Raw genomic sequence first — 57,671 nt, forward strand, 5'->3', positions numbered from 1 at the left:
GCATACGGATTCGATCTTTCTGCTGCTTTCAACTGGAGTATTGGAAACGATGTTTACAATGCAAACAAAATTGAATTTGCTTCTTCAATCCCGAATGGTCAATATAGAAATTTAAGCACTGACATGGCAGATGGAAAAAGATGGACAAATCTTGATCCTTCTACAGGACAATTAGTGACAGACCCTACACAATTAGCGGCGTTAAATGCAAACACTACAATGTGGTCTCCTTATATGCCTCGTTATGTTTTCAGTGATTGGGCAGTTGAAGACGGATCTTTCTTAAGACTTAATACTTTGAGTTTGGGTTATACAACTCCAAATTCTTTAACTTCTGCTTTAGGAGTTTCTAAGTTGAGATTTTATTTTACGGCTAGTAATGTTTTTGTTTGGACTAACTATTCAGGTCCAGATCCAGAATCTTCAACTAGAAGAAGCACGCCTTATACACCGGGAGTTGATTATTCAGCTTATCCGAGAAGCAGACAGTTGATCTTTGGTCTAAACCTTAATTTTTAATTCAGTAAAACTTTCACAAGATGAAACATAAAATATTAATAGCAGGAATATTTGTTGCAAGCCTTTTTGCTTCTTGCTCAGACAATTATTTAGATGCTCCGGCAAAATCAACCTTAGACGAATCAGTTATTTTTTCTAGCCCAGGTTTGGCCGAAGCAGCAATTGACGGAATTAAAATTCCATTTGCTGAAACCAATTCTTACAGAGGACGTTTTCTTCCTTTTTATGGATTAAATACAGATACAGAATGGTATAACTCTTCGCAAACTGTAAGTGATGCTTCAGATTTATGTACGTATGATGCAAAACCGAATAACTCACAAATGAATACAGCGAATAATTCATGGGCAATGAGTTATTCAGGTATTGAGCGTGCTAACATTTGTATTCGTGGTTTGCGTGCTTATGGTAATCCAACTCCTGGATCTCAACTAGGATATTTATTGGGTGAGGCTTTGACTTTGAGAGCAATTTATTATGCTGATTTGGTAAAAGCTTGGGGAGATGTCCCAGGAAGATTTGAACCATTAAACAATGCAACTATCTATGTTGGAAAAACAAGCAGAGACGAAATCTATAAACAGCTTATTGCTGATTTAGGTGAAGCAGAAGAATTGGTTCCTTGGCCAGGTGAAATTAAAGAGACCACTAGTGTAGAAAGAATTAATAAAGCTTTTGTAAAAGGTTTCCGTGCTCGTTTAGCGATGGCTGCGAGCGGTTATCAACAATATCCTGACGGTATCAGAAGAAGTACAGATCCTGCATTATCAGTTAGTGCAATGTATTCTTTAGCTTTGGCTGAATGTCGTTCAGTTATTGCAAGCGGATCTGCACATTTAGAGTCTTCTTTCGAAACATTCTGGAGAAAATACAATCAAGAATATATCGTGGCGGGTGGAGAATCATTATGGGAACTTCCTTTCTCAGATGGTAGAGGACGTATGTTGTTTACTTTTGCTGTAAAACATACTACAAACGACCAGTTTCATGCAAATGGTGCAAACCGTGGTGGAACTGCAGGACCGCTTCCAACTATATTTTATGATTATGATTTAAAAGATACAAGAAGAGATGTAACTTGTGTTCCTTACAAATACGGTACTGCTGTAAACAATATTGCAAAACAAGAATTAGGAACATTGAATACTTGGTATTTTGGTAAATACCGTTATGAGTGGATGACTCGTTTTGTAACTTCTACAAATGACGATGGTGTAAACAAAATTTATATGCGTTACGCAGAAGTTCTTTTGATTGCTGCTGAAGCTGCAAATGAAATAGAAGGACCGGCGGCGGCAGCACCATATTTGAAAGCAGTAAGAGCAAGAGCATTTGCTGCAGCTGACCAAGCTGTTAAAGTTGATGGTTATGTAAATGCTTTAACAACAAAAGACGCAATGTTTAAAGCGCTTGTTGACGAGAATAAATTTGAGTTTACTGGTGAAATGGAGCGTAAACAAAATCTTATTCGTTGGAATTTGCTTAAAGCAAAATTGGACGAGGCTAAAGCAAATATGAAAAGCTTAGCAGACCGTACAGGTAATTATGCAGATGTTCCAACTACTTTATACTATAAATTTAAAGCAGATAATGTGAGTTTGGATATCTATGGTCTTAACCGTGGAGAAACTACAAATCCGGGTACAGGGTATAGTTCTATTGCTTGGACGTGGACAGGAAGTGCTACCGATACTAAGATCAATACTTTGTACAAACCAGGAGTTAATCCTGATAATAGACAATTCTGGCCAATATGGCAAGTATTCCTAGATGGAAGCAATGGGAAATTGACTAATGATTATGGGTATTAACCTTTTGTAAATTAATAAAGTAAGATTATGAAAACAAAATATATTATAAAAGGAGCCATTGCAGCATTATTGTTCATGACTGCCTTTTCAAGTTGTGACACTTTTAATGAACCAGTTATCGACACGTTGAATGTAAATAGAGCATTTTCTCCAATAGACCTTAAAGCGACAGTTAAAAACCAAACTACCGTTGAATTGAATTGGACTGTAAAGCCAGATGCAGATCATTATGTAGTAGAATTCAGTGCAGATGATACTGAATTTAAAACCATTTATAAAACAGTAAATGTTGCTCCAGATCAATTGCCTGTAAAAGTACAGCTTGAAGGAGAAACAGTTTATTCAATCAGAGTAAAAGCAATAAGTTCAACAGGTCTTGCAGATTCTATATGGTCAGTGACTACAGCAACAACATTGTCTGAGCAACTTTTTGTTTCTCCAGTACCAGCTGCAGATATCGAAGCGACTCAAGTAACTTTGAGATGGCCGGCAAATACAAATGCGACAAACATTACTGTAGAGCCAGGTGCTATCAACCATGTACTTACAACAGCTGAAAAAGCATCAGGTGTTGCAATTATAACTGGTCTTAAAGGTGAAACGGCTTACACGGCTAATTTATGGAACGGTACTAAGAAAAGAGGTACTGCAACATTCACAACAGGAATTGATATTGGAACTGGAATTTTAGTTAAACCAGAAGATAATAATTTGCTTCAAAAAATTACTGATGCGCCAAGTGGTTCTGTTTTAGTATTGATGCCGGGAGATTATACAGCTCAAACAGCATTAGTAACAGTGAATAAAACATTAACAATTAGAGGTTTGAGAACAGAAAACAAACCAAAATTAAAACTTAATTTTACGCTTGCTACTAATCCTGCTAATGCTAGTGAAATAGTAAACTTCTCTTTGATTGACGTAGATTTAAGTGGAAGTGGCTTAACTGGTGGTGCAATAACTGTGGGCGTAACAGGTTCACCACAATTTGGAGATGTTTTAATTAGCAGCTCTAATGTGCATGATTTTCCTTCTCAATTAATTTATGGAAGTGGCGTTGCTAAATTAAAATCGTTTACTGTTGACAAAAGCACAATTAAAAATGTAAATACTGCTGGAGGTGCTGATTTTATTGATTTCAGAACGACTTTTGTTGGAAGTGTTTCATTAACAAAAAGTACATTCGATACTTGTTCATCACGTGACTTTATTCGTATGGATGTTTCTAGTTTTTCTGGAACTGGTTTAACAAGTAATGTGTTGATCGATCAATGTACTATATACGCTCCTACATTGCCGTTAGCAAGTAGAATCTTGTACTTGCGTTCTCTTGCAAATGCGTCAATTGTTCGTAATACATTGTTTGCGGTTGGATCTGCAGTTTATACAAACTCTACTGCAACTGCTGCACCGTCATTCTTAAATAATAACAATTTCAATTCGCCTAATTTAGCGCTTGTAGGAAGCAACAATAAACCTGATGCTTCTGCAACGACTTTAGATCCTCAATTTGCTAATGCTGCTGGTGGAAACTTTACAGTTGGAAATTCTGCAGTAAAAGACAAAGGAATTGGAGATCCACAATGGATTAAGTAAATATTTTTATAGTTAGTTTTAAAAGGGATACAGTTTTCTGTATCCCTTTTTTATTGTATTTAAGAAATTGAAAATAGTAGTTTCTAAACTTATTCGATTTCTAAATCAAATTTTTCCAAGAGTCCGGTAAGTGATGTATAGCTAACTTTTGTTTTCTTGATTTTGTTTTCAGAAGGATCAAAAGCATAATTCCGCGAAGTTCGAAAGTCTGTTTTTTCTAAATTACATTCCACGAAAGTGGCGCTTGATAAATCGCAGTTTTTAAAAATGGCTCCAGCCAAATCAGTATTCGAGAAATCGACATCTTTTAAAGAACAATCTGTAAAGTAGGTTTTCTTCAATTTTTTGTAAATGAAAGTCGAGTAATCCAAAATGCAATCCTCAAAACTCATCGAAAACAAAAAGCTGTTGCACGCACTAAAATCAACTCCCATTAATTTACAGCCAATAAATTTGATGTTTTTTAGCCCTGTATTTTTTAGTACAGCCAGCGAAAGATTGCAGTTTTTAAATGTAGAATCTAAAAAGTCATTGTAGCTCAAATCGCTTTTAGAAAAGTTGCATCCAATAAAATCACAGTTTACAAATTCGGTATTCGATAAATATTTGTCGGAGTAATCGATCGTGTCGAATGTTCGGTTTTGATATAATTTAGTTTCCATTTGATTTTTTATTCTAGTTCTACACAATCAAAAATACCATTGTCAGCAAGCAGTTCCACAACGTTAAGTTCACTGTCAATGCGCAAAATATTATCGCAGTCTTCAAGATCAAAATTCCATAAAGTTTGTGGCAATAATTTGTGGAGCAATGCCGAAGCCGCTTCTAATTTCGTCGAACTGTCAACGGAAGTTTTAAATACATAAATCATAATTTGCATTTTTGAAGAGGCAAATGTCTGAAAAATGTGTTTTTACTTAATAGGATTCTATAATCAATAATTAGGACTTATCAATCATTTTTCGGTACTGAATAGGAGAAATTCCTTCATGTTTTTTAAAAAAGCGACTGAAATACGATTGATCTTCATGACCAACATGAGCTGCTATTTCGTTGATCGAAAGTGTAGTTTGAAAGAGTAAATACTTGGCTTCCAATAAAATGTTCTCATCAATCCATTTTACTGCAGATTTGCCTGTAATTGTTTTCACACATTTGTTTAAATGATTGGGCGTTACATTGAGCAATGAAGCATAATGATTGACTTGATGATGCGTTTTGATATGAAGATGAATAAGCTCTTTGAATTTGTTCGTAATAATTTCTGCAGCCGAAATACCTTTAGACGCCGTTATTGAGTTTTTATTCATTTCGTAGAATAAAGCAATCAAATAGGTTTGAACAATATTAAGATTGGCTACGTTCGTATCGGTATATTCTTTTTGCAGCCGATTTAAAATGGAAGTAATCAAAGGAACGTCTTCAGCAGCTAAATTCACTTTTGGATTTCCTGAAATTTTCAAGAAATCAAAATCGTTTAGAAGTTCCCGGCTGCCAAATTTCCCAATTAAAATATCAGGATGAAATTGACAAATGTAACCGTTGTATGTATTGTAGATATTTTTAATCGAAAAAACTTGTTCGGCAGGAACTACTATAATTTGATTTGAAACGGTTTCATATTCTTCAAATCCAACATTCATTTTGTGGAAACCAGATTCTACAAAAATCAAGGTATGACAACGATGTTTAGATGGCGGAACTGGATATTGCAAATGCATCATTTCTTCGGTTTTCAAACAAAAAAAATGATCTGAATCGGATTTGAACAACAAATGCATCGGATTGTCTTCTCCAAGAAATTTCTCCCGAAACCCTTTTGCTTCGTACGTTTTTATTTTTTCCTCCGGTCTTGATTTCATTTTTAATAGTATAATCTGAAATCAAGCAATTTGCAGAGTGCATAATGTTTTTGGTACAATTCTTCAACTACTTCTGTCAAATCGTCGTTTTCCTGATATAAAGTAAAAAATGCTTTGTCAATTGTTTTATAACTGGCAATTTTATTATAAGAAGATCCGTAGCCAGAAATAGCGCGTGCGCCAGTAATGTCCAGAAAATATTGCGCTTCGTCTTCGTTGAGGTCTAGTCGTTTTTTATTGGCGAAATGAATAATTTTTCCTTTCATTTTTCCCTCAAAAAGTTCGGCTATTTCTTCAATGCTGTAATAATAATCATGTAAGCAGATATTGTTCTCCTGTCCAGGCATTACAAGATAGATGATTTCATAATCTTTAAAATTATGATCATCATATAAAAGTGTATTCAGGCTTTCTTCTAAACCTTCAATAGTATCACAGGTTTTGTGAATACTTGCAATTCCTTGATCGACAGCAATCTCTTCAAGATTTTTAACCACATCAGTAATAGTGACTTCATCTACGTCCTGAACACCTTCGAGGCAGAATATAAATTTTTCATTATCCATACTAATGTCTTTTGCGTTTCTCTGTTTATAGAAATGTGGTTTTAGACAAAAGTATTTTTTTATGCGGAAAAACCGCTATCTGATTGGGATTTTAACGTGTTTTTTAGATTTGATTAAAGTTTAGAAGCGTAATATTCATGTATTTAACTGCAATTTTTTAATACGCCCAGCAATTCAACCAAACTGACAACCGCATAAGTTGACGAATAATCAGAGACGGCATACGGCAAAATAAGGCTGTTGTTATGAATAATTGCACCACAGGAATAAACAACATTTGGGACATAACCCTCGCGTTCATCTTCAAGTGGGGCGAGCAGCGGTTCTTGAAGTCTTCCAATTTCTTTTGAAGGATCGTCAAGATCAAATAGTGATGCCCCAATGCAATAACGACGCATTGCTCCAACGCCATGTGTAATGACAAGCCAGCCATCTTCTGTCCAAAGAGGTGAACCGCAATTTCCTATTTGCGTAAATTCCCAAGTATAGCGCGGTTGTTGCAAAAGTATAGGAGTGTTCCATTGTGTTGCTCTTTCAGAAAACATGATGTAATTGTTCACGCCGTCAATTCTGGCAAGCATCGCATATTTGCCTTTTATCTTTTTTGGAAATAAAGCTAGATTTTTATTTTGAGCGCCTTCTCCATGAAGCGGAAGTACTCTAAAAGAATAAAAATCTTCAGTTGAAATTAATTTTGGCAATATCGCATGACCATTATAAGCCGTGTATGTTGCCATAACTCGAACCGACCCGTCATCATCTTGAAAACGAACAAATCGGGCATCTTCAATTCCGCGGCTTTCAGATTCTGAAATGGGAAAAATAACGCGTTCTGTAATATCAGAATCGTGGCTGAACTGCACATCATAAAACGAATTGGCAAGCCAGATTATTTCTTCAAGAGCCGTTCTTCTTTCTTGACGAATCGAAGGATCAGTCAAAGCGGCATTTACCATGTTTTTTAAAACAACAAATTCAAAAGCATCCGGAAGATCTTGCATAATTTGGTCAATATATTTGTCCTGCGTATGCATTTCAGATAATTTTCTTTGAAAGCGCTCTTTGTTCAATAAAGTCTTGTGCTCGATTTCGGCTTTATCAATTTGATTTCCAATTTTCATTATCTGCAAGTTGTTATCCTTGTCTAAAATCCCTCTTCTAAAAACAATCGAAGAAATATGACCTTCTCCAGTTGCTCGAAACGAAATAATGACGCGTTTTTCACCCGCTTCAAGTCCCGACTGATCAAAATCTTCTATAATTGAAGGATTAAAAATCGCGGCCGATTCAATCGCGTATTCCATTGTGCAATACGAACCAATAAGCATTTTTCGATTAAGCGACATGGCTTCATAATCAATTTTCAAGGCTTCAATCAAGGGTCGAACGATTTCGCAATGCTTGAAAAATATGGCCGAAATATTTCTATGTCTTCGAGCAAATTCACGAAGCGTTTGCTCTAGAGTATTGTAAACTTGTTTTTCATCAAGCATCATTATCCTCAAAATCATCTGCTGGGTCCGTTCGTCGCCATTCATGAAATATCTCGCAACAACTCTTCTGGAATCTGGGGTGAATTTTATGTTTTTTCGGACAACTGATACTCGCATAGTTTTACTTTTTTTAAAATTAAAATAATTGTTTTAGTAAAATTATTTCGGGGATTGATAGTATATAATTTGCTTTAGAAATATAGAATACAACTGATTGAATAGGGAAATTATTGTGCCACATTATTAAGCTTAAACAAGTTAGTGATTTTGTAAACGAAAAAAAACTTTATTGTTAAAAATTTAGCATCTTAGGCTAGAGATTGGCAGTAAATAAGTTCAAGATATATTTCAGAAAAAAGTAAAAAAGCATACCCACACTTCGATAAAAAAATAAAAGATTTATGAATTGAATCTTTTTAAGAATTAAATTGTATACCAAAAATGTACTATCTGATACGTTGTAGAGACAATTGATAAGTATTTGATGGGGTATTTTATGAATAAGGAGCTTTAATCATTCGTAGAAAAAATTAACTTTAGCAGTAAAAAAAAATAGAGAAAATCTGTTGGGTGAAATTGATTTAAACACATAGAAACATAGGTTTATAATGCTTAAAAAGGCGTTTCACTTGTTTTAAACAAACATAGTTAGCTATGTGTTAGAAACTAGTTTCTTTTTACGCTCTTTATTTGGAAATAAAAGCGATGTTTCTATGTGTTGAATAAAAAAGACATCTATTTCACCCAACAGGTTAGAGAAAAATTTAAAAAAAAATGTTTTAGAAATGAGAAAAATTGTAATGCTGTGTTTTGTTTTTATGTTTATTGGAAAAACAATTGCACAGGAAGTACCGCTTTTGGCCAATATTTCATCAAGAAATAATATCAACCTTAACGGAAAATGGCACTATATTGTAGATCCTCTTGAAAATGGTTACTACGATTATCGTTTAATGCCTTTAAAAGACAATGGTTTTTTTGAAAATAAAAAGTTTAATACAACTGAACTTTCAGAATATAATTTTGCGACTTCAGCCACGATGGATATTCCGTCAGATTGGAATTCGAAAGACCAAAGATTGTTTTTTTATGAAGGTACAGTTTGGTTTCAAAAAGACTTTGATTATAAAAAAGATGCTCAAAGCAAAGGTATTCTTCATTTTGGCGCTGTAAACTATGACGCAAAAGTGTACGTGAACGGAAAGTTAGCTGGAACTCACATTGGCGGTTACACGCCTTTTAATTTTGATGTGACCAATTTATTGGTTGATGGAAATAATTTTGTGGTGGTGAAAGTAGACAACAAACGCCATAAAGATAATGTTCCGACAGTAAATATGGATTGGTGGAATTACGGTGGAATTACCAGAGATGTTACGCTTGCTACGGTTCCAAACACATATGTAGAAGATTATTTGGTTCAACTGGACAAAAAAGAAAAAGGAAAAATTTCGGGTTGGGTAAAGTTGAATAGTGAAACTGCAAATCAATCGGTTTCTATTTCTATTCCCGAATTGAAAATCAAAAAAGATATTACGACCGACGCGAATGGAATGGCTCATTTTGAAATAAAAGCAAATCCAGTTTTATGGACGCCCGAAAAACCAAAATTATATGAAGTAAGAGTTGGCAAAGCTGATGAAAATATTGTAGACCAAATTGGTTTTAGAACGATTGAAACAAAAGGGAAAGAGATTCTGCTAAACGGAAAAAAGGTCTTTTTAAGAGGAATCAGCATTCACGAAGAAGCGCCATTTAGATCAGGAAGAGCTTGGTCGACAGAAGATGCGCATACTTTATTGACATGGGCAAAAGAATTAGGTTGTAATTATATTCGCTTGGCGCATTATCCGCATAATGAAAATATGGTAAAAGAAGCCGAAAAAATGGGATTGATGATTTGGTCTGAAGTTCCGGTTTATTGGACAATTTCATGGACAAATCCGGATACCTACGCCAATGCCGAACGCCAATTGCATGACATGATTTACAGAGATAAAAATCGTTGTGGTATTGTAATTTGGTCAATTGCAAATGAAACGCCACATGGGGAGGACAGAGATATTTTCTTAAGCAAATTGGCAAAATACGCACGTACGCAAGATAATTCTCGTTTGATAAGCATGGCGATGGAAGTGACTAAAAGCCCAAACAATGTCAATACACTTCAAGACAATATGAATGAATATGTTGATATTGTAAGCTTTAATCAATATTTGGGCTGGTACCGAGGAACTAACGAATCTTGCAAGGATATGAAATGGGTAATTCCTTATAACAAACCGGTTATTATCAGCGAATTTGGAGGTGAGGCTTTACAAGGTTTGCATGGCGATAAAAAAGAACGCTGGAACGAAGAATATCAGGAAGAATTGTACGTTCAAAATACACAAATGTTTAACAGAATTGAAGGTTTAGCAGGAGTTTCGCCTTGGATTCTAGTTGACTTTAGATCGCCGAGAAGACAATTGCCAAACATTCAGGATTACTTTAATCGTAAAGGCTTGATTTCAAACAACGGAATTAAAAAGAAAGCTTTTTATGTAATGAAAGATTGGTACGCACAAAAAGAGAAAGAGTATAAGAATAATTAAAATATCTGGAATTTATTCTAACACATAGAAACATAGATTTAAATGCTGATAAAAGGCGTTTCACTTATTTTAAACAAACATAGTTAACTATGTGTTAGAAACTAGTTTCTTTTTAATCTCTTTTCAATAAATAAAAATCTATGTTTCTATGTGTTGAATAAAACTAAGAATTACATTCAACGATTTAAAGAAAATTTAAAATAAAGTTCAAAACCTTCAAAATCATTTCGATTTTGAAGGTTTTGTGTTTTTACGTATTTTTAACTGAAAAATAGACAACTTGTATGGAAATAGAAATTGTAATCAGACTTCTTTTAGCGGCATTTTGGGGAGCTTTAATTGGTGCAGAAAGAGAATATAGAGGAAAAGCGGCAGGTCTTCGAACTACAATTATGATTTCTGTAGGAGCTTGTTTTTTTACTTTTATGTCGCAATGGATTGGCGGACCAGGAAATCCGGATAGGATCGCTTCTAATATCGTAACCGGTCTTGGTTTTCTTTGCGCCGGAGTAATTTTTAGATCTGATAATCATGTAAGTGGCATTACAACCGCGGCAACGATTTGGTCAGTTGCAGCGGTGAGCATGGGAGTAGGAGCGGGCTATTATTTTGCAGCGGCTTGTGCTGCGATGATGATTCTTTCAATTTTAACACTTCTTACGTTTCTTCAAGACAAGATTGATCTCAGTAATGAACATAAAATCCTTAGAATAACATTTAATCACAGTACTGACGGCTATAAAAAATGCAAAGAACTCTTTTCTGACTACGGCGTTAAATCAAAACTGGTAGTGCAGCGCCGCAATTTAGATCATGTCACTTTAGAATGGCAGGTTCACGGGTCTAAACATTCAATGGAAGAACTGTCAAGAGCACTTTTGCAAGATCCAATTTTTGAGGAATTGGTATTGTAAAACAGAAATTTTGAAATTCTATAAAAAGAGCTTTTAATGAAAGACGATTAGGCAATTTTAAATGTATTTTTGCAGACTGAAAATCAAAATCACTCATGATAAAAATTAATCAAACAGCGTCATTTGCTTTTGAGGATATATTATTCTGTTTTGCCTTAGAATCTGAAGCAGCGGAAGTTTTTAAAGAGAATAACGTAGTATTTACCGGAATTGGAAAAGTAAATGCAGCTTATGAATTGACCAAAGCAATTCAAAAGAAAAAGCCTTCTATAATTATAAATCTTGGTTCGGCGGGAAGCAGTTGTTTTCAAAAAGGGGAAGTAATTTGCTGTACGCAATTTATGCAAAGAGATATGGATGTTCGTGGTTTGGGTTTTGCACAATACGAAACACCTTTATCTGGATTGCCTACCGTTCTTAAATATGGTTTGTTGATGGATAATTTGCAGGAAGGAATTTGCGGAACTGGAGATAATTTTGAAATGGAACATTGTTCAGATGCGTACAATGTTGTCGATATGGAAGCATACGCTTTAGCCATGATTGCAATGAAAGAAAATATTCCGTTTTTATGTCTTAAATACATTTCTGATGGCGCCGATGACAATGCAGCCGAAGATTGGACTGTTCAGGTTCACAAAGCGGCAATCGCTTATGGAAAACTTTTAGGATTGATCTAAAAAACAGAAAACCCTTAACGATCACGTTAAGGGTTTTGTTTTTTATTTTACTAAATAATCAACTTCAGAGGCTTCGCAAAGTCTGAAATAACCTAAAGCATAATCATCAGCATTGTTTGTGTTTACAATATTTCCTCTAATATTTCCCGGTGGAATCGTAAATGGATTTGAGTTGGAAGCATCCAAAATCAATTTCATATAATTAAAGAAGTTTTTAGAAACACCTCTATGCAGAATTTTTACTGTATTTCCGGGCTTCATGTCTTTATGAGAATATCGGGTGCTAATTTCGTTTCCGTTGTACAATTCGTCATTAGTGATTTCGTATTCCGGATAAATTAAAAATTCGCTGTGATAATCGGTCACATAATAATTTTCCTGATCGATTGGATCTTTGTAATAAAAAGTCAGTTCAATAACATCTTTTCCTCCAAAATCAGGGACAATATTTTGCTCTACTTTGTCGATTGGCGTTACAGAAGTCAGTTTTTCAACAGCGGTCAACGTTTTTCCTTCTGCTTGAATAAACAGTTTATAATCCATGTTGATGACAGGAACGAAATTAGTGCACGTATAAACGCCGGCTTCTGTTTGATTGAAAGTGAAAACGTCTCCATTGCTGTTTTCAACTCGAACAATTGCGCCCGAAACTTTTGGTGTTGTTCCATCATAATATGGAGCTGTTTTACTGATTTTTATCACTTGCTGACTTCCATCTGTTCCTTTTTTCCAGACAATTTCGGCATCGATTACGAGTTTTGAATCGGCTGTATCTAAATCAAGATTTACGACATCTTCACACGAAGTAGAAAATAAAACAAAAAGCAAACTCATTAATGCCAATACTTTATTCATCACCTTATTTTTTCTTAATTTTTTCATAGCATTAAAATTTAAAATTATAAGAGACTCCCGGTACGATTCCGAAGATTGAAAGTCTTCTTGTTTCATTTTCGCCCGAATCTTCATTGGTTGTAAAACTCATGGATGCAGCATTTTTTCGGTTGTAAATATTGTAAATGCTGAATACCCAATAGCTTTGCCAGCCTTTCTTTTTATCTGGTTTTGGCGTGTAAGTCGCCGCAACATCCAGATGATGAAAAAGTGGCAATCTGTTTTCATTTCGCAGCGAATAATTCGGAACATGAATACCGCCAAATTCATAATAACCATTCGGATACGTCACCGGCTGACCTGACTGCAACGTGAAATTTCCATTAAAAGACCATTTCGGACTAAATTCATAACTTCCCACAATGCTTAAATTATGCAATTTGTCATATCCTGATAAATACCAATTGCCATTTGCAATTCCGGGTTCTTCGGGCGTTCTTCCTGGCGTTTTTTGTTCTGCTCGTGATAAAGTATAGGAAACCCATCCGGTGAATCTTCCAGTATTTTTTCTGAACAATAATTCCATTCCATACGATCTTGCTTTTCCGGTAAGAATAACTTGTTCAATATTATTGTTGGCCAAAATATCGGCACCATCAATATAATCAATACGATTTTGCACATTTTTATAAAACAATTCGCCTTCAAAAGAATAATCATTGTCTTTAAAATTCTTGAAATATCCCATTGCATATTGATCCAAAAGCTGTGGTTTTGTAAATGGTCCGCTTGGCGTCCAAATATTCATTGGCATTGGCGATTGTGTATTCGATAAAATATGAATATACTGCGCCATTCTGTTGTAACTTGCTTTTATAGATGTATTGTCGTTAAAAGCATAAGACAATGCAGCGCGCGGTTCAAAATTTCCGAAATGGCTGATCGTTTTTCCACTTCCATAATAGACAGAACCCGTTGGAGTTCCTTTCTGATAAATTTTATATAGCGGATTATAAACAACAGCTTCATTATTGTCGTAAGTACTGATTTCTTCTGAGCCTAAACGATAAAACATGCTGTAGCGAAGTCCGTAACGGAAATTCAGTTTCTCTGTAATTTGGTTTTCAAAATCAATAAACGCCGAACTTTCAAAAGCATATTTTTTATCCAATTGTTTGTAATTGAACTGAGAATCTAAACTTGTTGGCTGTACAACTCCCGGATTGAAATTGTAGTATTGGCCATCAATTCCGTAATTGATTTTGAATTTTTCTGATTGCTGATAATTCCAAACATACTTAAGTCCGTAACTGCTGATTTTGCTGTCCCATTCAAAATTTTCAGTAGTAATTCCCAAATTGAATTTATAATCGCTGTAAAATGCCGATAAATTACTGTTTAAACGATCAGAAAAAGAATGTTTCCAACTTAAAATTCCCATTGTATTTCCGTATTTGCTTGAGAAACGATCGTTGATATCGAAAACATCATTTCCTAAATACCCAGAAAAAGCAATAGTATTATTAGCATTAAAGCGATAATTTAATTTGGCATTAAGATCATAAAACATGGCTGAATTTTTGTTGTCAGCCAATTTCATGAACACGTGTGCATACGAAGTTCGTCCAGAAAGTATAAACGAACCTTTATCTTTTTGAATTGGTCCTTGAACTAAAAGTCGGCTGGCAATAAGCCCGATTCCTCCGTTGACTTTATACTTTTCGAAATCTCCGGTTTGCTGCGTAACATCTAAAACAGAGGAAACACGGCCACCAAATCGTGATGGAATTCCGCCTTTATACAAATCAAGACCATTGATGATATCAGCATTAAAAATCGAGAAAAACCCAAACATATGCGAATCGGCATAAACAGGAGCACCGTCTAAAAGAATCAAATTTTGATCGGCAGCGCCTCCGCGGACATTAAAACCAGAAGAAGCTTCTCCGGCATTGGTAACTCCAGGCAAAGTCAAAATCGATTTCAAAGGATCTGGTTCGCCCATTGCAACAGGAATTTTTTTGATTTCCTGCATCGAAAGACGATTGACACTCATTTGCGTATTTTTAATATCAACCGCTTTGTTGCCCGTAACAATTACTTCGCCTAGTTCCTCGCTATCAGATTCTATGTTGAAATTGATCGTCGCATCATCAGAAATATTGATTTGCTTTTCTTTATTCTTAAAACCAACATAGCTGATAGAAACCGTATAATTTCCATTCGGAATTTCAATACTATATCTTCCGTTAACATCTGTTACAGTGCCAATCTCGAGTTCTTTGATGTAAAGATTGGCACCAATAACAGGCTGTCTTTCATCATCAAAAATCTGTCCTTTTAGCTTGCTTTTTTTTTTAGCCGATTTTTGAATTTGAGACTTCTGTTTTACAAAAATATTATTGCCAACAATGGAGAATTGTACCGTTGCGGTTTTGTTTAATTCCGAAATAAGTTTTTCGATTTCGACTTGTTTAAAAGTGTTTTTCTTGGTGAAATACTTTTGATTGGTGTCGATCTGATCTGTGAAAGCAAATTTAAAATCGGTTTGAGATTCAATTTGCTTGAAGAATTCTTTTAAGGTTACATTTTGATCTACAGTTACCGTGATCTTTTGGGCAGAGACACATAAGCTGAATAAAAAAAAGCATGCTGAAATTATATGCTTCATGAAATTTTGTATTTTTGAATATTATTAAATGGAATAACTTCGTGTTATCCTGATTATAAGGAGGATGTGTAGTTTCGCGGCTTGCATCCTTTTTTCTTTTCTATTGAAAAGTAATTTGTTTTAGATTTTCATTTATCTCAAAGTTTAGGTTATACATTTCTGATATTAATTGTACAATTGTTTTTAAATCCTCTTTTTTATTGATTCGGATTGTGATTTTCTGGTCTAGATTTTCTTTCGGGATTACGACTTTATAGCCATAATTTTCTTCGATATAATTACTTAAAACGCTTAGTTTTTCATTATCAAAATCTACAAAACGGTTAAATTCGGCAACAGTTGCGGTTTCGCTTCCATAAGTAAATTTTTCGCCAGGTTTTAAAACCCATTGTTGATCTTTGCCTTTTACATTCATTTGAACACTTCCTTCATAAAGTTCAACGGTAACTTCTTTTTTGTCTGATTCTTTTACAATAAATGAAGTTCCTAAAACAGTAGTTGTAGTTTCATTACAAAAAACCTGAAATGGATGTTTTTTGTCTTTGGTAACTTTAAAATAAGCTTGACCGCTGATTTCTATTTTTCTGTTTAAAGCGAAATTATTGCCATAAGTAATTTTAGAATTCGGATTCAGTTCAACTTTTGAAGCATCAGGCAAGACAACAAGTTTTATTTTTGACGTTGTATTTTCAATTACGTTTTCTGCCAAAACAACATTTTCCGTCTGAGATTTAGTATTGAAAAAAATTCCAGTTCCAATAAGAACAAAAAGCAAAACAGCCGCTGCAGCATAATAACGCCAAGGAGAAGATTTCTTTTTCTTTGCAGCAAAAGCTTTCGAATGGAATTTTTCCCAAGAAGCTTCTTTTTCACTTTCCGAATGTGAATGCGAAGTTTCCTCCCATAATTTTTTTAACTCTTTGTCGAAATTTTCGTTATCCATTTTTTTTGGAATTAAATTATCTGGCACTGAAATCCTTGTTTGTTAAAAACACCATAGACCATTTCTTTAATCTCGCGGTTGGTTTCGATTTTCAGGATTTTTTCAGGATTTTTATAATCAAATTGTATGATACAATCAGAAATAATGAATTGCAGAAGAGCCACAATTAAGTGAGCATCTTTTTTAGTTCTTACATTCGTTTTATACGCTTCAGTGTGCATTTTATGTTCTCGTTTTTATAGATAACAAACGAGAAAGCAAAAGTTCCTAATGCTCTGCGATTTTTTTTCGAATAAATTTACTGGCAAGATAAATATGATTGGCAATTGTCTTTTCGGAAAGATCTGTAATTTCTGCAATCTCTTTATAACTAAGGTTTTCCAGTTTATGTAAAGTGAATATTTTTTGTTGCTGCTCAGGAAGCTGACTAATGAAAGCATACAGTTTTTCTTGTCTTTCCTCAAAAATCCCAGAATCAGGTTCTTCGTCTAAAATAGCAACTGCAAAAGTGTCAAGCTGAACAATTTTGTTTTCTCTATTGATATGATTAAGAATAATGTTTTTGCAGATTGTAAACAATTGCTTGTCAAACAGAACATCTTCGTTTAGAAGTTCTTTCTTGTTGTAAAGTCTTAAAAAAGTTTCTTGGACGAAATCATCGGGCGTAAGAACCGTCAAGTCAAATCGTTTGGCAATGTTTATTAGTTTGTTGTAGTAATTGAAATACACCTCTTTGAAGGCGTCTTCATTCCCTTTTTTTAAACTTAAAATAAACTTTTTATTGTCCATAACGAAAATATCGCGACTAGTTTTAACTAATCTAAACTCAATGAGTTCAATATTATTGCAATTTAGAAAATGACGAATCTAAAATTGTGATTGTAATAAGTTGCAAAGAACTGTAATTTAATTTTAAAGTTTGACGCTGTTATTGAAAAATGTTACAGCAATAAGGATGTTTTCTGTTTTGATAATTATGAAAGTCTCTGAAAATGTTTTATTTCAAAAGTAATTTTCATTTTCAGTACTTAATTTAATAAATCTATCTTACTTTAGACCAAAAAATAAACATTAATATTCTTACATTCATAAGTCCTAAATTTAAACTATGGAGAGCTTTATTCTATTTGTCTTGTTTGTATGCGTGGTTGTCTTGTTTACTAGTATTTCTAAATTAAAAGAAGAAAACGAAAATCTTGAATCTCTTTTTAGAAAAAGCAGAGATGACTATAATTCTTTGAAAAATGAAATTGTAGCGATTAAAAAACAAATAGCGCAACCGAATTTTGCCGCAGAAGACTTACCCGAAAAAATTAAGGAAGTCGAAATAATTTCTAAACCAATAGTTGAAGCTTCTCCTTCAATAATTTCTGTTCCTGATAAAGTCGAGGAAGTTATTCAAAAAGAAGAGAATATTATTCCTGAAGAAGCGCTTGAGAAACTTGCTTTGGAATCGTCAATAATTCATGTTAATGACACAAATAAAATTGTTGAAGCAAATAAAATTCCAGAACCAATAGTGAATATTGAAACAGAGCTAATTTTTGAATTAGAAAAACAAACAGAACCTCAACATTATGAGGAAGAAGTTTATGTAGAAAGTGCTTTTTCAATTTTCGTAAAAAAACTAGAACAGCAATTTGCTGAAAATTGGACTGGAATTTTAGGAACAGCCATAATGGTTTTAGGAATTGGTTATTTAAGCATTTACACCGCTTTGAAGGTTTCGCCAATGTTCCGAGTTTTGATTCTTTGGCTTTATGCCGGAGTTTTAGTTGGTTCTTATTACTTTTTGAAGACAAAGGAGAAATGGTTTAAAACAGGACTTTGGCTTCGCAGTGCCGGTGCAAGTTTGTTTTTGTTTGGATGTTTTGGCGCTTCGCAAATTCCCGCGCTTACTTTTATAGATACTATTCCGCTCGCTTATTCACTCATCGGAATTGGAATTGCAATCAATTTATATGTTGGTTATATCATAAGGCAACAAACTTTTTTATCACTCCACGTGATTTTGAGTATTTTGATTTTATGCGTAATTCCAGAAAAGTTATTAATTACATTTTTACTGGCGTCTTTGACAGCAACGGCAGGAATTATTTTATCTTATAAAGAAAAATGGGAATATCATTTATTGATTGTTATTTCGGCCTTTATCATATTTGATATTTGGTTTACACAAGGCACGCATAGTTTAAGCGCGTCTCAAAATATTTTTGCGATATTGGGTATTATTTTGGTTTCTGTAAGTTGTATGTACATGCAATACCGAAGCATTTATGCCAATACTCGTTTTGATCGAATTGCTTTTATCACGCATCTTACCAACTGGATTTTATTTGCTTTAGGATTGATTTTACATTCAACAGGAAGCAAAATCAAAATATTCGTTTTGTTCGCAGCAGGAATTCTTTGTCTTTTTGCGGCTCTTTTTGCCAGAAAGAAAAAGATTTTTTGGCTGTATCATTTAGACGGAATGGTTTCGTTTATACTTTTTGCTTTAAGTATTATCATGCTTAATGATTGGAAAATAGGTTTTGATGTTATCGCCTGCGGTTTGTACTTTTTAGTGGTTACTTGTTTGTTCATTGTTTATAAAAGTGGGGAAAGTTTATTGCATAAAATATTTCTATGCATTAATCATGTTTTAGGTCTGTTTGTTTTGGGTTTCTTTGCTATGAACACTAATCCATCTTTTCAAGAAATTACGATTACAAATACTTTTGCGACGTTAATTGTTATGACTTTGATAACATTAATCGTTCCTGTTTTCTGCGTTGTAAAAAAGGAGTTTTTAGAAATTGATTTTTTTGTTATCAAGAAAGATTTAAGTTTAAACGGAATTCTTTCCATTCTGTTTTCAATATTATTTTTTATAAGCTGGTATCATACAATTGAAGTTTCGTTTTATTATCCGCTTTTATTTTTGGCTTTGCTTTGGTGTTTTTTACGATTCAAATTCAAAACAAATACTTTTGATTTAGGCCGATTTACTTTTTTGAACATAAGCATTGTTGCAGGATTAATATTGATGCTCACAGAATCTAAATCTAATGTAGATATTCTTTACGCTTTAGGAATTGTTTCTGTAATAACATCGAACTGGTTTGTCAAACTATTTTATACTGATGAACGTACTATAAAAACTATTGGAATTATTGGAGCAAATGCTTTATTGCTTTCGGTTTTATATAAATATGGAGCCGATCATAATATTATCCAGATTTTTGGATTGTTTGGAATTGCTTTACTAAATCACGAATTTTTGTGGATTCAGTTTAAACGCAAAACGCTTTCTGTAGACAATCAGGTCTTGCTGTATCTTTTTTGTCTTGTTTTTTCGATATTCGGAAGTTTCTTCTTTTTATACAATACCCAATTTTTAAATAATACCGAAATTGGTTTAATTGCCATTGGACTTTCCATCATCGAAGCCTATATTTTATTTGCCGATAAAATCAGAAATAAATCAGAAGAAGTTATTTCTGGCTGGGGAAATTTCCATACGCTGAATTCCGAATTTATTCTGTTTAATGCTGTAGTTTTTGGATTTACTTGTATCCAAATAGATTATATTCCGGTTTATTTGGGAGGTTTAGCGGTGATCACTTTTTGGATCTTTCAAAAAGTAGAAAAAATGAAACGCTATAATATTTATTCTTTTGTGCTATTGATAGGTTCTGTGCTTTTAAGTATTTATTTAGCTATTTTTAAAACAGGCAACGTTAGTGAAAACATACTTTATGGAACACAAATCGTTACCATTTTGTTTTCTGTCGCTTATAGTTATCTGCAAATAAAAAGTCCGAAAGAAGAAGGAAAAATGTTCAGTACAATTTTACCTGTTCTTCAAAATTTATGGATAATAGCTTTGTTATTTATTCAAGTAGAGACAGTGTATTTATCGCCAATATTTATGTTGCTGGCAATTCTTAATTTTGGTTTGATCTTGTACAGAAAAATAGATTTGGTTTCAGGATCTGTTTTGATTATCGGACTTTTATCTATTCTGACTTCTGTTTTTTACAGTATCAAAACGCTGAATAGTTTTACTTTGCTGGATTGGATTTTACAACTTTCAGCAATTGTTTTATTGATTGTGTTGGTTCTTTTAATTCATAAAAAAGAGTTTATTAAATCGCTGAAAATCGATTATCAAATTGCTGTAAATATTTGGCTTTCTATTATTATGTTCTCACAATTAGAACACAAATGGCTTCCTGTATTTTGGGCGTCAACGGCAATTGTAAACGTGTTGCTGTATTATAAAAAGATTGGAAACAAAAAAGAAATCAGTATTCTTTATTATTTGCTCGCTAATTTTCATTTAGCTTTTATTAGTTTCAATTTTTATGAATCTAAGTTTGAATTCGTTTATTTAATCATATTTGCCTTATTGGCATTGTATATTTTTATCATTTACAAATACATCGAAGACTTTGAGTTTAAAAACAGTATTATTATTTATCCCGCCACATTCAGTATTGGATTGTTTCTGTTTCTTTCATTTGACAAAGGAATCTTGACCTTCTTCTGGATTTTAGAATCATTAGGATTGTTAATACTTGGCATTATTTTAAAAGAAAAATACTTCCGTTACGTTTCGCTTTCCTTAGTTGGAGTTTGTGTCGTCCGATTAATGTTTTTCGATTTATCAAATGCCGATTTCCTAATTACAGCATTAGTTTTATTAGGTGTTGGCGTTGTACTTTTAGTAATGAATACTTTATTTAAAAAATACAAAGAGCGATTTGATTAAAAAACGAGTTTTGTTCAATAAAAAAAGCCACAGATTCAAATAAATGAATTTGTGGCTTTTTTTAATTTAAGTTTCAGACTATAGGAAACTTGTCTATTTTTCTTGTTCTAAATTATCAACGTCAGAAATCTGGTCTAATATATTTGTTTGGTTGGGAGAAATATAGTTTTTTGTTTCACTTGGTGTTTCTTTCTTAAAAAGAATATCCAAAGCATTGTATAGTTTTAATAAAACATCTCTGTCGGCTTTTTCGATTTCTAAAGCCGTATTAAAATTAAAAACGTAATTATTAGAATTACGTACTTCTACTTTTATCGTTTTTGATGTGATTTTAAACTTGACAATATCCATTGTTTATAAATTACTTTAGATTGTAAAATACTATATTAATGAGGGTCATGTAAATATAAACACAATTCGGCTATAATTACAAAGTACTATAAATAAAAAAACATCACTTATTGAAGTGATGTTTTTACCTAGTAGCGAGGACGGGAGTTGAACCCGTGACCTCAGGGTTATGAATCCTGCGCTCTAACCAACTGAGCTACCTCGCCTGGACTGCAAACCGGAATCATTTCCTTATTGCGGGTGCAAAGATAGAAATAATATTAAAGCGTACAAGCATAAAATGAAGAAAAAAAAATATTTTTAAAAACGCATTGTTTTTGGACATATATTCTTATATTTCGAAAAAATTAAACGCAGCACATGGATTCAAAAATACGTTACGAAATCGAGTTCCCGATCAATTCTTCGCCGCAATTATTGTATCAATATATATCAACGCCTTCAGGTTTGTCAGAATGGTTTGCAGACAATGTAAACTCTAGAGGCGAATTTTTTACTTTCATCTGGAATGACTCGCAGGAAAAAGCGCGTTTAGCATCTAAAAAAACGGGTGAAAAAGTAAAGTTTAAATGGGTTGACGAAAGCAGCAAGGATACTGAGTACTTTTTTGAACTACATATTTTAGTTGATGAATTGACGAAAGATGTGTCATTAATGGTAGTTGATTTTGCCGAAAAAGAAGAAGTAGGAGAAGCTAAACAATTGTGGGAGAATCAAATCTCAGACTTGAAACATCTTATAGGATCTGTTTAGTATAAAACTATTTTATCCCTTATATTTGCCCTGAACAAAATTCAGGGTTTTTTTATGATCAATTTTAACGGAAACATCGCGCAGGAAGAAAATATATTAACTCAAAATCGTGCCTTTTTATATGGAGACGGCGTTTTTGAAACAGTAAAAATTCTAAACAATAAAATTTTATTTCTTGAAGATCATTATTTCCGCTTAATGGCTTCAATGCGTGTTGTTAGAATGGAAATTCCGATGAATTTTACAATGGAATATTTTGAAGAGCAAGTTTTGAAATTGGTTCAGGAAAAAAATATTTCCGCATCAGCAAGAGCGAGAATTACAGTTTTTAGAAATGATGGCGGATTGTATTTGCCAAAAACAAATGAAGTTTCGTTTTTGATTCACGCAACACCTCTTGAAAATACTTTATACAGTATAAATTCAGCTGTTTATGAAGTTGATTTGTACAAAGACTTCTATGTGACCAAACAATTATTATCGTCGATTAAAACGACAAATAAGATGATAAATGTAACAGGAAGTATTTTTGCCCACGAAAATGGCTTGGCAAATTGTATTTTGGTCAATGATTCAAAAAATGTAGTCGAAGCGCTTCAGGGTAATTTATTTATGCTTACAGGCAAAAAATTAGTTACGCCTCCAATTTCTGAAGGCTGTCTAAACGGAATTATGCGCAAGCAGATTTTAGCCTTGGCAAAAAAAATAGAAGGCATAGAAATTTCAGAAGAAATAATTTCGCCGTTTGATCTTCAAAAAGCCGACGAATTATTCTTGACAAATGTAATCACAGGAATACAGCCGATAACTAAATATCGAAAAAAAGAGTTTACGAGCAATCTAGCTCATTTATTAGTGCAAAGACTAAATGATTCCATATCTGAAAATTAATTCAGATATGGGTTTTCAGGTGCGTTTGACCAAATAAGATAATCACCGCCAAGTTCTAGGATTTGTTCTTTCCAGAAATGCGTGGTCGATTTTCCGATAATTTTGTTTTTGTAATTATTATCAGCAATGATCCAGGAGTTTCCCTGCATTTCATTTTCAAGCTGATTTTCATCCCAACCGGTGTAACCTAAGAAAAAACGAATATTATTTTTACTAATAGATCCGTCGTTTATTAAGTCTTTTGTGGATTCAAAATCTCCGCCCCAATAAATTCCATTAGAAATCTCGACACTATTCGGGATCAATTCTGGAATATTGTGAATGAAATATAGATTGTCCTGCTCAACAGGACCTCCGTTGTATATTTTAAAGTTGGCATCAATCTCCGGTATTAAATCATTAATAGTATATTTTAAAGGCTTATTAATGATAAAACCAATTGATCCTTCTTTGTTATGGTCTGCTAATAAAATTACCGATCTGTTAAATGATAAATCTCCAATTATTGAAGGCTCGGCAATAAGCAGGTGTCCTTTTTTTAATTTTTCTGAAATCATACGGCTACAATTTTTATTAAATTTAGTCATAAAATTTTGAACTGCCCAAAAAAAATCGTTAAACCGCACAAAAAAACCCTCCTAATGGAGGGTTTTAATTATATTATAAGTTTAGAGAACTTTCTTACTTAGTTCACTGCACCTTCTAATTCAGCTCCTGCTTTGAATTTTACTACATTTTTAGCTGCAATTTTGATAGTTTTTCCAGTTTGTGGATTTCTACCGTCTCTAGCTGCTCTAGCAGATACTGACCAAGATCCGAAACCTACTAATGAAATTCTTCCTCCTTTTTTCAAAGTAGTTCCTACATTTCCTAAAAATGACTCTAAAGCTAATTTTGCCGCAGCTTTTGTAATTCCTGCATCAGCAGCGATAGCATCGATTAATTCTGATTTGTTCATAATAATTAGTTATTAATTGTTGGTTAAAAAAAATTGTTAATACACAAATTTAGTAGGAAATCCGTTGCGTGCAAGTGTTTTCTTTAATTTTAGCAATAATTGTTAATAACTTGCTTTTTTTGTTCATAAAGCATGTCTTTTATCGATGAAAATCAGGTAGAAACCCCCGTTTTACTGAGGTTAATACACCTTTGCCTCATCAGAAAAAGTGATGCCGTTTAGGATTTCTGCCGCCTGCATTCTCTTTTTTCCTGGAAATTGCAAGCTTAAAAGCTGTATAAAGCCGTCTTTAACAGCAATTTTGATTTCTTTTTTGCTGCTGATCAGCTTTCCAGATTCATGTAAATGCGCTTCTGGAATCAGCTTTGCATCATATATTTTGATGTTCAATTCTTCATTTTTATCTTTCAAAAAACACCAAGATGCAGGATACGGACTTAGTCCGCGAATTAAATTATTGATTTCACTGCCAGATTTTGTCCAATCGATTTTGCAGTTTTCTTTGTTTAATTTGTATGCGGTTTTGATTTCGTCATTATCTTCCTGGATAGTTGTAGTTACATTACCGCTTTCAATTACTTTCAAGGTGTCAATTACAGTTGTGCTTCCTAAATCCATTAGTCGGTCATGAAGTTGTCCTGCGTTTTCTGTTGGTTCTATTGCAATTTCTGAATTCAAGATCATTGCTCCGGTATCAATTTTATCATCAATAAAGAATGTTGTAACTCCGGTTTTGGTTTCTCCATTTATAATTGCCCAGTTAATTGGTGCTGCGCCACGGTAATTTGGCAATAAAGATGCATGAAGATTAAAGGTTCCTAAACTTGGCATTTCCCAAACCACTATTGGCAACATTCTAAAAGCTACCACGATTTGTAAATTGGCATTCAAAGCTTTTAATTCTGCCAAAAAACTTTCATCTTTTAAATTTGTCGGCTGCAATAAAGTTAAATTGTTTGCTAAAGCATATTCCTTAACAGCTGAATATTTTATTTTTTGTCCACGTCCTGCAGGTTTATCGGTAGCTGTAATAACGCCAACAACTTCGTAATTGTTTTTGATAATGGTATCCAAAATGCCAACTGCAAATTCTGGAGTTCCCATAAATATGATTCGTAATTTTTCCATTATGATTTTAAAGCGTATTTATTGTTTGCCAAAATAACAATGTGATTATTTTCTAATAATTCCTGAAGAACTGAAATCACATCTTTGGCGTCTAGTTTTATTTGATTCTGAATTTCACGCGAAGTTAGCGCAGTTGCTTTTAATAAATGCAGAATTTTATCAGCAATTGAATCGGCTTCGGTAATTTTTCCTTTTTGAGTGATGCAATAGGAGCAAACGCCACAATTCAATTTTGTTTCTTCGCCAAAATAATCCAAAACCAATCTATTCTTGCAGGTTTTGTCTTCTTTTATATAATAAAGTACAGACGAAAGCTGATCGCGTTTCAGTTTGTTTTGTTTTTCAAGATATTTTGAAACTCGGTTTATGGTTAATTCGTCCTCTCGAACTTCATTAAATAAAATAGTAGCGTCGTTGTTTTTGGATTTATATTCGATAATATCTTTTTCCTTCAATTTTTCTAAAACAGCCGTAACTTGTTCTTCCGAATGATTTGATTTTTTTGCAATCAGCGAAAGATTAAGTGGTGTTTTCATTTCATGAACTCCTGGATAAGTTCTTAGAATCGCCAAAATGATTTCTTCGTCATTTGGATTCAGACTCATATAGCGAATCACTTCTTTTGATTCAATTAAAAACTGCATCGTCACTTTTTCTGAAAATTCCTGAGACATCGTAATGATTCCTTGTTGATTCAAAAACTGCAGCGCATTGTAGGTTTTTAAAGTTGGAAAATCATATTTATTGCAAAAATGATTCATTTTAAACGAAAACGAATCGTCTAAACCTTCGCCATAAGCAATCTGAAAATAATTGCAGAGTTTGACGTACATTGTTTTCAAAAACTTTTTATCTGGCAGGACATTTATAAATTGTTGTTCCGTTTGATTTGCATCAGAATTATTAAATAATAAGACCGAAAACGCTTTTTCGCCATTTCGTCCTGCTCGCCCAGATTCCTGATAATAGTTTTCTAGGTTTTCGGGCAATTGCGTGTGGATAACGGTTTTAACATTGTCTTTGTCAATTCCCATCCCAAATGCGTTTGTAGCTACAATAACTTGTGCTTGCTCTGACATCCACAATTGCATGTTTTTGTCTTTTTCCTGAGAAGAGAGTCCGCCATGATAATACGTTGCTTTGAATCCTAATGATTGCAATTGCGTTGACATATTTAGGCACGATTTTCTGTTTCGTACATATATAATAGAAGGCTGTGGGTTTTTTTTCAAAATCTGTTCAACGCGGTACAATTTGTCTTCAACTTCAAAAACCATGTACGCAATATTCTTTCGTTCAAAAGATTGCTGAAAAAGCTTGGCGTCTTTTAATCCCAATTCAGTTTTAATATCTTCTACAACTCTTGGTGTTGCGGTTGCTGTTAAGGCCAAGAAAGGAATTTTAGGAAAGAATTTTTTAAGTTCCGAAATTTTTAAATAGGCCGGTCTAAAGTCATGACCCCATTGCGAAACACAGTGTGCTTCGTCAATAGCGATTAAATTTATAGGAAGATTTTTGATTCGTTCTAAAATCCAGTCCGATTGTAAACGTTCTGGTGAAAGATATAAGAATTTGTAATTTCCGTATTGGCAATTATCAAGAAGATCAATGATTTCTTCGGTGTGAATTCCGCCTGTAAGTGCAATCGCTTTAATGTCTCTTTTTTGAAGATTCGCGACTTGATCTTTCATTAAAGCGATCAAAGGCGAAACAACAAGACAAATTCCTTCGCGTATCATGGCTGGAACCTGAAAACAAATCGATTTTCCGCCTCCGGTTGGCAGCAGTGCAAAAGTATCTTGACCTTCTAAAACCGATTCAATAATTTCCTTTTGAAGCGGTCTGAAACTCTCATGTTTCCAGTATTTTAAAAGTATATCCTGTGCTTCCTGCATGACCAAAGTGTTAAAGTTAAAAATTTAGAAATCAGTTTCTAGTTTTGCAACTTTAAACCGGGCCGCTAAATTTTGTCTAAGATATAAAGAATTCTGTTTTCAACCGTATCTTTAGGAACCTCAATTAAATTGTAGCCGTATTTCTTGTACGTTTCAATTAAGTGTTTCTGAATTGTCAATGCTTGTTCGAAATTTTCATAACGTTCTGTGTCGCTCTGATAAATTTCTTCCCATGGCGGTAAAATAAAAGTTTTAGAATATTTGAAATCCTCGCATGCTTTTGTGAAATGTTCGGGATATTCATCGCCAATATAATCCATATATGCAACAACATCAGGAATTCCACGATCGATGAAAACTACGTCATCTGGTTCTTTTTGAGCGTTTTCAAATTGCTGAATACGTCCTTCTAAAAGCATTTCGCTAAACAATAAAGGCTGTTCCAAGAACAATTGCTCGATACCTCTTTTTTGAGCTTCGAGTGTAACTTCTCTAGAAATTTCAGGGTAACAACAATAGCCACGAGCTACTAATTCGTTGATAAGTGTAGATTTTCCCGTACCAGGACCGCCAATGAGAACTATGATTTCTTTTTGCACTATTCTAAAAATAAAGGGCAAATTTACCTAAACTTATTCATAATTAAAAAGAATATTTGTCAGAAGCGAAAAATTTGGCATTTTTGGATGAAATGGTCGTGTGTTCTTGGGTTTATTGGTTCGCTAAAATATTGGTGTAAACTGGACTTCAGTCCAGTTTAAGCGTAGATGGTTTTATGTGAGTTATTCGCAAAAAGAATATTTCCCAGAGCTCTTCCCATTTTTAGAAGGAACAATCAAATGCGATTCAAATTTCTTTCCTTTTAAGACATCATTCACAAAATCTAGAACATATTGCTGTCCGTCATGAAAAAGATAACCGGAGAATTCATGTCCGCCTCCGCAAAAAGTAATCAATTCGATGTCTTTATGTAAATCTTTCATTTGGTTGTAAACCGCATATGATCCAAAAAGAATCAGCCAGCCCGAAGCATTGGTTGGACAAGAACGATGTGAACCTGCACTATAAGGAACAGTTTCGTCGCTGCTTCCATGGGCTAATAACATCGGAATTGCTTTTTCTTTTGTAATCATATTAATATCCTGAATTGCGCCCGAGCCTCCTATGAAACCCTTGTATTTGAAGTTTTCCGGCAGATTGCTTTTGTATAAATTCATTAATTTGTAATCCCAAAACGAAGCGTGGAAACCAATTTCGGCACCTGCACTAATTCCGGAAATAAATATTTTTGACGTATCAAGATTATATTTGTCTTCATTTTCAATTAAAAATGAAGTCGCCTGCCACATATCGCTTACACCAATTTGAATCGCTTTTATTTTTTCGGTTAAAGTTCCTTTGCATCCAAAATCTTTTCCTTTCATATATAAACTGTATGAAATGCTGGCAACGGCATAACCGTTTTCGGCCATGAATTTACCGAATTCTTTTTCGCTCGTACGTTCTCCGCCAGAAAATCCGCCACCAAAAGCAAACATAATCAGCGGAATTTTTTCGTTAGATTTTTTCTTTGGCAGATATAAATCTAAATCCAATTTTATAGTGTCATTTTGGAAATAAGTTAAGGTTTTGACTTCTTGTGCTTGAATGTTGTTGGATAAAAGGACGATAAGAAATAAAAGAAGTTTTTTCATTGTAATGTGTTTTAATCTCGCAATCCCGATAATTATCGGGAGCAAATTGGCAAATTATTTCAAATATAAAGTTTTGCCACGAATTTCACGAATTTCCGCAAATTTAAATTTTAAAAGCCATCAAAAAATTGGTGAAATTTAAGAAAGAGATTTACAGTATTATAATTAGCGTAAATTCGTGAAATTCGTGGCAAAAAAACAGTGTTTTTTTGAGTAGAAAAAATCTAAAATCTAAAATCTGAAATCTGAAATCAAAACCGTATATTTGCGTTTATTTTTAATTACGAATGGAGAACGATAAAGAAAAAAATACAGCCGAATTTTACGAAAGACTAAAAGTAGAGCTTGATAATGCAAACACTTGGCCAGCAGAATATTTATATAAATTTATTGTGCCATCTGTTGCTGATAATGTAGAGCGTGTTGAAAAAGCTTTTGACCGAATGGGCGCAGTTATTAAAACAACAAAATCTAAAACAGGTAAATTTACCAGCGTTTCTGTTGATGTTACTATGCACAGCTCAGACGATGTGATTAGTAAATACAAAGAAGTATCTACAATAGAAGGTATAGTTTCATTATAACTTATGATCGAAAAATATAAAAAAGAAGCGGCAAGTGACGTTGTTTATAACTTGGAATATAATTCTGAAAGACAACGATTGATAATTCCGGAGTATGGTCGTCATTTGCAAAAACTGATTGATCAGGCTACCGCAATCGAAGATGATGAAACGCGCAACAAAGCGGCAAAATACATTATTCAGGTTATGGGAAGCTTGAATCCGCATTTACGCGATGTTCCTGATTTTCAGCATAAATTATGGGATCAGCTTTTTATTATGTCTGATTTCAAATTGAATGTTGAGTCTCCGTATCCAATTCCTTCAAGAGAAGTTTTAGAGTTGAAACCAGACGCATTGCAATATCCGCAGAACTTCCCAAAATACAGATTTTATGGCAATAACATCAAATACATGATTGATGTGGCTAATAAATGGGAAGAAGGGGAAATGAAAAATGCGCTTGTATTGGTCATTGCCAATCATATGAAAAAATCTTTCTTGAGCTGGAACAAAGACACAGTAAAAGACGATGTGATTTTTGAGCATTTATATGAATTGTCTGGAGGGAAAATCAATTTATTGCAAAGTACTGAGGAACTTTTGAATACAACTGACTTAATGCGTACTAATAAACGTGTGTCAAACAAAACAACTCAAGGCGGACAAGCAAAAATTCAGAGCAACAAAAACAATAATAAAGGCGGTAAAAAACCTTTTCAAAAAAACAATAATCAGAAATAAAAAAGAGGCTAAGATGCTAAGGAACTAAGATGCTAAGATTTTCACCTTAGAACCTCAGAATCTCAGTACCAAATAAAACAAAAACAAAGCAATAAAAAGGAGCTAAGAAGTTAAGGAATTAAAAAGCTAAGATTTTTAGCTTAGAACCTTAGAATCTCAGAACCTCAGAACCTTAAAAAAGATCTATGGGAATTTTTAAAATCGAAGGAGGAACTCCTTTAAAAGGAGAAATCACTCCGCAAGGAGCAAAAAACGAGGCATTACAAATTTTATGTGCCGTGCTTCTAACAGGAGAGAAAGTAAAAATTAATAACATTCCTGATATTATAGACATCAATAAATTAATCACTTTGTTGGGAAATTTAGGGGTGAAAATTCAACGCAATGAACCAGGTTCAATTACATTTCAAGCCGATGAGGTTAACGTTGGATATTTAGAAACTGAAGCTTTCAAAAAAGAAGGTGGAGCGCTTCGCGGTTCTATTATGATTGTTGGACCGCTTTTGGCTCGTTTCGGAAAAGGATATATTCCAAAACCGGGTGGAGATAAAATTGGTCGTCGTAGATTAGATACACACTTTGAAGGTTTTATCAACCTTGGAGCAAAATTTAGATATAACAGAGAAGATCATTTTTATGGAGTAGAAACTCCTAAAGAAGGTCTTAAAGGAACAGATATGCTTCTTGACGAAGCTTCTGTAACAGGAACTGCAAATATTGTAATGGCTGCAGTTTTAGCAAAAGGAACAACTACAGTTTACAACGCTGCTTGCGAACCTTATTTACAGCAGTTATGTAAAATGTTGAACTCTATGGGAGCTAAAATTACAGGAGTTGGATCAAACTTGTTGACTATCGAGGGTGTTGAAAGTCTTGGAGGTTGCGAGCACAGAATTCTTCCTGATATGATCGAAATTGGTTCTTGGATTGGTCTTGCGGCTATGACAAAAAGCGAAATCACGATCAAAAATGTAAGCTGGGAGAACTTAGGTTTGATTCCAAATACTTTTAGAAAACTTGGAATTACAGTTGAGAAACGTAATGACGATATTTATATTCCTGCTCATAAAGATGGATATGAAGTTAAAACGGATATCGACGGTTCTATTCTAACAATTGCCGATGCACCATGGCCAGGATTTACGCCTGACTTATTAAGTATTGTTTTAGTTGTAGCAACGCAAGCAAAAGGCGACGTTTTGATTCACCAAAAAATGTTCGAAAGCCGTTTGTTTTTCGTAGATAAACTAATCGATATGGGAGCAAAAATCATGTTATGTGACCCGCATAGAGCTGTGGTAATGGGACATAATTTTGAATCTCAATTGAAAGCAACTACAATGTCTTCTCCTGATATTCGTGCGGGAATTTCATTATTAATCGCGGCGCTTTCTGCAAAAGGAACAAGTACAATTCAAAACATTGAACAAATTGATCGTGGATACGAGCGTATTGACGAGCGTTTAAGAGCAATTGGCGCAAAAATCGTAAGAGCATAAAAATAGGTAGCCACAAATTCACGAATTATATTTGATAATCTGTGGGGATCTAAATTTGTGAATTATTGGCGAAAAAAAATAGTCTACATGACAGATGAACAAAAAGCTGTAAAAGCTACTATCTTTAGTATAGTTGGAAATACCTGCCTGGCCCTTGTAAAAGGTCTCGCAGGTTTTTTTGGCAATTCTTATGCCTTGATTGCCGATGCGATCGAATCGACAACGGATATATTTTCGTCTTGTCTGGTTTTATTCGGAATCAGGTATTCTAATAAACCGGCCGATGAAAATCATCCTTATGGACATGGCCGTGCAGAACCTTTAATTACATTTTTAGTTGTTGGGTTTTTAATTACTTCAGCAACTATTATTGGTTATGAAAGTATTGCCAATATTGGCACTTCGCATGATTTGCCAAAATCTTGGACTTTATATGTTTTAGGAGCGATAATTGTTTGGAAAGAATATTCGTTTCGTGTTGTTATGAAACGAAGCAAGCAAACAAACAGTTCCGCATTAGCGGCCGACGCATGGCATCATCGAAGCGATGCGATAACTTCTGTTGCGGCGTTTATCGGGATTTCGATAGCCTTATTTATGGGAAAAGGCTATGAATCTGCAGATGATTGGGCTGCGCTTTTTGCTGCTTTTTTTATTCTTTATAATAGCTACAAAATCTTCAGACCGGCACTTGGCGAAATTATGGACGAAAACTTAAATGATGATTTAGTCGAAGAAATTCGTGTTGTTGCCTTGACAGTTCCAGGTATCCTTGGGACAGAAAAATGCTTTATCCGAAAAGCTGGAATGCGTTATCACGTCGATCTTCATGCAATAGTTTCTGCAAATATTTCTGTTAAAGAAGGGCATGATTTATCACACAAATTGCAAGATACCCTAAAAGAACAAATTCCGCAATTAGGAAATGTTTTGATCCATATCGAACCAGATGATTATCATTCTTAGAGGTTCTAAGATTCTAAGATACTAAGGTTCTAAGTTTTCTTTTAGGAAGCTATTTCTAATCTCTGTCAGGCTGAGCGAAGTCGAAGCCCGCACAAAGAATATTAAACTTCGAAAATAAAAAAATCCGCTTAATGCAATCTGGTTTCATGCAGATTAAGCGGATTTTTTTATGATTTTGATATCACGATTTATTATCCATAAGAAAAAAACTTAGCACCTTAGTATCTTAGAACCTTAGCACCTTAGTCTAATACATTCAAAATCTTCAGCCCAAAAACAACGCCATTTTGCTGCATTCCGCCTTGATAAGAATGAACATAATCAATTCGGAAAACTTTGAATTTCCCGAAACCTAGATTATCTAAACCAACTGTAAATTCGGAATAAGGTTTTCTGTCCGGAATTGCCAAAGCATGAAATCCAATATTCATTGTCGATTTCAGGAGATTGATCAGTGGGATTTTATTGGTTACAAATCCCATGTCGTTGTGTTCTAAATGCATTTCAAAATAACTGTCGTTTGTAGAATTCGAATAGTAAGGCATTAAATTAAAAACATTCAAATAACGTTCAGAGGTTCCAATGTGAGTTTGATTTCCATTAAAATGTCTGTAATCCATAAAAGCAATATTTTCGGCATTATAGAATTTTCCAGCTCTGAAATTTGTACCCAGAATTCCTTTGTTTCCTAATGATAAATCATATTGAATAGAAGCTCCAAGTCTTTCGAATTCGTATTTTTTTTCACTTGCTGCAAAAGCTTTTTCGAAAACTAAATAAACAGTTGGGTATTTTTCGTTTTTAATATTGAAGCGTTCAGTAGGTCTCGAAATATATTTATTCCCAAAATTAATTCGCGCCGTCAATGCTGTTTTAAATAAATGATGCTGATCAAAAGCTGGAGTCGTAAAATCATTTGGCGCCAAAGGATTATTTGACGAATAAATATCATCTTTTTTAAAGAAAGAATAATCCGTGGTGTTGAACAAAGGTTTTCGCTGTTCATAACCAATTTTCGCACTTAGATTAATGCCGTTTGCAACATCTTGGCTGTAGTTAATTTGAGCGAATTCCAAGTTGTACAATTTCATATAATTATCTTTGAAAAACAAAGAAGCTATCGAATTGACAAATTTTGTAATAGGTTCGGCACTATTGAACTGCGCTGTTTTTGTTCCTCCCGAAACCCAAATTGTAGCATAATTTATCGTATTGAATTGATGACTGAAATCACCCACAACTCGCAATTGATCATCAGAAAAGCCATAATTAAAAGTACTGCTTATTGAAGTGCTTTTTCCTTTCTCTTCATTCCATTTTTTAAATGAAAAACCCGAATCTAAATTAAAGCCCTGAACTGTATTAAAACTCAATGAACTGATATTTAATAACCCTTTATAGTTAAAAGAATAACTTTTGAATGTGTTTTTGTAATCATATCCCATCAAAATATCCCAAACTTTGAATTTATTGTTTTTGGCATCAATGGAGTCTGTGTATTTTTGTGATTTTCGAATAGTCAGCAAGCTGTCTTTTTTTGTATAATCCGTGCTTTCCTCGATTGTTAGCGGAATTGGCCGAATTTCATTCCAGAACGTATCATCTTTTTTGTTGGCATTTGGCTCAAAAGCAACAATTTCGTTACCAAAAGTTTTCCTTGCGAAAGCTGCAGGAAACTCATAATTTGAATACACATAATTAAAAGTTCCCGAAAATTTTATTTTAAAAATGCCTGCAGTAAAAGATAGGGTTTGAGCATTTTTTGTCCATAGTTTTTGAATTTTATTGTAACTGAAACTCTGCTTTAGAGTCATTATTTCAGTAAATTCATTTTTCATTCGGTAGCCTTTTATATCAAGATCAACCGCGTAAATAGCAAAACGATCGTCAACGATATAAATATAACCTTCAAAAACGGGCTCCTTATCTCGTTTTGGAGTAACTTTAATCTTGTTGATTTGCTGATTGTTGTCGTCAAAAAAAGTGCCTTCTAATTTGTATTTGTAATAACTGAAAGCATTATCGGCAATAGGAGAGATGAGTTTGATGTCGAAATCTAAGGTATTGTCATAAAAATCATAAGTTGATAAAGCGGCTGTGTTGTAGCTGTATCCTTTGTCGTTTCCTGAGATTTTTGAAGCAATAATTTTCTCTTTGAGTTTATCAGGTTTTTCAAATGTGATTTTCGAAACTGTTTCAGATAAGTACAGAATTCCGGTTCCTGTCGAATCTAAGTTTGACGCCATATCTTCGCCAAGATCTACTTTTTGGCCAAGAAATTTTTTGGGAAGATCTTTCACTTTGAACATTCCTTTCGAATAAAAATCGGCAGTATATCGACCTGTTTTATCCGAGTTGTCTTTTTTGTTTGCAATGGCACTTTTAATAATCGCGTCGGCAGGATTATTTTTTGGGTCAATGACAACTTCGTTTAGGGCGAAACTTTCTTCGAGCATTTTAACATCCAGAACACTATTTTTAGAATCTGAAGAAACGGCTATTTTTTGTGTTTTATAACCGAGATATTGAAAAATGATTTTGTTTTTACCAATTTCTTTTACGTTCAATTGGTATTTTCCTTGTTCATTTGAAGTTGTTCCGGTATATGTGTTTTCTTCAAAAACGGAAACAAATGGCAACGGATTTCCTTTTTCGTCAGTTATAGTTCCTTTGATTTGTGCAAAGTTTGCAATCGAAAATAATAAAAAGGCAAATAAAGTAAAGTTTCTCATGTAAGTGGTTTATCTTACAAAAATAGAATAACTTGAATCTGAGCCTATTAATAATTTGTTAAATTGTGACGGATATATTCAAAGCGAATCTCTTCTTTTTAGAGTTGAAGTTCTAAAAGATTAATATTTTTTGTCTCTCGCAGATTTAGCAAATTGAGCAGATTTCTTTTTACATCTTTACATTGCAATAAAATCTCTTTGATCTGCAAAATCTGCGAGAACAAATAAAATTTTACAAAAAAGATTGAATCGCTAATTCGTAACTTTTAAGTCCGAAACCTAAAATAACACCTTTTGCATTTCCTGATAAATACGATTGATGTCTAAAACTTTCTCGAGCGTAAGTGTTTGAAATATGAACCTCAATAACTGGAGTTGTCACGGCTTTCATTGCATCGCCCAAGCCAATAGAAGTGTGTGTGTAAGCACCTGCATTTAAAATAATTCCGTCAAATGAAAAACCCACTTCCTGAATTTTGCCAATTAATTCGCCTTCAATATTGCTTTGATAGTACGAAAGTTCAATATTTGGAAATTTTTGTTTCAACGTTTCAAAATAATCTTCAAAAGTCTGACTTCCGTAAACTTCTGGTTCACGTTTTCCTAAAAGATTCAAATTGGGTCCGTTGATAATGCAGATTTTCATAAGTGTATTTTTTGTTTTGAGAGATTGACATTGCTATTGATTCTTGCAATTGTCATTGAACTTTGTAAAAATAAAAAAAACCGCACGAATAAACAGAGCGGTTTTTGTAAAAGTATGTGATATTATTTTAGAACATGAATCCAGCAGAAAGCTGTACTACTGAGTTTCTAATATCTGCATGTGGAGAAGCATCTGTTAATCCAAGGCTATAACGTCCTTGAACAAAAATGCTTTCTGTAATTTTCAATCCTAAACCTGCGTTAAGAGCAAAATCAAATGTGTTAGCGTCGTCGAATCGAACATCATTTTTTTGGCTTAATAAAAATGAAGCTTGTGGACCAACTTCTAAGCTTAATGATTTTGTCATATAGATTTTTGCCATTACTGGAATAGATAAATAGGCTAATTCATTTTTAAAGTCTTGTTGAGCATCGGCAAATTTATAAGTTGCTCCTTGTGTAGAATACAAAAGCTCTGGCTGGATTGCGAATTTTTCTAATAATTTTACTTCTGCAACTAGACCAGCATGAAAACTTGTTATTCCATCTTTATCAAACGCTACACCATTTAATGTTGCATCACCAGGCTGGCTCGCAAAGTTAACCCCAGCTTTAACCCCGATTTTTAATAATTGTGCGTGTATTGCAGTTGATGCTGCCAAGAACATTACAGCTGCTAAAAATAATTTCTTCATAAAAATGTTTTTAAAAATTGGTATTTTATATGTTATCTATAGTTCAAAACTACATTATTTATGATTTATTGTTTTATATAACGCTTTAAATAAATATTAAAATTCTCACTTTTCTTGAGGCTGAAATTATTTGTTTTGTACTTTTTATGATTTAACAATTTGTAAACCAATGCTTTTTTGCAGGAAATTTGTGTCTTATTATTATATTTTTCTGACTTTTTAATTGCTAAAATTTTGTACGTAAATTTTTACTTTGTTCTAGTAATTAAAAATAAAAATCATGAAAAAAATTATTTTAGGCGCTATTGCGGTAATGACTTTTGGTTTTGCAAATGCACAAGAACAAACGGCAAAAGGAAAATGGTTAATTGAAGCTAATACAGCTTTTGGTGCACAAACTGGAAATACTGCTTTTAGTTTATCGTCTTCTGATGGCGAAACTGATTGGAACGTGGGTGCTGAGGGAGGTTATTTTGTAGCGAACAATTTAGCTGTGAAGTTAGGTTTAGGCTATGGAGATAATGGACATAGTAATATCTTTTCGTATAAAGTAGGTGCAAAATATTATTTACTAAATAAATTTCCTCTTGAAGCTTCTTATACGGGAGTTAGCATTAAAGATGTTGATCACAATCCTTCTTTTGTTGGTTTGCAAGGAGGGTATGCTTGGTTTGTTGCAAAAAATGTTTCTGTTGAGCCAGGCGTAAGATATAACATAACTACAAATGATGATTATGCAAAAAGCTTTTTCCAATTCAATGTTGGATTTGCATTGCACTTCTAAAAAAGAAATAATATTTAGTTAATTGTTGGGCCTTTCTCATTTTTGAGAAGGGCTTTTTTATAGTACTAATTTATTTGTTAAAAAACTAATTGATTTTTAGTAGGTATAGCTTTATATTTGGTCAGTTAAATTTTAACCCAAAACAAATTAGAATGAAAAAAATTATTTTATCTACCATTGCATTGATGGCTTTTGCATTCAGTAATGCTCAGGAAACTAGGTTTGGAGTAAAAGGAGGTCTTAATCTTGCCAATTTTACGGGTGATTTTGATACCAATCTCAAGGCTGGTTTCCATATTGGAGGGTTTGCCGAAATTAAAATTATTGAAAGATTAGCTATTCAGCCAGAGCTTTTGTTTTCTACTCAAGGTGCCAGATATAATATGGACGGCGGTGGAAAAGATAGTGGGGCTTATAAATTGAATTATATTAATGTTCCTGTTTTGGCTAAATTTTATGTTACGAAAAAATTTACTGTTGAATCAGGTCCGCAAATTGGATTTTTAGTTTCGGCTAAAAATGAAAGCAGAGATATTAAAGATGCTTACAAAACTGCAGATTACGGATTTAACTTTGGTGCAGGTTATAATTTTACAGACAATTTTTCTGTTGGCCTGCGTTACACCGTTGGTCTTTCTGGAATATATGACCGTGATTACGTAGATTTTAGTGATTATTATGATAGCACAAAAAATAGCAACTTACAGCTTTCTTTAGCTTATAAATTCAAATAATATCAAAATAGATTTTCAAAAGCCTCCTTTTTTAGGGGGCTTTTTTATGCGCATATAGTGGTGCTTTAATTTTATTTAATAAAAAAAATGGGAATATTTAATAGGTATATTTTTATATTTGATTAATTAATTTAACCGCACAAAAAAATCAAATTAGGATGAAGAAAATTATTTTATCTGCTCTTGTAGTTATGGCATTTAGTTTTGCAAATGCTCAAGCAACGGGAAGTAGATTTGGGATTAAAGGAGGTGTTAATTTTCCAAATAGCTCTGGTGACTCCCATGAAAATGAAACTTTAATAGGGTATCAGGTTGGTGTTTTTTCGGAAATTAAAACAGATGAAAAATTTGCTATTCAACCTGAACTTTTATACTCAACTCACGGAGTGAAAAATGAATTTATAAAGGATGGTATAGCTTACAATGATGATATTAAATTGGCTTATTTGAATTTGCCTATTTTGGCTAAATATTTCGTTATTGATGGATTAAATGTTCAGGCAGGTCCGCAAATTGGTTTTTTAATGCATGCCGAAGAAAATGGTATAAACATTACGGATCATGTTAAAACTGTCGATTTTGGTTTGGCTTTTGGTATTGGTTATAATTTTCTGGAATATTGTTCTGTAGATCTCCGTTATAACATAGGTTTGTCAAATGCCGTGGATTTTCATATTGAAGATGATAGTTATAAAATTAAAAACAATGTGTTTTCTTTAGCTTTTGGATATAAATTAAATTGAATATTTAATAATTGTAAAACCTTTCTTCTTTGAGAAAGGTTTTTTTATCTCATTGTATGAAATATTTTTACGTCTAAAAATGTTTACTTTGTAACTATGAATTGGAACCGATATATAAAAGATTATCAATCGTATTTGCGAATCGAACGCGGTTTGTCTAAAAATACAATTGATAATTATGGCTTTGATATAGAACGTTTATGTCTTTTTTTGGAACAAAATAAAATAGAGGTTTCGCCGCTAAAAATTTCAGATGAAACTTTGCAGCAGTTTATTTATTCGGTAGCAAAAGAGGTGAATCCACGTTCGCAGGCAAGAATAATTTCGGGCATAAAAAGTTTTTTTAATTATTTGATTTTTGAAGACTATCGAAATGATAATCCTTTGGAATTAATCGAGAGTCCAAAAACTGGACGAAAACTTCCGGACACTTTATCTGTTGATGAAATCGATGCACTTATCGCAGCAATTGATTTAAGTTCGAATGAAGGAGAACGAAACAGAGCAATGTTGGAGACTTTATACGGCTGCGGGCTTCGCGTCTCGGAATTGGTTACATTAAAAATTTCAGATTTGTTTTTTGACGAAGGTTTTATAAAAATTACCGGAAAAGGAAACAAAGAGCGTTTCGTGCCTATTGGCAAATTGACGAAAAAATATATCGAGATTTATAAAGATGAGGTACGTCCGCATTTAAATGTTAAAAAAGGATGCGAGGATACTTTGTTTCTAAACCGAAGAGGAAATCAGCTTACGCGTGCTATGATTTTTACTATTATAAAAGATTTGGCCGTCAAAATTGGTCTTCATAAAAATATTAGTCCACATACGCTCCGACATTCATTTGCGACACATCTTTTAGAAAATGGTGCCGACTTGAGATCTATTCAATTAATGTTGGGACATGAATCCATCACGACAACTGAAATTTATGTGCATTTGGACCGAAGTTTTTTAAAAGAAGTGATGCATTCTTTTCATCCTCGACGTTAATTTTTTTCGCCCAAAAGTTAAATTTTATCTCAAAAATTAATATATTGTATGATAATTTCTACTAAAAGCAAATAAAATCGACGAACTGCACGTTTCTCGATTTTTGAGGTTAAAATAGACCCAATTTGCATAAATGTTATTATATGGTTTTTGATTTATATGGAAATGAAGATTGCCTGGAGGTGAATAATTTTTACAAAAAATTGTTGGCTGAAATGCCTGATTTACTTTTTCAGTTTGTAATCGATAACAATAATAATTATTCCTTCCCGCTCGTCAGTAAATCTGCCGATGAGATTTTTGAAATTTCAGCAAAAGAATTTACAAATGACATCAAATTCATTATTTACGATAGAATATTTCCGCAGGATCGAGATTTGTTTTTTCAATCATTGGTTAAAGCCCGAAAGGAAATAAAACCTTGGGAATTGGAGTTTAGAGCAGTTTTGCCTAAAAAAGGGCTTCGCTGGTTTAAAGTGGCTTCAAAAACTGAGTTGTCTCCAAATGGGAGTGTGAGTTTTTTTGGCCATGTTTCTGATATTACAGATTTGAAAGATAAAGAAGAACGACTGCGCATTTCTGAGGAACGTTTTCAATTTGCATTGGACGCTTCTACAGTTGGAATTTGGGATTGGGATATGGTGACAAATCAGGTTTTTTATTCGTCTCTTTCTCTTAAAATTTTGGAATTAGAATCTACTGATATTTTTGATGATCCTGAGCGATGGGATAAAATTGTTCATCCAGACGATTTGCCAAAGTATTATTCGGATATTCACGAGCATTTTGACAATAAAATTCCGTATTACGAGAATTACCATCGTGTAATGACTTCAAGCGGAAATTATAAATGGATTCTGGATCGTGGAAAAGTTATAAAACGCGACGAAAACGGAAAACCTCTGCGAGTTATAGGAACACACACAGATGTTTCTTTGCAGAAAGAAAAAGAACTCGAACTTTTAAAAACCATGAAATTGTATAGCGATCAAAACAGCCGCTTACTGAATTTTTCGCATATAGTTTCACATAATTTGAACACGCAGGCTGGCAATATTAAATCAATATTGGATTTTATTGATGCCGATGTTGACAAGCAAACTGTAAGCGAAATGTTGGTTCATTTAAGAACGGTTTCAAATGATTTGAATGATACAATTTCGAATTTGACTCAAATTGTAAAAACACAAAGCAATATAAATATTGCTGTCGTTCCTTTAAAACTGTGTGAATACATTGAAAAAACAATTGCCACAATAAAAGGCTTTGACAAACAAAAACATGTGACGATTGTAAATAATGTTCCTAATTATTTGACGATCAATTTTAATCCCGCTTATCTTGAAAGTGTTTTGCTGAATTTTACAACAAATGCGATTAAATATGCGCACCCAGATCGTGATCCTTTAATTGTTTTTGATTTTGCGATTGAACCAGATGGTTATAAATCATTAAAAATTACTGACAATGGCCTTGGGATCGATTTAGCGGTTCATGGCGATCTTTTATTCGGAATGTATAAAACATTTCATAAACATGAAGATGCACGCGGAATTGGTCTTTATATCACCCGAAATCAGATTGAAGCGATGAAAGGAACTATTCAAGTCGAAAGTGAAGTAGGAGTAGGAACTAGTTTTAAAATTATATTTGGAGATCTATAATTCGTTTTTAGCGAAATATAAATAAAAAAACAAAGGCTATCTGAAAAGATAGCCTTTGTTTTTTTATTTAAAGAGAAATTACTTAGCGATATTAACTGCTCTTGTTTCTCTAATTACAGTTACTTTTACTTGACCTGGATAAGTCATTTCTGTTTGAATTTTTTGTGAAATTTCAAATGATAGGTTTGCAGCATTATCATCAGAAACTTTTTCACTTTCTACAATTACACGAAGTTCTCTACCAGCCTGAATTGCATATGCATTTTTTACACCACTGAATCCGTAAGCAACATCTTCAAGATCTTTCAAACGTTGGATGTATGAATCTAATACTTGACGTCTAGCGCCTGGACGTGCTCCAGAAATAGCATCACAAACCTGAATAATTGGAGATAATAATGATTTCATTTCGATCTCGTCGTGGTGAGCTCCAATTGCGTTGCAAACCTCTTCTTTCTCACCATATTTTTCAGCCCATTGCATACCTAATAATGCGTGTGGTAAATCACTTTCTGTATCTGGCACTTTACCAATATCGTGCAATAAACCTGCTCTTTTAGCTAGTTTTACGTTTAATCCTAATTCTGCAGCCATGATACCACAAAGTTTAGAAACTTCTCTAGAGTGTTGCAATAAGTTTTGTCCGTACGAAGAACGGTACTTCATTCTACCTACAACTTTAATCAATTCAGGATGCAATCCGTGAATTCCTAAGTCGATTACAGTACGTTTACCAACTTCGATAATTTCGTCGTCAATTTGTTTCGCTGTTTTTGCAACAACTTCCTCGATTCTTGCAGGGTGAATACGTCCGTCAGTTACTAATTTGTGTAAAGATAAACGTGCGATTTCTCTTCGAACCGGATCAAAACAAGAAAGGATAATTGCTTCTGGGGTATCATCAACAATAATTTCAACTCCTGTCGCAGCTTCTAAAGCTCTAATATTACGTCCTTCACGACCAATAATTCTACCTTTTACATCGTCAGATTCAATGTTAAAAACAGAAACGCAATTTTCAACTGCTTCCTCTGTACCAACTCTTTGAATAGTATTGATGATGATTTTTTTAGCTTCTTGCTGTGCAGTAAGTTTAGCTTCTTCAATTGTATCTTGAATATGCGACATAGCCTTGCTTTTAGCTTCGGCTTTTAATCCTTCAACTAATTGTTCTTTTGCTTCTTCTGCAGAAAGTCCTGAAATTACTTCTAACTGTTGTAGCTGACTTTTGTGAAGTTTGTCAACTTCAGCTTGTTTTTTATCTAAAACCTCAATTTTATTGTTGTATTCTTGAGTTTTAGCTTCAAAATCGTCGTTTACTTTTTTAGCTTTAGAAAGTTCATTTGAAACCTGAGATTCTTTATCGCGCACGCGTTTCTCTACTTCAGCTACTTTTTTGTCTCTAGCTAAAATAACTTGTTCGTGCTCTGATTTTAATTCGATAAAACGCTCCTTTGCTTGAAGAATTTTGTCTTTTTTAATATTTTCAGCTTCTAAATTGGCATCTTTTAAAATAGAAGCGGCCTCTTTTTTAGCGTTTTTGATTAGATTAGAAATATTGCTTTTTTCGATGATTTTAGCAATTGCAAAACCTACTGCAATCCCCACAATCCCTGAAATAATGATCGTTATTATGTCCATGTTTGTTAAAATTTATATATAAAAAAAGCCTACATTAATTGCTTGTATAAACTCGTAAAGACAAGTTTTGAGCTAACTCACTGTTCAAGTTTCCCAGCCAAAAGGAGGGCATACTATAGTAGTGACGATTCGCTCATTCTAAATTGTTAGTGTTGAGTTTACCAAATGTGAACTAATGTAGGCAGTATCTTAGTTTCTGTAAAGAACGTTTAATTTTCGAGATATTGATCTAATAGCGAATTTAATTTTTTAATTCGTTCGATGGTTTCTTCGCCATCTATTGCGTTATCAATTTGTTTTTGTTCAACTTGTGATGCAAATTGCAATGCACACATAGCCAATACATCTTGTTTGTCACGAACTGCGTAATTTTCTTCGAATTGCTTAATCATGGCATCAATTTTCTTAGAAGCACTTCTAAGTCCTTCTTCCTGAGCTGGTTCAACCGTTAAAGGGTAAACTCTGTCTGCAATTGATATTTTGATTCTAAGCTTTCCGTCCATGTTTTACTAATCTGATAGTTGTGCTATACAGTAATCAATTTCGCGAATTAATGAATTTATTTTAAGCTTTGTCTCTCTCTTGTTATTGTCGCTGCCGAGCAACGAATTGGCTATTTTAAGTGTTTCATATTGCTTCTTCAAAGCTTCAATTTCTTCAGATTGTTTCTGGATAATTTGCACAGCTTTGGCTAATTCTAATTGTAATACCTGATTGTTTTTCTCCAAACCTTTTGATTTCTCAAAAAGCTTCTCGACTTTATATTCAAGAGTATCAATTATTTCGGCAATTACACTCATTATAAATCCTATTCATTACTTAATCATACAAAGTTAGTATTCCTTTTTATTAATGCAATTTTTTCTCGATTTTTTTGCAGTTAAAATAATCAAATAGATGAAATTCAGTTAATTGTATTTTTGTAGCGAAATACTCGGATTTTGCCTCTTATTTTTTTACCTTAGCAAAAATGTTGCTTATGAGATTTTCACTATACACCCTTTTATTTTGTCACTTTATATTTGCTCAGACGCAGTATCCTAAAGATTATTTTCGCGCTCCGCTAGATATTCCTATGCAACTTTCTGGGAATTTTGGCGAGCTTAGACCAAATCATTTCCACGCTGGTTTTGATTTGAAAACCAACCAAAGAGAAGGTTTAAATGTATATGCAGTTGCCGATGGATACATTTCTAGAATCAAGATTTCTACTTTTGGAAATGGAAAATGCATTTACATCACACATCCAAATGGCTATACGTCTGTCTATGGACATTTGCAGACTGCCATTGGCCCGATTCAAGATTATATTCAAAAAACACATTATAAAGAAAAAGCTTTCGAGATTGAAATGTTTCCAAAGCCGAATGAGTTGCCTGTCACAAAAGGACAATTAATTGCACTTTCCGGAAACACGGGATCTTCTGAAGGGCCACATTTGCATTTCGAAATTCGTGATACAAAATCGGAATTTGTCATTAATCCAATGTTTTTTGGATTTGATAAAAATATTAAAGACACAAAAAAGCCTTCGGTTTCAAGTCTTTTGGTTTATCCGATGGAAAATACGGTTGTAAATCAGTCAAAACAACCCATAATGGTCAATATGTCGCTTCAAAAAGACGGTACTTATCTTGCTGGGAAAGTGAAAGCGAACGGGAAAATTGGTTTCGGAATTTCAGCTGTTGATTTTGATGATGTTTCGGGAAACAAAAATGGAGTTTTTAATGTTTCAACGTTCGTAAACGGAAATCAGAATTACAATTATCAATTCAATACGTATTCATTTGATGAAATGCGATATGTAAATGCATTAATTGATTATCCAAGATATAAAAAATCAGGACAGCGCGTGCAAAAGCTTTTTATGAAAACGCCATATGCTCTGAGTATCATTAAAACTGATTCTTTGCGCGGAATTGTAGTTGTTGATCCTAATTTGGCCTCGACCTATAGAATTGAGGTTTCTGATTATTACGGAAATTTGAGTTCGATTACAGTTCCAATTGAATACGATACGGCGACTCCAGTTGTAAAAGAAGAGCCAATTGTTTCAAAATATTTTATTAGAGCAAACAGAGATGCAAATTTTGAAAAAGATAATATGTCTGTGTTTTTTCCTGCGGGGACTTTTTACGATGATTTCAACATGAATTTCGATGTGAAAAATAATAAAGTTTATGTTCACGAAGATGTAATTCCGGTACATTCTAATTTTACGATTACAATTAAAGATGATTCTTATGAGGAAGCTTTAAGAGACAAACTTTTTATTGGAAGAGTAGGAAGTTATAATGGAACTACCAGAAAGGGCGATGTTTTTACGGCAAAATCTAAAACATTAGGTCAATTCGGATTGGTTTTAGACACGATTGCGCCAAAAATTTCGATTACAAAATCTATTCAAGACAAATGGATAAGCGATGTAAAAAAAATACAGTTTACAATCAGCGATTCAATATCTGGAATAAAATCGTATAACGGTTATTTAAACGGCGATTGGGTTTTATTTGAATATGATAACAAAACCAGAAAAATTACTCATACTTTTGATGATGCCTTATTGGCTGAAGGTGCAAATGATTTAAAAATTGAAGTGACAGATAATGTTGGAAATACAGCAGTGTTTGAAACTCATTTTTTTAGGAGTCAACAAAAATAAAATCAAAACGTTTGAATACTTATAAGTTAATACTTGTTTTCTTTTTTTTATGCATTGGCCCCATGTCAATCGCTCAAAACGCACATGTTAAAGGTGTTATTTTAGATACTGAAAATCGTCCGGTGGCTGATGTTAATATTAGCTGTTTAGGAACTGTTGTTCAGTCAGATTCAAATGGTGCTTTTGATATCGAATTGCCTCCAAATAAAAAAGTGTCGCTGATTTTTACTCATATTGCGTTGAAAATGTTGAGCTTGACAGTAAGCTTAAAACCCAATGAAATTTTCCTTTTTAATCCGGTAATGAATAATTCGGAGGAACAAATGGGTGAAGTTTTTGTTTCTTCCAAAAATAAAAAGCGTGTTCAAGGTATTGTTACCGTTGAGCCCGAAACTATTAAAAAGATTCCCGGTGCAAATGCCGGAATTGAAAATATTCTGAAAACTTTGCCGGGCGTAAATTCAAACAATGAATTGAGCACACAATACGCAGTTCGTGGTGGCAATTACGACGAAAATTTAGTTTATGTCAATGAAGTCGAGGTTTACCGTCCTTTTTTAATTCGTTCAGGGCAACAAGAAGGTTTAAGTTTTACGAATACTGATTTGGTTCAGAATGTTGATTTTTCCGCGGGAGGGTTTCAGGCTAAATTTGGCGATAAGCTTTCTTCGGTTTTAGATATTACGTATCGAAAACCAACTCAGTTTGGTGCAGCTTTCGAAGCAAGTTTCTTGGGTGGAAGCGCTGCCGTTGATCTTGTTTCTAAAAACAAAAAATGGTCTGCGGTGACTGGAATTCGTTATCGAAATAATAGTTTGTTACTAAATAGTCAGGATACTGAAACCAATTACACTCCTGTTTTTGCAGATATTCAGACGAATATAAATTATGATATTTCTGAAAAATGGCAAATGAGTTTTTTGGGGAATATTTCGCAGAATAAATACTCCTACCAACCATTAACGCGTCAAACTAATTTTGGTACAATCGATCAACCAATGGCTTTGACGGTTTATTATGATGGGCCAGAAAAAGACAAGTACGAAACCTATTTTGGAGCTTTAAAAACGACATATAAAGCTTTACCAAGTCTTACTTTTAAAGTGATTGGATCACTTTTTCATACCACAGAACAGGAACATTTTGATATTTTGGCACAATATCGTTTAGGAAATGTTGATGAAGATGGCAATTCAGAAAATATTGATTTTACGCGTGGTATTGGTTCACAGCTGAATCATGCGCGAAATGATCTCGATGCATTAATCGCTAATGCCGAGATTAAAGGTTTTAAAGAATGGATGAACGACAGCCAACTGGAATTTGGTCTAAAATATACCAGAGAATCCATTCGAGACCGCGTAGTCGAGTGGGAGGTAATCGATTCGGCAGGTTTTTCTATTAACCCGCCATTAGTAATTTTACCTAAAAATAATGAACCATACCAGCCTTACACAGGACCGTTACTGCCATATCAGGATATTCGGGCAACCAATTATAATACTATAAACAGACTTTCAGGTTATACACAATTCAATAAAAAGACAGCAATTGGTTCAAGTACAGTTTGGTATCATCTTGGAGTGCGTTTTCAAAGTTGGACTGTTTCTGGAGCTTCGGTTGAAGGAAAAATGCAGACTGTTGTGAGTCCACGTGCTCAATTTGCCATTCAGCCCAATTGGGACATGGATATGGTTTTTAGGATTTCTGGTGGATTGTACCATCAGCCACCTTTTTACAGAGAACTTAGAGATTTAGACGGAGTTGTAAATCCGAATGTAAAAGCACAGGAATCTATGCATGTTGTTTTAGGGAATGATTATAATTTTAAAATGTGGAATCGTCCTTTTAAATGGGTGACGGAATTGTATTATAAATCACTTTCAGATGTAAATGTATATTCGATTGATAATGTCAGAATTCGTTACGTAGCTAACAATAACGCAAAAGCATATGCGCAAGGTCTTGATTTCAGGCTGAATGGAGAATTTGTTCCGGGAACGGAATCGTGGGTAAGTTTTGGATATATGAAAACCGAGGAAAATTATGAAAATAAAGGATACATCGCGAGACCAACAGATCAACGTTTAAAATTTGCGATGCTTTTTCAGGATTATATGCCAAATATTCCGAGCGTAAAATTGTATCTTAATTTAGTTTACAATACCGGTTTGCCTGGCGGATCTCCAGCATATTCTGATCCTTATTTGTATCAAAACAGATTAAATGATTATAGAAGGGCAGATGTAGGTTTTGCAAAAGTTTTTGTTGACAGCAGTACAAAAGTTGCCAAAGCAAAATGGCTGAAGGATTTTAAGGAATTATCAGTTGGTCTTGAAATTTTTAATCTTTTCAATAATCAAAACGCAATTACAAATACTTGGGTTCGCGATGTGTATTCAAAAAATGAGTATGCGATTCCAAATTACATGACTTCGAGAGTTTTTAATATAAAATTGAATGCAAGGCTGTAAGTTTACTAAAATTCAATAAAACCAAAATTTACAATCAAAAATAGTATATTTGATATTCTAATATAATTGCCATAAATGAAAAACTATCTAAAATATATCGCCTTAGTAATTATCGGAACTACAGTGGGTTGTAAGGACGAAGTGCAGAAGCCGAAAGTAATTTATGATGCTTCAAACAAAGCAAGTGTGGTTGCCAAAACGGATTCTACTCAAATTGAAGTAGCAGATTTGCCAATTCAGATGGAAGGAACAAATTATTTAATTCATCCAGTTGGTGATTTGAGAGTTTATGAAAAAGGAACAAAAGCACGTTACGGTTCTTCAAGTGTGAACGATGTAAGTTTCACGATTTCTAATTTAGGAGAATATGAAATTACGGGATATTTGCAGAATTTAAAATTCCAAAAAGTGGATTCAGATTCTATCAGACCTTTATCAGATAAACCAATTTTAATTTTAACGGCGACTTATTTGAAGACAGTAGCAGATAAAACTCAGAATAAAGTAATGGTTTACACCTTAACCGATTCTGATACCAATAAAGACGGAAAAATTGATACTGGAGATATTAAAACTTTGTATCTAAGTAATATCAGCGGGGAAAATTTCACTAAAGTTTCAGCAGATCTTCAGGAATTGGTGGACTGGAGTTTAATCGAATCAAAAAATCGCATATATTTCAGAACAATTGAAGATACCAACCAAAACGGTCAATTCGATAAAAATGATGTTCTGCATTATAATTATATAGATTTAGCTTCTAAAAAATGGGAGGTTAAAGCTTACAAGCCTATCTAAGTTGCTAAGATTCTGAGATGCTAAGGTTCTAAGTTTTTCAAAACCTTTGAAAGCAAAAAAAAACAAAAACCGTTTTAAAAAAAAAAGCATTTTTTAAAACGGCTTTTTTGTAAAGAATAAAAATCCTTTTAATCTGTATAATCTGCGGCTAAAAAAAAACTTAGAATCTTAGCATCTAAGAATCTCAGAACCTTAGATCAATATATCGCTTTCAAGGTCAGATTTTTCGATTTCGAAACCAAAGTCCAAGCGTTCCACCAATTCGATTACCAGTTTTTTGTACCAGTTTTCAGATTTTGGATGAATGTAGATTTTCTCAATTAATTGATTGATATCGACATTGATTTTTAATCCGTCATTCAGTTTTATGGTGCTTTTCGTAGTATCAGTAATAATGCGCACTTCACGTTCGTACTGAAAACTTTTTCTTTTGAATAAAAACGGAAAGAATAAATCATCAAACGGAATATATTCTTTTTTGTAATCGATATAATTTACTTCGCCAATATATTGATCAAAATTATTTTCGGGATTTAATGCTTTTTGCAATCTTCCTATTGTAGATTGAATTGCTAAACCTTCGCTATTTTGAGTAAAAATCTGCCACATTGCAAACGATTCATATTCGTTGATGTGCCAACTGCTTATGGCAACCTGCTCGCGATGAGTTTTGTAATAATTCAAAAAGTCAGGATTATCTACTGCTAATTTTTTGATTTCTTCATAAGTAGGTTCACTGAAAGTGCCTTCGTATTGATCTTCAAATTTGTCTGACCGCGACATGAATAATTTCTTAGAAAGCAATAAATCCAGAAATTTAGATAAATCAAGATATTTCCAAACTACAGTGTCAGGATCTTCGGGAAGTTTTATATTCGGATTTTTTAGGTACATTTTATAGAGATTATTCAAAAACTACCTAAAGTTAAAAAAATAAACACAGATTAAAGAAATAAAAATTAGTTTTAATATTTCCTTAATCTGTGTAGATCAACTTGGTTTTTGCTTTTAAAAATTACGATTCAAAAGACTGCATCGTAACTAGTTTGTTATAAGTTCCGTTGAGGGTGATTAATTCATCGTGTGTTCCCTGTTCAACGATTTTTCCTTTTTGCATGACCACAATCACATCTGCTTTTTGGATTGTTGAAAGTCGGTGTGCAATTACGATTGAAGTTCTGTTCTGCATCATATTTTCAAGCGCAATTTGAACAAATTTTTCGCTTTCAGTATCCAATGCAGAAGTAGCTTCATCCAAAATCATAATCGGAGGATTTTTCAATACTGCACGAGCAATAGACAAACGTTGTTTTTGTCCGCCCGAAAGTTTGTTTCCGCTGTCGCCAATGTTCGTGTAAATCCCTTTCGGAAGATCTTTCACAAATTCATAAGCATTAGCAATTTTTAAAGCTTCGATGATTTCATCATCAGTAGCATCTAATTTTCCTAAAGCGATATTGGCTTTAATGGTGTCATTGAATAAAATGCTGTCTTGAGTTACCAATCCCATTAAACTGCGAAGCGACTGCAAGTTCATGTCTTTGATGTTGATTCCGTCAATTGAAATTGTACCTTCATTTACATCATAAAAACGCGTCAATAAATTGGCAATTGTACTTTTTCCGCTTCCGGATTGTCCAACAAGAGCAACAGTTTGTCCTTTTTTGATTTCAAGTGAAAAATCTTTTAAAACATTTTCCTCTTCATACTTAAAGTTGATGTGTTGAATGCTTATGTTATTGTCAAAAGTGGTTTTTTCAACTGCATTTTCTTTAGAAACAATAGTGTTTTCTTGGTCTAAAACTTCCAAAACACGTTCTGCTGCGGCATTTCCTCTTTTTACTCCATATGAAGCTTTAGAAATTGCTTTTGCAGGAGTTAGAATATTGTAGGCTAATCCCATGTAGGCAATAAAAGCAGCGCCTTCTAATGTTTTGTCAATTAACACCATTTGACCACCGTACCAAAGCAAAATGGCAATTACTGTAATTCCCATAAATTCACTTGCAGGAGATGCTAAGTTCTGGCGATTTCCAATGCTGTTTGACAATTTGAAAAAACGTTCTGTAGAACTCTGGAATACGCCATTAAAATAGTTTTCAGAATTGTAGCCCTTAACAACTTTTAATCCTCCAATTGTTTCTTCTATTGTCGATAAAAAAGTTCCCTGTTCTTGTTGTGCTTTTGTTGACTGTTTTTTTAATTGCTTTCCGATTAATGAAATAATGTATCCAGAAACAGGAATGAAAATAAAGACAAATAAAGTTAGTTTCGCACTAATGATCAACATGGCAATAATTGTAAAAACAATTGTCAAAGGTTCTTTTACGATAAGCTCTAAAATTGCCAAAAGCGAAGTCTGGACCTCGTTTACGTCACCAGAAATTCGGGAAATAACATCGCCTTTTCTTTTTTCTGAATAAAAAGCTAAAGGCAATTCTAATGTTTTTTTATACAATGCATTTCGCATGTCTCTCAAAACTCCATTTCTTAAAAAGTTAATGAAAAACATTGCCAAATAATCAGCTAGATTTTTTAGAAGAAAAATCGAAATTATTATTCCAACCATCACAGACAGAATAAAACCCGGATTATTTGGGTCGTTATTTTTTGTAATATAATAGTTAAGATAGTTTTCTCCGTATTCTTTTATATGTGTTATTCCTTCATATGGAGGCATCGTGGTAAGTCTTTTACTTTTTCCAAACAACACCTGCAGCATCGGAATCAATGCCATGAATGAAAGTGTACTGAAAAGTGCATACAAAACATTGAAAAAGATGTTTAGCAACGCATATTTTTTATACGGATAGATAAAAGGAACTATTTTTTTGAAATTACTCATTTTTTATTTATGTTATTTTCTGCAATGGCAATCGCTCTTTCGAGTTTTTCGAGCAATAATTTTTTTTCTGGTAATTGGGTTAAATATGCTGAAACTTTGATTTGTTCATCATTGTCGAGCATTAAGTAATTGATTTGTTCAGGAGATTTTTCACTGCACAAAATTAATCCAATTGGTTTGTTTTCGCCTTCTTTTTGTTCGTTTTTCTCTAACCAGCGCAAATAAAGTTCCATTTGACCTTTATAAGCAGCTTTAAATTTCCCGAGTTTTAAGTCAATAGCAACCAATCGACGAAGACCACGATGATAAAAAAGCAAATCGATATAAAAATCTTCATCATCGATTATTATTCTTTTTTGTCGGGCAAGAAAAGCAAATTCACTGCCCATTTCGGTAATGAAATTTTGGAGTTGAGCTAGGATGGTACTTTCTAAATCTTTTTCAGAATAGCTGTCATGTAATCCTAGAAAGTCTAAGAAATAAGGATCGCGAAAAGTCAAATCGGCGGTAATTTGTTTTTCGTTTTTTAATAAAGCTAAATCTTTAATTATGGTTTCTTCTGATTTTTTGCTAATAGCGGTTCTTTCAAAAAGCATGCTGTCAATACGTTCCTGTAAAGTTCGTACGCTCCAGTGTTCATGAATACTCATTTGAATGTAGAATTCACGTTTTATGTCGTTTTCTATATAAATTAGATTTCGAATATGAGACCAACTCAATTTTGCACACATTGTGTGCAAAATTGTAAAGTCTTCAATTGTAGTGTTTAGTTTAACAAAACTCTGGAGATTTCTTTTGTTAAATCCAACTCCATATTTATTTGTTAAAGCAATACTTAACGCTGGAATTATTTTTTTTCCATAATCTGCTCTATCATTTTTTAGAATTTCATCATTTATGTTTTTTCCGATTTTCCAATATAAGAGCGTTAATTCTTGGTTGACTGTTTTGGCAACAAAATGACGGGTTTGATCTATTAGGTCAGTTATTGAATCTAATAGTTCAGATTTGTCATTTGTGTCAAGTTTGTCACTCATTTTATTATTTCAATTGCATATCAGCAATAATATTCTGTATTTTTTCGTCTAAGAATTTTTCTGCTTCATCAAATTCTGAAACCGATTCGATTGCAGCATTTACGCTGATATAGAATTTGATTTTTGGCTCAGTTCCGCTTGGTCTTGCACAAATTTTAGATCCGTCTTCAGTATAATAAATCAACACATTCGATTTCGGAATATCCATTGTGGATTCTTCGCCGGTCAATAAATTTAAAGCAATTGATGACTGATAATCTTCAACCATGATAACTCTTTGTCCGTTGATTTCTTTCAAAGGATTTTTACGAAGGTTGATCATCATTTGGTTGATTTCTTCCAATCCTTCCATTCCTTTTTTAGTCAATGAAACTAAAAATTCTTTGTAAAAGCCATTTTCAACATAAAGCTGTAAAAGTTCTTTGTAAACAGAACTTCCTGCTGCTTTTGCCTGAGCGGCAACTTCGCAGATCAATAAAGTTGCAGCAACGGCATCTTTATCTCTAACGGCATCACCAACCATAAAACCAAAGCTTTCTTCACCACCTCCAATAAATTGAAGTTCTGGAAAATCTTTGATCATTTTTGCAATCCATTTAAAACCAGTTAAGCCAACTTTGCATTCAACACCGTAGCTTGTTGCTAATTCCATAATCATTGGAGTCGATACGATTGTTGAACCTACGAATTGTTTTCCGTTGATTTTACCCGCTTTTTTCCATTGTTTCAATAAGAAAGAAGTCATCAAAACCATCGTCTGATTTCCGTTAAGCAAAATCAATTTGCCTTCGTTGTTTCTAACAGCAACACCTAAACGGTCGCAGTCAGGATCTGTCCCGACAACAATATCAGAGTTTGTTTTTTCTGCTAAAGCGACAGCCATGGCCAAAGCTTCAGGTTCTTCTGGATTTGGCGATTTTACTGTTGGGAAATCTCCATCCGGAACTGCTTGTTCAGGAACAATGTGAACATTTTTGTAGCCTGCCTGCGATAAAGTATCCGGAACCGATTTTATAGAAGTTCCGTGCAATGAAGTAAAAACAATTTGTAAGTTGTCTTTAGCTTCAGCCGGAGTATTGAAACTTGCATTTTCAATTGATGATTTTATAAAAGCTTTGTCAATATCAGTGTCAATATATTTAATCAGACTTTCGTTTGCATCAAATTTAATCTTGTCATAGCTTAAATTTTCAATAACATTAATAATTGCTGCATCTTGCGGAGGAACAATTTGGCCTCCATCTTGCCAATATACTTTGTAGCCATTGTATTCTGGCGGGTTGTGTGAAGCTGTTAAAACAATTCCGCATTGGCATCCTAAATATTTAAGTGCAAAAGATAATTCTGGAGTTGGTCTTAAGTCTGAAAACAAATAAACCTGAATTCCATTTGCAGAGAAAACATCAGCAACAACTTTTGCCAAAGTATTACTGTTATGACGGCAATCGTAAGCGATAACCACTTTTAAAGGCTCATTTGGGAAAACTTCATGTAAATAATTAGATAAACCCTGAGTGTTTTTTCCAAGTGTATATTTATTGATTCTGTTGTTTCCAACGCCCATTACACCACGCATTCCGCCAGTTCCAAATTCCAGATTTTTATAAAAACTTTCCTCAAGTTCTTTTGGCGAAGTTGTCATTAAATCTTTAACAGCCGCTTGTGTTTCTTTATCAAATGTTGGAGTTAACCATTCGTTTACAGCATTCAAAATATTAGGTGCTATATTCATCATTCGTTTATTTTTTGTTTAATTAAAGTAATACTAATTTTCAGGAGTTGCTCCTGAATAGACATTTGGTTAAAAATTAACTTCTCGAGCTACTTTATAACGTGCTTCGTTGCTTTTTGTTCTAAGAATGATTTCGCCAAGAAATCCTGCCAGAAACAATTGAGTTCCTAAAACCATAGTAGTCAAAGCAATATAAAACCATGGGTTATTAGTAACCAGACTGTATTTCATTCCTGTGTACATGTGGTACAATTTAGAAACGCCAATGTAGCCTGCTGCCAAAAATCCGATAATGAACATTAAAGAACCAATTGCGCCAAACAAGTGCATCGGTCTTTTTCCGAATCTGGATAAAAACCAAATCGTAATCAAATCAAGAAAACCGTTTATAAAACGTTCCATTCCAAATTTGGTTTCGCCATATTTTCTGGCTTGGTGAATTACTACTTTTTCGCCAATTTTATTGAAACCCGCATTTTTTGCCAAAACCGGAATGTATCGGTGCATTTCGCCCGATACTTCGATGTTTTTTACTACGGTATTTTTATATGCTTTTAATCCGCAGTTAAAATCATTTAATTCAACGCCAGATGTTTTTCTGGCCGCCCAGTTAAATAATTTTGAAGGCAGATTTTTTGCCACAACAGAGTCGTAGCGTTTCTTTTTCCAGCCCGAAACCAAATCGTATTTCTGAGCTGTAATCATTTCATATAAACCTGGAATTTCGTCAGGACTGTCTTGCAAATCAGCATCCATTGTAATAATGACATCACCTTGTGCTTTTGCAAAACCTGCATGCAATGCCTGAGATTTTCCAAAATTCTTCATAAAACGAATCCCTTTTACATTTGGGTTTTCGTTAGAGAAGCTTTCAATAATATTCCAAGAATCATCCGTACTTCCATCATCTACAAAAATGATTTCATAAGAGTAATTGTTAGATTGCATCACTTTAATAATCCACGCATAGAGTTCTTTTAGTGATTCCTCCTCGTTTAGAAGCGGTATAAGTATAGATAAATTCATTTATATTTTTATTCTTGAGTGGTTTTGCTTTTGAAGAATGCGGCAAAGATTAATCCGAAAATGGCACTGATTACAATTGCAAAAGCAGATCCTTTTAATAATTCGAAAGTTGAGTATGGGCTGCTCGCTTTCATTTTGTCGATTGCTTCATTAATAGATGAAGCCGGAGCGCCAAATTTCTGCATCATGTTTGCAGTGTATTTAATCATTATTTCATTTAAAGTTTCTTTTGCACCTGGATCAATAACATTAAATAAGACAATATTAAAAGTTGTAGAAATTAGAACACCAATTACTGCAGCTATAAAATAAGTGGTAAATGCATCTTTAAAAGGAAAAACACCTTTTAATTCTTTCTTAGTTTTAGAAAGCAGAATAATACTTATAGTAACGCTTATTGCAATTCCTATGATACCCATCCACCATGCAGTGAATAAGTGTAAATCAACCGCATAGATAGTAGCGGTAAATAATGCAGATGCAATTCCAATCATTACACCATAAGTAATACCATTCTTTTTTATAACTTCATTAATCATATTTCTATATGTTTTAAAATTAATCCACAAATATAGCAATTCCCAATATAATCGGAGATAAAAAAAGCTTTTTGAATTTAACTAAAAAAAAGTGAGTTAAGTATTTGTTTATTAAAAAAGAATTGTAAATTTGCACACTCAAAAATAATTAAATTTTTAAACAAAAAAGAGTAGTGTTGTTTATACCTTTTTCTAACCATGAAAAAGCTTCAAAATAAAAATACTCTAAAACAATAAATAAAAAGAAAGATGAAAAAAGGAATTCACCCAGAAAATTACAGATTAGTTGCATTTAAAGACATGTCTAATGATGACGTTTTTATCACTAAATCTACTGCAGATACAAAAGAAACAATTGAAGTTGACGGAGTTGAGTATCCAGTTGTAAAAATGGAGATTTCTAGAACATCTCACCCTTTTTATACTGGTAAATCTAAACTTATCGATACTGCAGGACGTATTGATAAATTCAAAACTAAATATGCAAAACACGTTAAAAAATAATAACTGTTTTAAATTATACAAAAGCCTTCCAATCTCGGAAGGCTTTTTTTTATGACCTTATTTTAGTAAAAGCAAATTCGTGAATTTTATAAAATATTGAATTGCAAGGCGATAATGTTAAGTCTCTTGCGGAATTACATTATTAATTCGTGAATTCACGGCTTTCATAAAAACGGGTTAAATGAAACTCATAAATATTTGTAACTTTGATCCCGATAACCAAATCAAGATTTTAACAAGTACCAAATTTTTTTATTTATGAATTACATTCTTTTTGACGGTCCCGTTCGGAATGCTTTATTACCTTTTACTTTTACAAGGCCTGTTGCTGATATCCTTGTCGGAATTACAACGATTCGTCAAAAATGGGAAATGCGCCTTGGTTCAACCATAACAACAATTACTGAAGAATATTTATCTGAAAAATTTCCGATGGTGGAAATGGCAGAAAATGTAATGATCAACGCGGGTTATTTGCCAAATGACAAGCTTGCCGAAATGGTTTCTGACTTAACAACAAATCAGGCTATTTTTAAAGGTGATGATGTAATCGCTTTTTTTACTACAGAAAATCAAGAAGAAGTCGATTTTGATTCCTACGAAATTATCCAGTATAATGATGATTGTTTGACGATTGAACACACGTGGGATATTTTTTCTAAAAACGACGCCGCAATCCGTGCCGATTTTAAATTTTTGACCGAAGACAGAAAATCACAGCCAATTCCGAAAAGCGTAAATG

52 protein-coding genes and 1 tRNA gene (2 of these 53 cut by a window edge) are annotated in these 57,671 nt (G+C 33.5%); 23 read left to right on the forward strand and 30 right to left on the reverse strand.

All coding sequences use genetic code 11. From position 1 onward, the window contains the following. The 3 genes in view from FND99_RS15150 to FND99_RS15160 are tightly spaced (at most 27 nt apart) and all read left to right on the forward strand, a layout consistent with a single transcriptional unit that may run on beyond the window. Positions 1–519 carry the final stretch of a SusC/RagA family TonB-linked outer membrane protein gene (locus tag FND99_RS15150; RefSeq protein WP_144338788.1) on the forward strand. Its footprint begins 2,709 nt before the window's first position, so the window shows 519 of its 3,228 coding nt (coding positions 2,710–3,228); the start codon falls outside the window, past its left edge; the stop codon is at positions 517–519. 20 nt (positions 520–539) lie between these two features. Then, positions 540–2,330 (forward strand): RagB/SusD family nutrient uptake outer membrane protein, encoded by a 1,791-nt coding sequence (locus tag FND99_RS15155; RefSeq protein WP_144338789.1) that lies wholly within the window; start codon positions 540–542, stop codon positions 2,328–2,330. Positions 2,331–2,357: 27 nt separating this feature from the next. Then, positions 2,358–3,926, forward strand: a complete 1,569-nt coding sequence (locus FND99_RS15160) for a DUF5123 domain-containing protein (RefSeq protein WP_246074227.1) — start codon at positions 2,358–2,360, stop codon at positions 3,924–3,926. Between the two features lie 89 nt (positions 3,927–4,015). Here FND99_RS15160 and FND99_RS15165 read toward each other — a convergent pair whose 3' ends face one another. The 5 genes from FND99_RS15165 to FND99_RS15185 all read right to left on the reverse strand — a co-directional run bounded on the left by FND99_RS15165 (position 4,016) and on the right by FND99_RS15185 (position 7,964). Beyond that, positions 4,016–4,588, reverse strand: a complete 573-nt coding sequence (locus FND99_RS15165) for a pentapeptide repeat-containing protein (RefSeq protein WP_144338791.1) — start codon at positions 4,586–4,588, stop codon at positions 4,016–4,018. An 8-nt stretch (positions 4,589–4,596) separates the two neighbouring features. Continuing rightward, a complete protein-coding gene (locus tag FND99_RS15170; protein WP_144338792.1) occupies positions 4,597–4,797 on the reverse strand; it encodes a hypothetical protein in 201 nt (66 codons plus the stop codon). Between the two features lie 70 nt (positions 4,798–4,867). After that, positions 4,868–5,788 (reverse strand): helix-turn-helix domain-containing protein, encoded by a 921-nt coding sequence (locus FND99_RS15175; RefSeq protein WP_144338793.1) that lies wholly within the window; start codon positions 5,786–5,788, stop codon positions 4,868–4,870. Positions 5,789–5,790: 2 nt separating this feature from the next. Beyond that, positions 5,791–6,354, reverse strand: a complete 564-nt coding sequence (locus FND99_RS15180) for a DUF6642 family protein (protein WP_144338794.1) — start codon at positions 6,352–6,354, stop codon at positions 5,791–5,793. Between the two features lie 143 nt (positions 6,355–6,497). Next, positions 6,498–7,964, reverse strand: a complete 1,467-nt coding sequence (locus tag FND99_RS15185) for a glycoside hydrolase family 130 protein (protein WP_144338795.1) — start codon at positions 7,962–7,964, stop codon at positions 6,498–6,500. A 668-nt stretch (positions 7,965–8,632) separates the two neighbouring features. Between FND99_RS15185 and FND99_RS15190 the strand changes: the two genes are divergently transcribed. The 3 genes from FND99_RS15190 to FND99_RS15200 all read left to right on the forward strand — a co-directional run bounded on the left by FND99_RS15190 (position 8,633) and on the right by FND99_RS15200 (position 12,035). Further along, complete coding sequence (locus tag FND99_RS15190) at positions 8,633–10,441, forward strand: glycoside hydrolase family 2 protein (protein WP_144338796.1); 1,809 nt, start codon at positions 8,633–8,635, stop codon at positions 10,439–10,441. Positions 10,442–10,725: 284 nt separating this feature from the next. After that, entirely contained in the window at positions 10,726–11,355 is a 630-nt protein-coding gene (locus tag FND99_RS15195) for an MgtC/SapB family protein (protein ID WP_144338797.1), read from the forward strand. 95 nt (positions 11,356–11,450) lie between these two features. After that, positions 11,451–12,035 carry a 5'-methylthioadenosine/S-adenosylhomocysteine nucleosidase family protein gene (locus FND99_RS15200; protein WP_144338798.1) on the forward strand — a complete coding sequence of 195 codons (585 nt, stop codon included), beginning with the start codon at positions 11,451–11,453 and terminating at the stop codon, positions 12,033–12,035. 42 nt (positions 12,036–12,077) lie between these two features. On the opposite strand, the gene FND99_RS15205 is transcribed toward FND99_RS15200, so the two are convergent. The 5 genes from FND99_RS15205 to FND99_RS15225 form a co-directional block, all read right to left on the reverse strand. Continuing rightward, entirely contained in the window at positions 12,078–12,917 is an 840-nt protein-coding gene (locus tag FND99_RS15205; protein WP_144338799.1) for a DUF4249 domain-containing protein, read from the reverse strand. Between the two features lie 4 nt (positions 12,918–12,921). After that, entirely contained in the window at positions 12,922–15,540 is a 2,619-nt protein-coding gene (locus FND99_RS15210; protein ID WP_144338800.1) for a TonB-dependent receptor, read from the reverse strand. Positions 15,541–15,640: 100 nt separating this feature from the next. Then, positions 15,641–16,483, reverse strand: coding sequence for a FecR family protein (locus FND99_RS15215; protein WP_144338801.1), 843 nt, complete (start codon positions 16,481–16,483; stop codon positions 15,641–15,643). 11 nt (positions 16,484–16,494) lie between these two features. After that, complete coding sequence (locus FND99_RS15220; RefSeq protein WP_144338802.1) at positions 16,495–16,704, reverse strand: C1 domain-containing protein; 210 nt, start codon at positions 16,702–16,704, stop codon at positions 16,495–16,497. 46 nt (positions 16,705–16,750) lie between these two features. Continuing rightward, positions 16,751–17,272, reverse strand: a complete 522-nt coding sequence (locus FND99_RS15225) for an RNA polymerase sigma factor (protein WP_144338803.1) — start codon at positions 17,270–17,272, stop codon at positions 16,751–16,753. A 319-nt stretch (positions 17,273–17,591) separates the two neighbouring features. Here FND99_RS15225 and FND99_RS15230 point away from each other — a divergent pair, with 319 nt between their 5' ends. Further along, the gene (locus FND99_RS15230; RefSeq protein WP_144338804.1) at positions 17,592–21,239 is read left to right on the forward strand and encodes a DUF2339 domain-containing protein; all 3,648 of its coding nucleotides are present in this window, start codon (positions 17,592–17,594) and stop codon (positions 21,237–21,239) included. 93 nt (positions 21,240–21,332) lie between these two features. On the opposite strand, the gene FND99_RS15235 is transcribed toward FND99_RS15230, so the two are convergent. Then, positions 21,333–21,590 (reverse strand): hypothetical protein, encoded by a 258-nt coding sequence (locus tag FND99_RS15235; RefSeq protein ID WP_144338805.1) that lies wholly within the window; start codon positions 21,588–21,590, stop codon positions 21,333–21,335. A 132-nt stretch (positions 21,591–21,722) separates the two neighbouring features. Continuing rightward, a tRNA-Met gene (locus tag FND99_RS15240) sits at positions 21,723–21,796 on the reverse strand. A 154-nt stretch (positions 21,797–21,950) separates the two neighbouring features. Here FND99_RS15240 and FND99_RS15245 point away from each other — a divergent pair. Then, positions 21,951–22,343: an START-like domain-containing protein gene (locus tag FND99_RS15245; RefSeq protein ID WP_026727620.1), complete on the forward strand. Its 393-nt coding sequence runs from the start codon at positions 21,951–21,953 to the stop codon at positions 22,341–22,343. Between the two features lie 54 nt (positions 22,344–22,397). Continuing rightward, entirely contained in the window at positions 22,398–23,234 is an 837-nt protein-coding gene (locus FND99_RS15250) for an aminotransferase class IV (RefSeq protein WP_144338806.1), read from the forward strand. On the opposite strand, the gene FND99_RS15255 is transcribed toward FND99_RS15250, so the two are convergent. The 6 genes from FND99_RS15255 to FND99_RS15280 all read right to left on the reverse strand — a co-directional run bounded on the left by FND99_RS15255 (position 23,231) and on the right by FND99_RS15280 (position 28,909). Further along, a complete protein-coding gene (locus FND99_RS15255) occupies positions 23,231–23,791 on the reverse strand; it encodes a YqgE/AlgH family protein (RefSeq protein ID WP_144338807.1) in 561 nt (186 codons plus the stop codon). The two genes, FND99_RS15250 and FND99_RS15255, sit on opposite strands and share 4 nt — an antisense overlap. 128 nt (positions 23,792–23,919) lie before the next feature. After that, positions 23,920–24,192: an HU family DNA-binding protein gene (locus tag FND99_RS15260; RefSeq protein WP_012022249.1), complete on the reverse strand. Its 273-nt coding sequence runs from the start codon at positions 24,190–24,192 to the stop codon at positions 23,920–23,922. Between the two features lie 180 nt (positions 24,193–24,372). Next, positions 24,373–25,320, reverse strand: a complete 948-nt coding sequence (gene fmt, locus FND99_RS15265) for a methionyl-tRNA formyltransferase (protein WP_144338808.1) — start codon at positions 25,318–25,320, stop codon at positions 24,373–24,375. Further along, positions 25,320–27,215, reverse strand: a complete 1,896-nt coding sequence (locus FND99_RS15270) for a RecQ family ATP-dependent DNA helicase (RefSeq protein WP_144338809.1) — start codon at positions 27,213–27,215, stop codon at positions 25,320–25,322. Before FND99_RS15270 ends, fmt begins: the two co-directional genes overlap by 1 nt. Positions 27,216–27,280: 65 nt before the next feature. Continuing rightward, positions 27,281–27,814, reverse strand: coding sequence for an AAA family ATPase (locus FND99_RS15275; protein ID WP_144338810.1), 534 nt, complete (start codon positions 27,812–27,814; stop codon positions 27,281–27,283). 183 nt (positions 27,815–27,997) lie between these two features. Next, positions 27,998–28,909, reverse strand: a complete 912-nt coding sequence (locus FND99_RS15280; protein ID WP_144338811.1) for an alpha/beta hydrolase family protein — start codon at positions 28,907–28,909, stop codon at positions 27,998–28,000. Positions 28,910–29,196: 287 nt separating this feature from the next. On the opposite strand from FND99_RS15280, the gene FND99_RS15285 reads away from it, so the two are divergent. The 4 genes from FND99_RS15285 (at position 29,197) to FND99_RS15300 (ending at position 32,681) form a co-directional block, all read left to right on the forward strand. Further along, entirely contained in the window at positions 29,197–29,493 is a 297-nt protein-coding gene (locus tag FND99_RS15285) for a DUF493 family protein (protein WP_066033683.1), read from the forward strand. Between the two features lie 3 nt (positions 29,494–29,496). Continuing rightward, entirely contained in the window at positions 29,497–30,216 is a 720-nt protein-coding gene (locus FND99_RS15290; protein WP_144338812.1) for a DUF4290 domain-containing protein, read from the forward strand. A 185-nt stretch (positions 30,217–30,401) separates the two neighbouring features. Further along, entirely contained in the window at positions 30,402–31,715 is a 1,314-nt protein-coding gene (gene murA, locus FND99_RS15295) for a UDP-N-acetylglucosamine 1-carboxyvinyltransferase (RefSeq protein WP_144338813.1), read from the forward strand. An 87-nt stretch (positions 31,716–31,802) separates the two neighbouring features. Further along, a complete protein-coding gene (locus tag FND99_RS15300; protein ID WP_144338814.1) occupies positions 31,803–32,681 on the forward strand; it encodes a cation diffusion facilitator family transporter in 879 nt (292 codons plus the stop codon). Between the two features lie 242 nt (positions 32,682–32,923). On the opposite strand, the gene FND99_RS15305 is transcribed toward FND99_RS15300, so the two are convergent. From FND99_RS15305 to FND99_RS15315, 3 genes are all read right to left on the reverse strand, one after another. After that, complete coding sequence (locus FND99_RS15305; RefSeq protein ID WP_144338815.1) at positions 32,924–35,413, reverse strand: DUF5686 and carboxypeptidase regulatory-like domain-containing protein; 2,490 nt, start codon at positions 35,411–35,413, stop codon at positions 32,924–32,926. 232 nt (positions 35,414–35,645) lie between these two features. Further along, complete coding sequence (aroQ, locus tag FND99_RS15310; RefSeq protein ID WP_066035150.1) at positions 35,646–36,059, reverse strand: type II 3-dehydroquinate dehydratase; 414 nt, start codon at positions 36,057–36,059, stop codon at positions 35,646–35,648. A 127-nt stretch (positions 36,060–36,186) separates the two neighbouring features. Continuing rightward, on the reverse strand, positions 36,187–36,753 hold the full coding sequence (locus tag FND99_RS15315; protein WP_144338816.1) for a porin family protein: 567 nt from the start codon (positions 36,751–36,753) through the stop codon (positions 36,187–36,189). 280 nt (positions 36,754–37,033) lie between these two features. Between FND99_RS15315 and FND99_RS15320 the strand changes: the two genes are divergently transcribed. From FND99_RS15320 to FND99_RS15340, 5 genes are all read left to right on the forward strand, one after another. Beyond that, positions 37,034–37,537 (forward strand): outer membrane beta-barrel protein, encoded by a 504-nt coding sequence (locus FND99_RS15320; protein WP_144338817.1) that lies wholly within the window; start codon positions 37,034–37,036, stop codon positions 37,535–37,537. A 152-nt stretch (positions 37,538–37,689) separates the two neighbouring features. Next, positions 37,690–38,271 (forward strand): porin family protein, encoded by a 582-nt coding sequence (locus tag FND99_RS15325; RefSeq protein ID WP_144338818.1) that lies wholly within the window; start codon positions 37,690–37,692, stop codon positions 38,269–38,271. A 158-nt stretch (positions 38,272–38,429) separates the two neighbouring features. Then, on the forward strand, positions 38,430–39,014 hold the full coding sequence (locus tag FND99_RS15330; RefSeq protein ID WP_144338819.1) for a porin family protein: 585 nt from the start codon (positions 38,430–38,432) through the stop codon (positions 39,012–39,014). A gap of 96 nt (positions 39,015–39,110) precedes the next feature. Next, a complete protein-coding gene (gene xerD / locus FND99_RS15335; protein WP_144338820.1) occupies positions 39,111–40,007 on the forward strand; it encodes a site-specific tyrosine recombinase XerD in 897 nt (298 codons plus the stop codon). Positions 40,008–40,150: 143 nt separating this feature from the next. Further along, complete coding sequence (locus FND99_RS15340; protein ID WP_144338821.1) at positions 40,151–41,671, forward strand: PAS domain-containing sensor histidine kinase; 1,521 nt, start codon at positions 40,151–40,153, stop codon at positions 41,669–41,671. Between the two features lie 78 nt (positions 41,672–41,749). Here FND99_RS15340 and rny read toward each other — a convergent pair whose 3' ends face one another. From rny to FND99_RS15355, 3 genes are all read right to left on the reverse strand, one after another. Further along, on the reverse strand, positions 41,750–43,312 hold the full coding sequence (rny, locus tag FND99_RS15345) for a ribonuclease Y (protein WP_144338822.1): 1,563 nt from the start codon (positions 43,310–43,312) through the stop codon (positions 41,750–41,752). Positions 43,313–43,521: 209 nt separating this feature from the next. Beyond that, complete coding sequence (locus tag FND99_RS15350; protein ID WP_144338823.1) at positions 43,522–43,815, reverse strand: cell division protein ZapA; 294 nt, start codon at positions 43,813–43,815, stop codon at positions 43,522–43,524. Between the two features lie 6 nt (positions 43,816–43,821). After that, the gene (locus FND99_RS15355) at positions 43,822–44,112 is read right to left on the reverse strand and encodes a hypothetical protein (protein ID WP_144338824.1); all 291 of its coding nucleotides are present in this window, start codon (positions 44,110–44,112) and stop codon (positions 43,822–43,824) included. A gap of 179 nt (positions 44,113–44,291) precedes the next feature. On the opposite strand from FND99_RS15355, the gene FND99_RS15360 reads away from it, so the two are divergent. The 3 genes from FND99_RS15360 (at position 44,292) to FND99_RS15370 (ending at position 49,246) form a co-directional block, all read left to right on the forward strand. Further along, complete coding sequence (locus FND99_RS15360) at positions 44,292–45,974, forward strand: M23 family metallopeptidase (RefSeq protein WP_144338825.1); 1,683 nt, start codon at positions 44,292–44,294, stop codon at positions 45,972–45,974. Between the two features lie 62 nt (positions 45,975–46,036). Beyond that, the gene (locus FND99_RS15365) at positions 46,037–48,448 is read left to right on the forward strand and encodes a TonB-dependent receptor plug domain-containing protein (RefSeq protein WP_144338826.1); all 2,412 of its coding nucleotides are present in this window, start codon (positions 46,037–46,039) and stop codon (positions 48,446–48,448) included. A gap of 75 nt (positions 48,449–48,523) precedes the next feature. Then, entirely contained in the window at positions 48,524–49,246 is a 723-nt protein-coding gene (locus tag FND99_RS15370) for a hypothetical protein (RefSeq protein WP_144338827.1), read from the forward strand. A 192-nt stretch (positions 49,247–49,438) separates the two neighbouring features. Here FND99_RS15370 and FND99_RS15375 read toward each other — a convergent pair whose 3' ends face one another. From FND99_RS15375 to FND99_RS15400, 6 genes are all read right to left on the reverse strand, one after another. After that, entirely contained in the window at positions 49,439–50,140 is a 702-nt protein-coding gene (locus FND99_RS15375; RefSeq protein ID WP_144338828.1) for a DUF2971 domain-containing protein, read from the reverse strand. 121 nt (positions 50,141–50,261) lie between these two features. Continuing rightward, on the reverse strand, positions 50,262–52,091 hold the full coding sequence (locus tag FND99_RS15380) for an ABC transporter ATP-binding protein (protein ID WP_144338829.1): 1,830 nt from the start codon (positions 52,089–52,091) through the stop codon (positions 50,262–50,264). Continuing rightward, entirely contained in the window at positions 52,088–53,128 is a 1,041-nt protein-coding gene (locus FND99_RS15385; protein ID WP_144338830.1) for a PDDEXK nuclease domain-containing protein, read from the reverse strand. The genes FND99_RS15380 and FND99_RS15385 overlap by 4 nt, the downstream gene beginning before the upstream one ends. Before the next feature lie 4 nt (positions 53,129–53,132). Then, the gene (locus tag FND99_RS15390) at positions 53,133–54,860 is read right to left on the reverse strand and encodes a phospho-sugar mutase (RefSeq protein WP_144338890.1); all 1,728 of its coding nucleotides are present in this window, start codon (positions 54,858–54,860) and stop codon (positions 53,133–53,135) included. A gap of 69 nt (positions 54,861–54,929) precedes the next feature. Continuing rightward, on the reverse strand, positions 54,930–55,886 hold the full coding sequence (locus FND99_RS15395; RefSeq protein ID WP_144338831.1) for a glycosyltransferase family 2 protein: 957 nt from the start codon (positions 55,884–55,886) through the stop codon (positions 54,930–54,932). A gap of 8 nt (positions 55,887–55,894) precedes the next feature. After that, complete coding sequence (locus FND99_RS15400; protein WP_144338832.1) at positions 55,895–56,425, reverse strand: DUF4199 domain-containing protein; 531 nt, start codon at positions 56,423–56,425, stop codon at positions 55,895–55,897. A 249-nt stretch (positions 56,426–56,674) separates the two neighbouring features. Here FND99_RS15400 and FND99_RS15405 point away from each other — a divergent pair, with 249 nt between their 5' ends. Further along, complete coding sequence (locus tag FND99_RS15405; RefSeq protein WP_144338833.1) at positions 56,675–56,929, forward strand: type B 50S ribosomal protein L31; 255 nt, start codon at positions 56,675–56,677, stop codon at positions 56,927–56,929. Positions 56,930–57,187: 258 nt separating this feature from the next. Continuing rightward, on the forward strand, positions 57,188–57,671 hold the 5' portion of the coding sequence (locus tag FND99_RS15410; RefSeq protein ID WP_144338834.1) for a GlmU family protein. The gene runs 692 nt beyond the window's last position; 484 of the gene's 1,176 nt are visible here — the first part of the coding sequence; it begins with the start codon at positions 57,188–57,190; its stop codon lies off the right edge, out of view.

It is taken from the genome of Flavobacterium daemonense, assembly GCF_007341385.1.
GTDB lineage: Bacteria > Bacteroidota > Bacteroidia > Flavobacteriales > Flavobacteriaceae > Flavobacterium > Flavobacterium daemonense.

What these genes read in the sequence shown, in the direction of transcription:
- FND99_RS15155 (WP_144338789.1), top strand. Translation starts at nt 540, where the DNA reads ATGAAACATAAAATATTAATAGCAGGAATATTTGTTGCAAGCCTTTTT.
- FND99_RS15160 (WP_246074227.1), top strand. Translation starts at nt 2,358, where the DNA reads ATGAAAACAAAATATATTATAAAAGGAGCCATTGCAGCATTATTGTTC.
- FND99_RS15165 (WP_144338791.1), bottom strand. Translation starts at nt 4,588, where the DNA reads ATGGAAACTAAATTATATCAAAACCGAACATTCGACACGATCGATTAC.
- FND99_RS15170 (WP_144338792.1), bottom strand. Translation starts at nt 4,797, where the DNA reads ATGATTTATGTATTTAAAACTTCCGTTGACAGTTCGACGAAATTAGAA.
- FND99_RS15175 (WP_144338793.1), bottom strand. Translation starts at nt 5,788, where the DNA reads ATGAAATCAAGACCGGAGGAAAAAATAAAAACGTACGAAGCAAAAGGG.
- FND99_RS15180 (WP_144338794.1), bottom strand. Translation starts at nt 6,354, where the DNA reads ATGGATAATGAAAAATTTATATTCTGCCTCGAAGGTGTTCAGGACGTA.
- FND99_RS15185 (WP_144338795.1), bottom strand. Translation starts at nt 7,964, where the DNA reads ATGCGAGTATCAGTTGTCCGAAAAAACATAAAATTCACCCCAGATTCC.
- FND99_RS15190 (WP_144338796.1), top strand. Translation starts at nt 8,633, where the DNA reads ATGAGAAAAATTGTAATGCTGTGTTTTGTTTTTATGTTTATTGGAAAA.
- FND99_RS15195 (WP_144338797.1), top strand. Translation starts at nt 10,726, where the DNA reads ATGGAAATAGAAATTGTAATCAGACTTCTTTTAGCGGCATTTTGGGGA.
- FND99_RS15200 (WP_144338798.1), top strand. Translation starts at nt 11,451, where the DNA reads ATGATAAAAATTAATCAAACAGCGTCATTTGCTTTTGAGGATATATTA.
- FND99_RS15205 (WP_144338799.1), bottom strand. Translation starts at nt 12,917, where the DNA reads ATGAAAAAATTAAGAAAAAATAAGGTGATGAATAAAGTATTGGCATTA.
- FND99_RS15210 (WP_144338800.1), bottom strand. Translation starts at nt 15,540, where the DNA reads ATGAAGCATATAATTTCAGCATGCTTTTTTTTATTCAGCTTATGTGTC.
- FND99_RS15215 (WP_144338801.1), bottom strand. Translation starts at nt 16,483, where the DNA reads ATGGATAACGAAAATTTCGACAAAGAGTTAAAAAAATTATGGGAGGAA.
- FND99_RS15220 (WP_144338802.1), bottom strand. Translation starts at nt 16,704, where the DNA reads ATGCACACTGAAGCGTATAAAACGAATGTAAGAACTAAAAAAGATGCT.
- FND99_RS15225 (WP_144338803.1), bottom strand. Translation starts at nt 17,272, where the DNA reads ATGGACAATAAAAAGTTTATTTTAAGTTTAAAAAAAGGGAATGAAGAC.
- FND99_RS15230 (WP_144338804.1), top strand. Translation starts at nt 17,592, where the DNA reads ATGGAGAGCTTTATTCTATTTGTCTTGTTTGTATGCGTGGTTGTCTTG.
- FND99_RS15235 (WP_144338805.1), bottom strand. Translation starts at nt 21,590, where the DNA reads ATGGATATTGTCAAGTTTAAAATCACATCAAAAACGATAAAAGTAGAA.
- FND99_RS15245 (WP_026727620.1), top strand. Translation starts at nt 21,951, where the DNA reads ATGGATTCAAAAATACGTTACGAAATCGAGTTCCCGATCAATTCTTCG.
- FND99_RS15250 (WP_144338806.1), top strand. Translation starts at nt 22,398, where the DNA reads ATGATCAATTTTAACGGAAACATCGCGCAGGAAGAAAATATATTAACT.
- FND99_RS15255 (WP_144338807.1), bottom strand. Translation starts at nt 23,791, where the DNA reads ATGATTTCAGAAAAATTAAAAAAAGGACACCTGCTTATTGCCGAGCCT.
- FND99_RS15260 (WP_012022249.1), bottom strand. Translation starts at nt 24,192, where the DNA reads ATGAACAAATCAGAATTAATCGATGCTATCGCTGCTGATGCAGGAATT.
- fmt (WP_144338808.1), bottom strand. Translation starts at nt 25,320, where the DNA reads ATGGAAAAATTACGAATCATATTTATGGGAACTCCAGAATTTGCAGTT.
- FND99_RS15270 (WP_144338809.1), bottom strand. Translation starts at nt 27,215, where the DNA reads ATGCAGGAAGCACAGGATATACTTTTAAAATACTGGAAACATGAGAGT.
- FND99_RS15280 (WP_144338811.1), bottom strand. Translation starts at nt 28,909, where the DNA reads ATGAAAAAACTTCTTTTATTTCTTATCGTCCTTTTATCCAACAACATT.
- FND99_RS15285 (WP_066033683.1), top strand. Translation starts at nt 29,197, where the DNA reads ATGGAGAACGATAAAGAAAAAAATACAGCCGAATTTTACGAAAGACTA.
- FND99_RS15290 (WP_144338812.1), top strand. Translation starts at nt 29,497, where the DNA reads ATGATCGAAAAATATAAAAAAGAAGCGGCAAGTGACGTTGTTTATAAC.
- murA (WP_144338813.1), top strand. Translation starts at nt 30,402, where the DNA reads ATGGGAATTTTTAAAATCGAAGGAGGAACTCCTTTAAAAGGAGAAATC.
- FND99_RS15300 (WP_144338814.1), top strand. Translation starts at nt 31,803, where the DNA reads ATGACAGATGAACAAAAAGCTGTAAAAGCTACTATCTTTAGTATAGTT.
- FND99_RS15305 (WP_144338815.1), bottom strand. Translation starts at nt 35,413, where the DNA reads ATGAGAAACTTTACTTTATTTGCCTTTTTATTATTTTCGATTGCAAAC.
- aroQ (WP_066035150.1), bottom strand. Translation starts at nt 36,059, where the DNA reads ATGAAAATCTGCATTATCAACGGACCCAATTTGAATCTTTTAGGAAAA.
- FND99_RS15315 (WP_144338816.1), bottom strand. Translation starts at nt 36,753, where the DNA reads ATGAAGAAATTATTTTTAGCAGCTGTAATGTTCTTGGCAGCATCAACT.
- FND99_RS15320 (WP_144338817.1), top strand. Translation starts at nt 37,034, where the DNA reads ATGAAAAAAATTATTTTAGGCGCTATTGCGGTAATGACTTTTGGTTTT.
- FND99_RS15325 (WP_144338818.1), top strand. Translation starts at nt 37,690, where the DNA reads ATGAAAAAAATTATTTTATCTACCATTGCATTGATGGCTTTTGCATTC.
- FND99_RS15330 (WP_144338819.1), top strand. Translation starts at nt 38,430, where the DNA reads ATGAAGAAAATTATTTTATCTGCTCTTGTAGTTATGGCATTTAGTTTT.
- xerD (WP_144338820.1), top strand. Translation starts at nt 39,111, where the DNA reads ATGAATTGGAACCGATATATAAAAGATTATCAATCGTATTTGCGAATC.
- FND99_RS15340 (WP_144338821.1), top strand. Translation starts at nt 40,151, where the DNA reads ATGGTTTTTGATTTATATGGAAATGAAGATTGCCTGGAGGTGAATAAT.
- rny (WP_144338822.1), bottom strand. Translation starts at nt 43,312, where the DNA reads ATGGACATAATAACGATCATTATTTCAGGGATTGTGGGGATTGCAGTA.
- FND99_RS15350 (WP_144338823.1), bottom strand. Translation starts at nt 43,815, where the DNA reads ATGGACGGAAAGCTTAGAATCAAAATATCAATTGCAGACAGAGTTTAC.
- FND99_RS15355 (WP_144338824.1), bottom strand. Translation starts at nt 44,112, where the DNA reads ATGAGTGTAATTGCCGAAATAATTGATACTCTTGAATATAAAGTCGAG.
- FND99_RS15360 (WP_144338825.1), top strand. Translation starts at nt 44,292, where the DNA reads ATGAGATTTTCACTATACACCCTTTTATTTTGTCACTTTATATTTGCT.
- FND99_RS15365 (WP_144338826.1), top strand. Translation starts at nt 46,037, where the DNA reads ATGTCAATCGCTCAAAACGCACATGTTAAAGGTGTTATTTTAGATACT.
- FND99_RS15370 (WP_144338827.1), top strand. Translation starts at nt 48,524, where the DNA reads ATGAAAAACTATCTAAAATATATCGCCTTAGTAATTATCGGAACTACA.
- FND99_RS15375 (WP_144338828.1), bottom strand. Translation starts at nt 50,140, where the DNA reads ATGTACCTAAAAAATCCGAATATAAAACTTCCCGAAGATCCTGACACT.
- FND99_RS15380 (WP_144338829.1), bottom strand. Translation starts at nt 52,091, where the DNA reads ATGAGTAATTTCAAAAAAATAGTTCCTTTTATCTATCCGTATAAAAAA.
- FND99_RS15385 (WP_144338830.1), bottom strand. Translation starts at nt 53,128, where the DNA reads ATGAGTGACAAACTTGACACAAATGACAAATCTGAACTATTAGATTCA.
- FND99_RS15390 (WP_144338890.1), bottom strand. Translation starts at nt 54,860, where the DNA reads ATGAATATAGCACCTAATATTTTGAATGCTGTAAACGAATGGTTAACT.
- FND99_RS15395 (WP_144338831.1), bottom strand. Translation starts at nt 55,886, where the DNA reads ATGAATTTATCTATACTTATACCGCTTCTAAACGAGGAGGAATCACTA.
- FND99_RS15400 (WP_144338832.1), bottom strand. Translation starts at nt 56,425, where the DNA reads ATGATTAATGAAGTTATAAAAAAGAATGGTATTACTTATGGTGTAATG.
- FND99_RS15405 (WP_144338833.1), top strand. Translation starts at nt 56,675, where the DNA reads ATGAAAAAAGGAATTCACCCAGAAAATTACAGATTAGTTGCATTTAAA.